This is a genomic window from Paraburkholderia sp. RL17-368-BIF-A (genome assembly GCF_046054045.1).
Lineage (GTDB): Bacteria > Pseudomonadota > Gammaproteobacteria > Burkholderiales > Burkholderiaceae > Paraburkholderia > Paraburkholderia graminis.
The window spans coordinates 1-57,671 of record NZ_JARESN010000028.1; the positions used below are offsets into that span (position 1 = coordinate 1).

At 62.6% G+C, this 57,671-nt stretch carries 47 protein-coding genes (1 of these 47 running past the window's edge); 32 read left to right on the forward strand and 15 right to left on the reverse strand.

What is annotated here, in order from left to right:
• Window positions 1-232 precede the first annotated feature (232 nt).
• From acnD to P0D87_RS30055, 3 genes are all read left to right on the forward strand, one after another.
• Window positions 233-2,830, forward strand: coding sequence for a Fe/S-dependent 2-methylisocitrate dehydratase AcnD (acnD, locus tag P0D87_RS30045; protein WP_006049139.1), 2,598 nt, complete (start codon window positions 233-235; stop codon window positions 2,828-2,830).
• 26 nt (window positions 2,831-2,856) lie between these two features.
• Window positions 2,857-4,044: a 2-methylaconitate cis-trans isomerase PrpF gene (gene prpF, locus P0D87_RS30050; RefSeq protein ID WP_053860768.1), complete on the forward strand. Its 1,188-nt coding sequence runs from the start codon at window positions 2,857-2,859 to the stop codon at window positions 4,042-4,044.
• A gap of 247 nt (window positions 4,045-4,291) precedes the next feature.
• Window positions 4,292-4,732 (forward strand): hypothetical protein, encoded by a 441-nt coding sequence (locus P0D87_RS30055; RefSeq protein WP_053859579.1) that lies wholly within the window; start codon window positions 4,292-4,294, stop codon window positions 4,730-4,732.
• 24 nt (window positions 4,733-4,756) lie between these two features.
• Here the strand turns inward: P0D87_RS30055 and copM are convergent, their stop codons facing one another.
• Both copM and P0D87_RS30065 read right to left on the reverse strand, forming a co-directional pair.
• Window positions 4,757-5,170, reverse strand: coding sequence for a CopM family metallochaperone (gene copM, locus P0D87_RS30060; RefSeq protein WP_053859578.1), 414 nt, complete (start codon window positions 5,168-5,170; stop codon window positions 4,757-4,759).
• 44 nt (window positions 5,171-5,214) lie between these two features.
• Complete coding sequence (locus P0D87_RS30065) at window positions 5,215-5,412, reverse strand: heavy-metal-associated domain-containing protein (protein ID WP_053860767.1); 198 nt, start codon at window positions 5,410-5,412, stop codon at window positions 5,215-5,217.
• 250 nt (window positions 5,413-5,662) lie between these two features.
• Between P0D87_RS30065 and P0D87_RS30070 the strand changes: the two genes are divergently transcribed.
• Together P0D87_RS30070 and P0D87_RS30075 are read left to right on the forward strand one after the other, a co-directional pair.
• Complete coding sequence (locus P0D87_RS30070; protein WP_053859577.1) at window positions 5,663-7,252, forward strand: tetratricopeptide repeat-containing glycosyltransferase family protein; 1,590 nt, start codon at window positions 5,663-5,665, stop codon at window positions 7,250-7,252.
• Between the two features lie 156 nt (window positions 7,253-7,408).
• Window positions 7,409-8,416, forward strand: a complete 1,008-nt coding sequence (locus P0D87_RS30075; protein ID WP_053859576.1) for a zinc-dependent alcohol dehydrogenase family protein — start codon at window positions 7,409-7,411, stop codon at window positions 8,414-8,416.
• 28 nt (window positions 8,417-8,444) lie between these two features.
• Here the strand turns inward: P0D87_RS30075 and P0D87_RS30080 are convergent, their stop codons facing one another.
• Window positions 8,445-9,068, reverse strand: a complete 624-nt coding sequence (locus P0D87_RS30080; protein WP_053859575.1) for an ABC transporter ATP-binding protein — start codon at window positions 9,066-9,068, stop codon at window positions 8,445-8,447.
• A gap of 506 nt (window positions 9,069-9,574) precedes the next feature.
• On the opposite strand from P0D87_RS30080, the gene P0D87_RS30085 reads away from it, so the two are divergent.
• The gene (locus tag P0D87_RS30085) at window positions 9,575-11,491 is read left to right on the forward strand and encodes an AAA family ATPase (protein ID WP_006049148.1); all 1,917 of its coding nucleotides are present in this window, start codon (window positions 9,575-9,577) and stop codon (window positions 11,489-11,491) included.
• A 26-nt stretch (window positions 11,492-11,517) separates the two neighbouring features.
• Here P0D87_RS30085 and P0D87_RS30090 read toward each other — a convergent pair whose 3' ends face one another.
• The 3 genes from P0D87_RS30090 to P0D87_RS30100 form a co-directional block, all read right to left on the reverse strand.
• A complete protein-coding gene (locus P0D87_RS30090) occupies window positions 11,518-11,775 on the reverse strand; it encodes a hypothetical protein (RefSeq protein WP_029966536.1) in 258 nt (85 codons plus the stop codon).
• A gap of 75 nt (window positions 11,776-11,850) precedes the next feature.
• Complete coding sequence (locus P0D87_RS30095; protein ID WP_053860766.1) at window positions 11,851-13,023, reverse strand: acyltransferase family protein; 1,173 nt, start codon at window positions 13,021-13,023, stop codon at window positions 11,851-11,853.
• Window positions 13,024-13,199: 176 nt separating this feature from the next.
• Window positions 13,200-13,466 (reverse strand): hypothetical protein, encoded by a 267-nt coding sequence (locus P0D87_RS30100; protein WP_029966532.1) that lies wholly within the window; start codon window positions 13,464-13,466, stop codon window positions 13,200-13,202.
• Window positions 13,467-13,531: 65 nt separating this feature from the next.
• Here P0D87_RS30100 and P0D87_RS30105 point away from each other — a divergent pair, with 65 nt between their 5' ends.
• Together P0D87_RS30105 and P0D87_RS30110 are read left to right on the forward strand one after the other, a co-directional pair.
• Window positions 13,532-14,632 carry an OpgC domain-containing protein gene (locus P0D87_RS30105; RefSeq protein ID WP_053859574.1) on the forward strand — a complete coding sequence of 367 codons (1,101 nt, stop codon included), beginning with the start codon at window positions 13,532-13,534 and terminating at the stop codon, window positions 14,630-14,632.
• Window positions 14,633-14,634: 2 nt separating this feature from the next.
• Window positions 14,635-16,332 (forward strand): tannase/feruloyl esterase family alpha/beta hydrolase, encoded by a 1,698-nt coding sequence (locus tag P0D87_RS30110; RefSeq protein WP_082367117.1) that lies wholly within the window; start codon window positions 14,635-14,637, stop codon window positions 16,330-16,332.
• Between the two features lie 209 nt (window positions 16,333-16,541).
• On the opposite strand, the gene P0D87_RS30115 is transcribed toward P0D87_RS30110, so the two are convergent.
• Window positions 16,542-16,949 carry a hypothetical protein gene (locus P0D87_RS30115; protein ID WP_053859573.1) on the reverse strand — a complete coding sequence of 136 codons (408 nt, stop codon included), beginning with the start codon at window positions 16,947-16,949 and terminating at the stop codon, window positions 16,542-16,544.
• 402 nt (window positions 16,950-17,351) lie between these two features.
• Between P0D87_RS30115 and P0D87_RS30120 the strand changes: the two genes are divergently transcribed.
• Entirely contained in the window at window positions 17,352-18,278 is a 927-nt protein-coding gene (locus P0D87_RS30120) for an ABC transporter ATP-binding protein (RefSeq protein ID WP_006049154.1), read from the forward strand.
• Window positions 18,275-19,036, forward strand: a complete 762-nt coding sequence (locus P0D87_RS30125; protein ID WP_006049155.1) for an ABC transporter permease — start codon at window positions 18,275-18,277, stop codon at window positions 19,034-19,036. Before P0D87_RS30120 ends, P0D87_RS30125 begins: the two co-directional genes overlap by 4 nt.
• Window positions 19,037-19,150: 114 nt before the next feature.
• Here the strand turns inward: P0D87_RS30125 and P0D87_RS30130 are convergent, their stop codons facing one another.
• Window positions 19,151-20,149, reverse strand: coding sequence for a helix-turn-helix transcriptional regulator (locus P0D87_RS30130; protein ID WP_006049156.1), 999 nt, complete (start codon window positions 20,147-20,149; stop codon window positions 19,151-19,153).
• Window positions 20,150-20,325: 176 nt separating this feature from the next.
• Between P0D87_RS30130 and P0D87_RS30135 the strand changes: the two genes are divergently transcribed.
• The 3 genes from P0D87_RS30135 (at window position 20,326) to P0D87_RS30145 (ending at window position 25,512) form a co-directional block, all read left to right on the forward strand.
• The gene (locus tag P0D87_RS30135) at window positions 20,326-21,249 is read left to right on the forward strand and encodes an AraC family transcriptional regulator (RefSeq protein WP_006049157.1); all 924 of its coding nucleotides are present in this window, start codon (window positions 20,326-20,328) and stop codon (window positions 21,247-21,249) included.
• Between the two features lie 569 nt (window positions 21,250-21,818).
• Window positions 21,819-22,244, forward strand: coding sequence for a DUF3830 family protein (locus P0D87_RS30140; RefSeq protein WP_029966520.1), 426 nt, complete (start codon window positions 21,819-21,821; stop codon window positions 22,242-22,244).
• A 409-nt stretch (window positions 22,245-22,653) separates the two neighbouring features.
• Entirely contained in the window at window positions 22,654-25,512 is a 2,859-nt protein-coding gene (locus tag P0D87_RS30145; RefSeq protein ID WP_053859572.1) for a YadA-like family protein, read from the forward strand.
• A gap of 88 nt (window positions 25,513-25,600) precedes the next feature.
• Here the strand turns inward: P0D87_RS30145 and P0D87_RS30150 are convergent, their stop codons facing one another.
• From P0D87_RS30150 to shiA, 3 genes are all read right to left on the reverse strand, one after another.
• Window positions 25,601-25,729, reverse strand: coding sequence for an MFS transporter small subunit (locus P0D87_RS30150; protein ID WP_006049160.1), 129 nt, complete (start codon window positions 25,727-25,729; stop codon window positions 25,601-25,603).
• A gap of 10 nt (window positions 25,730-25,739) precedes the next feature.
• Window positions 25,740-27,143, reverse strand: coding sequence for an L-lactate MFS transporter (locus P0D87_RS30155; protein ID WP_006049161.1), 1,404 nt, complete (start codon window positions 27,141-27,143; stop codon window positions 25,740-25,742).
• A 370-nt stretch (window positions 27,144-27,513) separates the two neighbouring features.
• The gene (shiA, locus tag P0D87_RS30160) at window positions 27,514-28,830 is read right to left on the reverse strand and encodes a shikimate transporter (protein WP_006049162.1); all 1,317 of its coding nucleotides are present in this window, start codon (window positions 28,828-28,830) and stop codon (window positions 27,514-27,516) included.
• A 377-nt stretch (window positions 28,831-29,207) separates the two neighbouring features.
• Between shiA and P0D87_RS30165 the strand changes: the two genes are divergently transcribed.
• The 7 genes from P0D87_RS30165 to P0D87_RS30195 all read left to right on the forward strand — a co-directional run bounded on the left by P0D87_RS30165 (window position 29,208) and on the right by P0D87_RS30195 (window position 37,755).
• Window positions 29,208-29,426 carry a hypothetical protein gene (locus tag P0D87_RS30165; RefSeq protein WP_006049163.1) on the forward strand — a complete coding sequence of 73 codons (219 nt, stop codon included), beginning with the start codon at window positions 29,208-29,210 and terminating at the stop codon, window positions 29,424-29,426.
• Entirely contained in the window at window positions 29,404-30,123 is a 720-nt protein-coding gene (locus P0D87_RS30170; RefSeq protein WP_006049164.1) for a GntR family transcriptional regulator, read from the forward strand. Before P0D87_RS30165 ends, P0D87_RS30170 begins: the two co-directional genes overlap by 23 nt.
• A gap of 550 nt (window positions 30,124-30,673) precedes the next feature.
• A complete protein-coding gene (locus P0D87_RS30175; RefSeq protein WP_053859570.1) occupies window positions 30,674-32,437 on the forward strand; it encodes a thiamine pyrophosphate-binding protein in 1,764 nt (587 codons plus the stop codon).
• A gap of 24 nt (window positions 32,438-32,461) precedes the next feature.
• A complete protein-coding gene (gene frc, locus P0D87_RS30180) occupies window positions 32,462-33,709 on the forward strand; it encodes a formyl-CoA transferase (RefSeq protein ID WP_006049166.1) in 1,248 nt (415 codons plus the stop codon).
• 100 nt (window positions 33,710-33,809) lie between these two features.
• On the forward strand, window positions 33,810-36,005 hold the full coding sequence (locus P0D87_RS30185; RefSeq protein ID WP_029966516.1) for an acetate--CoA ligase family protein: 2,196 nt from the start codon (window positions 33,810-33,812) through the stop codon (window positions 36,003-36,005).
• 97 nt (window positions 36,006-36,102) lie between these two features.
• Window positions 36,103-36,930, forward strand: a complete 828-nt coding sequence (locus tag P0D87_RS30190; protein WP_053859569.1) for a fumarylacetoacetate hydrolase family protein — start codon at window positions 36,103-36,105, stop codon at window positions 36,928-36,930.
• A gap of 63 nt (window positions 36,931-36,993) precedes the next feature.
• On the forward strand, window positions 36,994-37,755 hold the full coding sequence (locus P0D87_RS30195) for an NAD(P)(+) transhydrogenase (Re/Si-specific) subunit beta (protein ID WP_053859568.1): 762 nt from the start codon (window positions 36,994-36,996) through the stop codon (window positions 37,753-37,755).
• Window positions 37,756-37,820: 65 nt separating this feature from the next.
• Here the strand turns inward: P0D87_RS30195 and P0D87_RS30200 are convergent, their stop codons facing one another.
• Window positions 37,821-38,129 carry a hypothetical protein gene (locus P0D87_RS30200; RefSeq protein WP_006049170.1) on the reverse strand — a complete coding sequence of 103 codons (309 nt, stop codon included), beginning with the start codon at window positions 38,127-38,129 and terminating at the stop codon, window positions 37,821-37,823.
• Window positions 38,130-38,225: 96 nt separating this feature from the next.
• Entirely contained in the window at window positions 38,226-39,173 is a 948-nt protein-coding gene (locus P0D87_RS30205) for a LysR family transcriptional regulator (protein WP_006049171.1), read from the reverse strand.
• A gap of 362 nt (window positions 39,174-39,535) precedes the next feature.
• On the opposite strand from P0D87_RS30205, the gene oxlT reads away from it, so the two are divergent.
• From oxlT to P0D87_RS30220, 3 genes are all read left to right on the forward strand, one after another.
• Window positions 39,536-40,888, forward strand: a complete 1,353-nt coding sequence (gene oxlT / locus P0D87_RS30210) for an oxalate/formate MFS antiporter (RefSeq protein WP_006049172.1) — start codon at window positions 39,536-39,538, stop codon at window positions 40,886-40,888.
• Window positions 40,889-40,933: 45 nt separating this feature from the next.
• Window positions 40,934-41,959, forward strand: a complete 1,026-nt coding sequence (locus P0D87_RS30215; RefSeq protein ID WP_053859567.1) for a LysR family transcriptional regulator — start codon at window positions 40,934-40,936, stop codon at window positions 41,957-41,959.
• An 87-nt stretch (window positions 41,960-42,046) separates the two neighbouring features.
• Entirely contained in the window at window positions 42,047-43,498 is a 1,452-nt protein-coding gene (locus P0D87_RS30220) for an aldehyde dehydrogenase family protein (protein WP_053859566.1), read from the forward strand.
• 116 nt (window positions 43,499-43,614) lie between these two features.
• Here P0D87_RS30220 and P0D87_RS30225 read toward each other — a convergent pair whose 3' ends face one another.
• Entirely contained in the window at window positions 43,615-44,592 is a 978-nt protein-coding gene (locus P0D87_RS30225) for a 2-dehydropantoate 2-reductase (RefSeq protein ID WP_006049175.1), read from the reverse strand.
• A gap of 441 nt (window positions 44,593-45,033) precedes the next feature.
• On the opposite strand from P0D87_RS30225, the gene P0D87_RS30230 reads away from it, so the two are divergent.
• Window positions 45,034-46,446: an undecaprenyl-phosphate glucose phosphotransferase gene (locus P0D87_RS30230; RefSeq protein WP_053859565.1), complete on the forward strand. Its 1,413-nt coding sequence runs from the start codon at window positions 45,034-45,036 to the stop codon at window positions 46,444-46,446.
• Here the strand turns inward: P0D87_RS30230 and P0D87_RS30235 are convergent.
• Window positions 46,443-46,682: a hypothetical protein gene (locus P0D87_RS30235; RefSeq protein WP_321175897.1), complete on the reverse strand. Its 240-nt coding sequence runs from the start codon at window positions 46,680-46,682 to the stop codon at window positions 46,443-46,445. The two genes, P0D87_RS30230 and P0D87_RS30235, sit on opposite strands and share 4 nt — an antisense overlap.
• On the opposite strand from P0D87_RS30235, the gene P0D87_RS30240 reads away from it, so the two are divergent.
• The 8 genes in view from P0D87_RS30240 to P0D87_RS30275 are tightly spaced (at most 55 nt apart) and all read left to right on the forward strand, a layout consistent with a single transcriptional unit that may run on beyond the window.
• On the forward strand, window positions 46,582-47,700 hold the full coding sequence (locus tag P0D87_RS30240) for a polysaccharide biosynthesis/export family protein (RefSeq protein WP_321175886.1): 1,119 nt from the start codon (window positions 46,582-46,584) through the stop codon (window positions 47,698-47,700). The two genes, P0D87_RS30235 and P0D87_RS30240, sit on opposite strands and share 101 nt — an antisense overlap.
• A gap of 49 nt (window positions 47,701-47,749) precedes the next feature.
• On the forward strand, window positions 47,750-49,423 hold the full coding sequence (locus P0D87_RS30245; RefSeq protein WP_149029228.1) for a hypothetical protein: 1,674 nt from the start codon (window positions 47,750-47,752) through the stop codon (window positions 49,421-49,423).
• Window positions 49,424-49,478: 55 nt separating this feature from the next.
• The gene (locus P0D87_RS30250) at window positions 49,479-49,973 is read left to right on the forward strand and encodes an arsenate reductase/protein-tyrosine-phosphatase family protein (protein ID WP_171800005.1); all 495 of its coding nucleotides are present in this window, start codon (window positions 49,479-49,481) and stop codon (window positions 49,971-49,973) included.
• A complete protein-coding gene (locus P0D87_RS30255; protein ID WP_171800004.1) occupies window positions 49,970-52,234 on the forward strand; it encodes a polysaccharide biosynthesis tyrosine autokinase in 2,265 nt (754 codons plus the stop codon). Before P0D87_RS30250 ends, P0D87_RS30255 begins: the two co-directional genes overlap by 4 nt.
• Entirely contained in the window at window positions 52,231-54,384 is a 2,154-nt protein-coding gene (locus P0D87_RS30260) for a glycosyltransferase (protein WP_053859561.1), read from the forward strand. The genes P0D87_RS30255 and P0D87_RS30260 overlap by 4 nt, the downstream gene beginning before the upstream one ends.
• Before the next feature lie 49 nt (window positions 54,385-54,433).
• A complete protein-coding gene (locus P0D87_RS30265) occupies window positions 54,434-55,474 on the forward strand; it encodes an EpsG family protein (protein WP_149029227.1) in 1,041 nt (346 codons plus the stop codon).
• Between the two features lie 5 nt (window positions 55,475-55,479).
• A complete protein-coding gene (locus P0D87_RS30270; protein ID WP_408637105.1) occupies window positions 55,480-56,643 on the forward strand; it encodes a glycosyltransferase in 1,164 nt (387 codons plus the stop codon).
• A protein-coding gene (locus P0D87_RS30275; RefSeq protein WP_053859558.1) for a polysaccharide pyruvyl transferase family protein crosses the window boundary here: on the forward strand, window positions 56,640-57,671 show its 5' portion. Its footprint extends 171 nt past the window's final position; the window shows 1,032 of its 1,203 coding nt (coding positions 1-1,032); its start codon is at window positions 56,640-56,642; its stop codon lies off the right edge, out of view. The genes P0D87_RS30270 and P0D87_RS30275 overlap by 4 nt, the downstream gene beginning before the upstream one ends.

The following is a 57,671-nucleotide window of genomic DNA, read 5'->3' on the forward strand; positions in this document are numbered from 1 at the left end:
TCGTCCGAGCGCGAATTACACGGGGCCTGACGATTTGTCGTTCGTGCCGCTGGAAAAGCGCGTTTGATGTTGACGGCCTCGGTTCGATAGCGAACGGAGGCCGCGCTTTCGCAGCCGCGAGCTACACTAGACCGAAGCGCCTGCTTTAAATACCGGAACGCGCCTGCGCTTAGGGCGCGCTCGACGCACGTCGCCGCCTTGTTTGCGCTTCATTACCGATCGTCCCCAAGCCATGAATACTGCCTACCGCAAACGCCTTCCCGGCACCGAGCTCGATTTCTTCGACGCGCGCGCCGCCGTCGACGCAATCCAGCCCGGCGCCTACGACAAGCTGCCGTACACCTCGCGCGTGCTCGCGGAAAATCTCGTGCGACGCTGCGATCCGGTGACGCTCGTCGCGTCGTTGAAACAGATTATCGAGCGCAAACGCGAGCTGGATTTTCCGTGGTTTCCCGCGCGCGTCGTGTGTCACGACATTCTCGGCCAGACCGCGCTCGTCGATCTCGCAGGTTTGCGCGACGCGATTGCCGCGCAGGGCGGCGACCCGGCGCTCGTCAATCCGGTAGTGCCGACGCAGCTCGTCGTCGATCATTCGCTTGCGGTGGAATGCGGCGGTTTCGATCCCGATGCGTTCGCGAAGAATCGCGCTATCGAAGATCGCCGCAATGAAGACCGCTTCCATTTCATCGACTGGACGAAGCGCGCGTTCAGGAATGTCGACGTGATTCCGCCGGGCAACGGCATCCTGCATCAGATCAACCTCGAACGCATGAGCCCCGTCGTGCAGGTCCAAGACGGCGTGGCGTTTCCCGATACGCTCGTCGGCACCGACTCGCATACGCCGATGGTCGACGCGCTCGGCGTGATCGCCATCGGCGTGGGCGGACTCGAAGCGGAAAGCGTGATGCTCGGCCGCGCGTCGTATATGCGGCTGCCGGATATCGTCGGCGTGGAGTTGACGGGCAAGCCCGGCGAAGGCATCACCGCAACCGACGTCGTACTGTCGCTCACCGAGTTCCTCCGCAAAGAGAAAGTGGTCGGCGCGTACCTGGAATTTTTCGGCGAAGGCACGACGAAGCTCACGCTCGGCGACCGCGCGACCATCGCCAACATGGCGCCCGAATTCGGCGCGACGGCCGCGATGTTTTATATCGACGAACAGACCATCAAGTATCTGAAGCTGACGGGCCGCGACGACGAACTCGTGACGCTCGTCGAAACGTATGCGAAGCAAACCGGCTTGTGGGCCGATAGCCTCGAGCATGCCGGGTATGAACGCGTGCTCACGTTCGATCTGTCCACGGTCGTGCGCACGCTCGCCGGGCCGTCGAATCCGCATCGGCGCTTGCCGGTCTCCGAGCTGGCCGCGCGCGGCATCAGCGGCAAAGTTGAAAACGAGCCGGGCCTGATGCCGGACGGCGCGGTGATCATCGCGGCCATCACGAGTTGCACGAACACCAACAATCCGCGCAACATGATTGCCGCCGGTCTACTCGCGCGCAACGCGAACCGGCGCGGATTGACTCGCAAGCCGTGGGCGAAGACATCGCTCGCGCCGGGCTCGAAAGCCGTCACGCTGTATCTGGAAGAAGCCGGCTTGCTGCCCGAACTCGAGCAGCTCGGTTTTGGCGTGGTCGCGTATGCGTGCACGTCGTGCAACGGCATGTCGGGCGCGCTCGATCCGGTCATTCAGAAGGAGATCGTGGAGCGCGATCTTTACGCGACTGCCGTGCTGTCGGGCAACCGCAATTTCGACGGACGCATTCATCCCTTTGCGAAGCAGGCGTTTCTCGCGTCGCCGCCGCTGGTGGTCGCGTATGCGATTGCGGGCACGATTCGCTTCGACATCGAAAAGGACGTGCTCGGTGTCGATGCCGAAGGCAATGCGGTGACGTTGAAGGACATCTGGCCGTCGGACGAAGAGATCGACGCTATCGTCGCTTCGAGCGTGAAGCCCGAGCAGTTCCGCAAAGTGTATGAGCCGATGTTCGCGGTTTCCGTCGACACTGGAGATAAAGCCGACCCGCTCTACGACTGGCGCCCGACGAGCACGTATATTCGCCGTCCGCCGTATTGGGAAGGCGCATTGGCAGGCGAGCGCACGTTAAAGGCCATGCGTGCGCTTGCCGTGCTCGGCGATAACATCACGACGGATCACCTGTCGCCGTCGAACGCGATTTTGCCGGATAGCGCAGCGGGCGAATACCTCACGAAAATGGGCTTGCCCGAAGAGGATTTCAATTCGTACGCGACGCATCGCGGCGATCACCTGACCGCGCAGCGCGCGACGTTTGCGAACCCGACCTTGAAGAACGAGATGGTCGTGGTGGACGGCAAGGTGAAGGCCGGTTCTCTCGCGCGCATCGAGCCCGAGGGCAAGATCACGCGCATGTGGGAAGCCATCGAAACATACATGGAGCGCAAGCAGCCGCTCATCGTGATCGCGGGCGCGGATTACGGTCAGGGTTCGTCGCGCGATTGGGCAGCGAAAGGCGTGCGCCTCGCTGGCGCGGAAGCGATCGTTGCCGAAGGCTTCGAGCGCATTCACCGCACGAACCTGGTCGGCATGGGCGTGTTGCCGCTCGAGTTCAAGCCAGGCGTGAACCGCATCACGCTCGCGATTGACGGCACCGAGACCTTCGACGTGGTCGGCGAACGCAAGCCGCGCGCGGACCTGACGCTGGTGATTCATCGCAGGAGCGGCGAGCGCGTCGAGGTGCCGGTGACGTGCCGGCTCGATACCGCTGAAGAGGTTTCCATCTACGAGGCCGGCGGCGTGTTGCAGCGCTTTGCGCAGGACTTTCTGGAGTCGTCGCGAGCGGCGGCTTGATCACGATTTCGTTTCAGGACACTTTCATGGCGCATCAACCGCAAATCAGGATTCCGGCCACGTACATGCGTGGCGGCACGAGCAAGGGCGTGTTTTTTCGCTTGCAGGATTTGCCCGACGCGGCGCAAATGCCCGGCGCCGCGCGCGACGCGCTGCTGCTGCGCGTGATCGGCAGTCCCGATCCGTATGGCAAGCAGATTGACGGCATGGGCGGCGCGACGTCGAGCACGAGCAAGACCGTGATCGTCGGCAAAAGCAGCAGGCCCGATCATGACGTGGATTACCTGTTCGGCCAGGTGTCGATCGACAAGCCGTTTGTCGACTGGAGCGGCAACTGCGGCAATCTGTCGGCGGCGGTCGGACCGTTCGCGATCAGCGCGGGCCTGGTCGACGCGAGCCGCATTCCGCGCGATGGCGTGGCGACCGTACGCATCTGGCAGGCGAACATCGGCAAGACGATCATTGCGCATGTGCCGATGACGGGCGGCGCGGTGCAGGAAACCGGCGACTTCGAACTCGACGGCGTGACGTTTCCGGCTGCGGAAGTGCAGCTCGAATTCATGGACCCGGCCGCGGAAGAAGACGGCGCGGGCGGCTCGATGTTCCCGACGGGCAATCTCGTCGACGACCTGGAAGTGCCGGGCGTCGGCACGCTGAAGGCGACGATGATCAACGCCGGCATTCCGACCATTTTCGTGAATGCCGAAGCGATCGGCTACAAGGGCACGGAGTTGCAGGACGCCATCAATAGCGATGAAAAAGCGCTGGCCATGTTTGAGACGATTCGCGCTCATGGCGCGCTGCGTATGGGACTCGTTAAGAATCTGGACGAAATCGCGACGCGGCAGCACACGCCGAAAATCGCGTTCGTCGCGCGGCCGGCTGATTACGTGTCGTCGAGCGGCAAGTGGATCAATGCGGGCGATGTCGATTTGCTTGTGCGCGCAATGTCGATGGGCAAGCTGCATCACGCGATGATGGGCACGGCGGCGGTCGCAATCGGCACGGCGGCGGCGATTCCGGGCACATTGGTGAACCTGGCGGCCGGCGGCGGCGAGCGCGAAGCCGTGAGGTTCGGGCATCCGTCGGGCACGCTGCGAGTCGGGGCCGAGGCGGCGCTCGCAGGCGGCGAGTGGGTCGTGAAGAAGGCGGTGATGAGCCGCAGCGCGCGCGTGTTGATGGAAGGTTGGGTGAGGGTGCCCGCGGCTGTTTAGCCGTGCGACGTATCTCGGATTTGTGCGTCGATGGACGATCGCGGCTGCCAGGCTAAACGAAATAATTCGGGTGACGAAACATCGTCGTATTTAGCTTGCCTGGTTGTACTTTCACGGCTCGGTACTCGCTATAATCAACAGCCCGTTGAAGAACAACCGATGACCAGGTTTGACCGCCTGCGATCGTAACCGCATCGTCCAGCAGCAGGATGCGGGCGACCCACTGATGTCTTAGAGAGATCGCACAATGAGTAAGAACAAGAAGCCGCCGCAAGCCGATTCTCGCCCGCCTGTCGATGCTCTCCAGTACGAAAAGCTCGCGTTGTCGGCTTTCCATTTCTGTGACCGGCAGATGAGCAAACTGGATACGCTGGTTGCACTTGCGTCCACGATATGTAGGAATCCTGCCGTCACGGCCGACGAGCGCCACCGTCAGCAGAGCATGCTCGAATTACTCGTCAGTACCGGCGAGCAGTATCGGCAGGAACTCGAGTGCGACCGCGAATTGTTCCAGGTTATCGGACTGGATGCAAAGGGAGTTGCCCGCAAGCGCATCACGGCGAGCCATGCAGCGCGCCTGCTGCAGGAGGCCGCGAACAGCGCGGCCGCCGCGCAGGCGGAGTCGGCAGACGACGCGTTGGCGGACGACATGGAAGCCGGTTCCGGAGCGGGCGCCACCCAGCACTGAGTGGCTCCGTCCTGGCCTGCGAGACTACTTCGCGCCGTGTTTCGCCTGCCAGCGTTGCATGAAGGCGATCTCTTCGTGCTGCGCCTTGATGATGTTCCTGGCAAGGCGCTTCAGTTCGGGGTCCTTGCCGTACTTGAGCTCGACCTGCGCCATGTCGACCGCGCCCTCGTGGTGCGGGACCATGTGCGCGACGAAGTCCTTGTCGGCGTCGCCGGTGTAGGCCGGCGCGCTCATGTTCTTCATCATCTTGTCGTCGGCGGCCTTGAATGCCGGCGTCGAGTCGCCCGAGCCGGCATCGGCCGGTGAGGACATGTCCATGCCGGGCATGGACGCCGTGTGCTGCGCATGAGCAGGCACGGCGGCAACGGCGCATGCGAGGCCGGCGGATACCGATACGCATAGGACACGAAGCGGGCGAAACGCGCGAAATTTGTTCATAGTCGATTCCCGGTTAAAAGCTCTGTCGAGCGAAACATACATGATCAGTTTTTTATCGACGGATGAAAGCCCGCCGCTTCGATCGCCTCGATCAGTTGCGTGGCCGGCAGCGTCGAAGCAATCTTGACGATTTTTGTGGACACGTCGATGTCGACGGCCGCAGCCGGATCGACACCGGTGAGCGCGCGAGCGATCGAGTTGGCGCAACCGCCACACGACATATCTTTTACCGCTAATTCCAGTTCCATTTCGAATCTCCTGAGATAAATCTCAGGGCGATCTTGGACCTTCCCACGGGGGTAAGGTCAAGTCCGTATCCCGGCGTTTTTACTTTATTGCTGACGCCAATGTCCGCGTCCGATTCGGAACGGTCCTACACAAGCTCGCGCGCGGGGCATCGATAATCGACGCAGCTCGCAGCAACGCAGCGTTCGCAGCCCGCGCCCGGGCAACGCCTCCACGGTTCATCAACGCAACCTCATTCTTGCGATCATGCAAAGCCCAACTCCGCTGTCATCTGAAGTCTCGTCTGAAGTCATCTCGCTCTGGTTCAACGAGGCGGAGGAGGCGCGCGTCGCAGGCCGGCTCGATACGGCGCAGGCGCTGCTCGACCGGATCATCATGCACGATTCGACGCACGCCGGGGCTCTTTATGCGCGTGGGCTGGTGGCGCTCGCGTCGGATCAGCTTCCGTTGGCGCAGCGCTGGATCGAGCGCGCGATCGAAGTCGAGCCGCAGCCGCCGTTCTTCGACATGCTGTGCCTCGTCCAGATCAAGCTGCGCATGTTCGCGAGCATCGCACAGACCGCGAAGGCGGGACTTGTCCATCAGCCGGATTCGCTCCCGCTTCTCTACTACCTGGGCGTGGCGCTGCAATTGCAAGGGCGTGCCGACGAGGCCGCGGCTGTGTATCGGCGTTTGATCGAGCTGAAGCCGGACTACGCGCAGGCGCATGCGAACCTCGGCGTCGTCGTCAAAGATCTGGGCTCGTTGAGCGACGCCGAGCGGCATATCAGGCAAGCCATCGCGCTTGATCCCGCGAATCGCGGTGCGCGCGCGAGTCTCAGCCTGGTGCTGCTCGCGGCAGGCCGCTACGAAGAGGCGTGGCCGTACTTCGAGGAGCGCACGGCGAATTTCGTCGATGCTCGCGGGCAGCCCGCGTCGCAGGCGCCGCAACTGCCGTTGCCGCAATGGAAGGGCGAGCGCCCCGACGTGGTGGGCGGCGCGCATGGTCTCAACGCGAGCGGCGCGCGTCTGCTGGTGTTGCCCGAGCAGGGCCACGGCGACAGCCTGCAATTCGTGCGTTATCTGCCGCTCGCGCTCGAACGCTTTGCCCAGGTGGGCTATATCTGTCCGCCGTCGTTGCGGCGGCTTTACGAAGAGTCGTTGTGCGCCCGCTGGCCAGGTCTCGTGATGCTCGACGACGTCATGCCGGACATCAGCCAATGGGGCTGGCAATGTCCGTTGATGTCGCTGCCGCTCGCGTTCGGCACGCGCCTCGACAACATTCCAGCCGACGCGTATCTGTACGCGGACCCGCAGCGCTCCGCGACCTGGCGCGCGAGACTCGACGCGTTGCCGCAACAAGGGCTGCCGCGCGTCGGCGTCGTGTGGGCGGGCGGTCACTCGGGGCTTACCGAAGACCGCGCACGCAGTCTGAGCTCGGCGCAAATGGCGCCATTGTTCGCGTCGTCGCCGCTTCGCTGGATCAGCCTGCAAAAGACCGACGACCTCGCGAAGCGTCCGAGCGCCGCCACGAAACCGTACTTGACCGACTGGATGGATGAAGTCGCGGACTTCGCGGACACCGCGGCGATTATCGACAACCTCGATCTAGTCATTTCCGTCGATACGTCGGTCGCGCATCTCGCCGCTGCGATGGGCAAGCCGGTCTGGCTGCTCAATCGCTTCGCCGGTTGCTGGCGCTGGCTGCGCGATCGCGAAGACAGTCCGTGGTATCCGGGCGTGCGCATCTTCACGCAGCCGGAGCGGGACAATTGGACGGACGTCATCGCGCGTATCCCGGAGGAACTGAAGCGTCGTTATGAACTGGGCAAGACGTACGGCTCTTTTGTGCGCTAGTGGGGTGGCATCGCTCGTTCGCGTTGGCCCAGTAGAACAAGCATAAACGCACAGTTCGCGATGCCGCGCTCGCCGACATGCAAAACCTGCTTGCGATATTCTTTGGCGAAGCAGGGCGCGCGTCGAGCGCCTGACAAAACCTACAGGAGCCGCCACATGAAAGCCGTCAAGATTGGTTCACCCGCCAGCGTCGATAGTCTCCAGGTGGTCGACATCGACGATCCTGGACAGCCCGGCGCGGGCCAGCTTCGGGTTCGCATTTACGCGAGCTCGTTGAACTTCCATGACTATGGCGTCGTCAGCGGCGTGCTGCCCGCCGAGGCCGGGCGCATTCCGATGGCGGACGGCGCGGGCGTCGTCGAGGCGGTCGGCGCAGGCGTCGACGGATTCAAGGCCGGCGATCACGTGGTGTCGTGTTTCTTCCCGTTCTGGGAGAACGGCCCGCCCGCCATCGGCGACTTCACGACCACACCGGGCGACGGCGTCGACGGCTATGCGCGTGAAGTCGTCGTGCTGCCGAGCCAGTATTTCACGCATGCGCCGCAGGGTTATAGCCATGCCGAATCCGCGACGCTGACCACCGCGGGGCTCACCGCGTGGCGGGCGCTCGTGGTCGACGGTCAGCTGAAGGCGGGCGCCACGGTGCTCGTGCTCGGCACCGGCGGCGTGTCGATCTTCGGCTTGCAGCTTGCGAGAGCCATGGGCGCGTCGGTTATCGCGACGTCTTCATCGGATGCGAAGCTCGAGAAGCTGCGCGCGCTCGGCGCCGATCATACGATCAACTACCGCGACAATCCCGAATGGGGCAAGGAAGTGCGCTCGCTGACCGGCGGACGAGGCGTCGATCATGTAATCGAAGTGGGCGGTCCCGGCACGTTGCCGCAGTCGATCACGGCTTGCCGGATCGGCGGGCATATTGCGCTGATCGGCGTGCTGACGGGCCGCGCCGGCCCCGTGCCGACCGCGGCGCTGATGGCGCGGCAACAGCGGCTGCAAGGCTTGATCGTCGGCAGCCGGCAGGACCAGCGCGATATGATCCGCGCGCTCGAAGTGACGGGCATCAAGCCGGTGATCGACAGCACGTTCGAACTCGCGCAACTCGCGGATGCGTTCAGGCACGAGGCGTCGGGTGCTCACTTCGGGAAGATCTGCGTGTCGATTTGAGCGCGGCGCGGTGCACGGCCCGCCAGGTTTAGCCGCGCTGCGCGAGATCGGCAAACGTGATGCGAGTGGCCGCGCAAGCGTCGGTGAACGCGTCGTCATAGCTCGAGAAAAACACCGTGCGAGTTTGCGCGAGTGTCGTGAAGAGATCGACCAGCACGGCGCGCGCGGCGGCGTCGAGTCCACCTACGGGCTCGTCGGCGATCAGCACGCTGGTTTCGCCGAGCATCGCCGAGGTCAGAAAGAACTTCTTGCGCGTGCCGAACGACATCTGTTCGAAGCGCTTGTCCATATGCGGCGTGAGCCCGAAACAATCGGCGAGCGTCAGCGTGGCGTCGCTGACGCTCGCGTTGCGCGCCGCGGCCACGCGCTGCAAGTACTCACGGCCGGTCGGGTCGGGCGACGGCATGCAATCCTCCGGCACGTACGTCAAAAGCGACCTGGCGGCGACGGGCGCGGCGTTCACCGAATGGCCGCCGATCCAGACATCGCCGGAATCGGCTGCAAGCGCGCCGGCGAGAATCGCGAGCAAGGTGGATTTGCCGCTTCCCGACTCGTCGTTGAGCGCGACGCAACCGGCGGCGGAGTCGTGACGCAATCCCGCGAAAACGATGCGGTCGTTATAGCGCTTGCTGAGGTTTTCGAATCGAAGCATAAGTTGTGGCGTGTTGAATGTCCGTGCCGCGCAAGGCGATGTCGTCGTCTGCGGGATCAAGCATGAAGAATGGCGAAGCCTAACAAAAAAATGCGCGCGGTCCAGAAACGAATAATCAGGAACAATTGACCGATTACCGCTCGACAGCGCATGACAAAAAATAGGGCGGGTGGAAAATGATAGGTCTACAGAATACACGGCCTTTTTTACGCTGCTAAACTGTGCGCCGGAGCAGTTTTCTACCGCATCTCATGCGCGGCTTGCGCCCTATATTCCGCCTTCATCAAACGGCGGGATAGGCGGTAGAAACAGGCCTTTTCTGCGATTTGGAAGAAGCAGCCGCACGGCATACTGGCTCGTACGCGACTGGTTAAAAGGGATGCATGGTTGGGCATCCTCTCTTCCGGGCAGGCGTGGCGTCGCGAAAGCCGATTCCTCTCCCAACCGCTCATCCTCTGATTTGACATGTATTAGGGCTCGCTCGGGCCTGTTTTTGGAAGTGACTCATGAAGCCGGGAAAGAACTCGCTTGAGAAAAGACGTGCGCGCAAAATCACCGTGGCGGCTGTGGCCGCGCTCATTGCATTCGTGCTCGCATTCAGTTTGTGGCATTACCAGCAGCGCTCGGCGCAGGTCGCGCCCGCGCTAACCGGCGTCGCGAGTCAGATGCGGCACGATACGTCCGCGTGGACGCGCGAGGAGAAAGACGCGTCGCAAATGCTGCGCGACATTCATGACGCGAACGTTGCGGCGATCGGCGTGAGTCCGAGTGCGATTCTCGTGTCGAAGCGCGACGGTTCGAAGTACTTCGTGACCGACCACAACGCGACGTTCTCGCATGCGCTGCTGCTTGGCGAACCTAAAACCGGCGACGCCGCTTCCTATCAGCTCGTGTGGTTGCCCGACGCAGACATTCGCACGGGCGGCTCGCGCTGGCTTCAGGTGTTCGACCAGACGCGCGACGTAATCAGCCTGCTTCTGCCGCTGCTGCTGATCGGCGGCATGGTGTGGTTCATGCGCCGCGAAATGCGCGGCGGCGCGTCGCTGTTGACGAAAGCGCCCACGCTGCGCTTCGACGACGTGATCGGCGCGAACGAAGCGAAGGCGGCGCTCGCGGACATCCGCGGTTATCTGTCGAGCCCGAAGCAATTCACGTCGATGGGCGTGCGCGCGCCCTGCGGCATTCTGATGGTGGGCGGCCCGGGCGTCGGCAAGACGCGGCTTGCGCAGGCGCTGGCCGGCGAATGCGGCGCGAACTTCATCTCGATCACCGGCAGCTATTTCAGCGCGAAGTATTACGGCGTCGGCATCCAGAAGGTCAAGCACCTGTTCGAAATGGCGCGCAAGAATGCGCCGACGGTGATCTTCATCGACGAAGCCGACGGCCTCGCGAAGCGCACCGACACAGGCGGCGGCCCTGTCGAAGCCGAGAGCAACCGCATCATCAATCAGCTGCTCGCGGAAATGGACGGTTTCGCTTCGAACGAAGGCGTGATCATCGTCGCGGCCACGAACCATCCCGACAATCTCGACGAGGCATTGCGCCGGCCGGGCCGTTTCGATCGCACGGTGCAGGTTCGCCTGCCGGATCGCGAAGATCGCGCGAAGATTTTCCGCTTCTATGCGGAGAAGCTGAAATCGAAAGCGGCGGACATCGACTACGATCAGCTCGCGCGTCTGACCACGGGTCTGTCACCCGCGACCGTCGCGATGGTCGTGAACCAGGCGGGGCTCGTCGCGCGCAAGGCCGGCGAGACGGAAATCGCGGCCAAGCATTTCATCGAGGCGATCAAGATTGCGCGTATCGGCGACGTGAGCGGCGCCGAGCGCGCGCTGACCGAAGACGAACGCACGCGCATCGCCGTGCACGAAGCGGGGCATGGTCTCGTGGCCGCGCTGCTCGGCACAGGCGTACTCGAAGAAGTCACGATTTTGCCGCGTGGCGGCGCGCTCGGCGTGGCGCTGATCACCAAGGCGCAGGACAAGCATCTGTACCGTGAGACCGAGATCCGCAACGAGATCAAGGTGCTGCTCGGCGGGCGCAACGCGGAAATTCTAGCGTTCTCCGAAGCGTCGAGCGGAGCGGCTTCAGATTTGCAGGAGGCTTCGCGCATCGGCCTCGACATGGTGTCCAAGTTCGGCTTTAACAGCGACGGCAATCTGTTCAGCCTCGCCGCGTTGCCTTCGCAATACGCGGGTCTTCAGATGAAGAGCGCGATCGAGCAGGCGAACGTGCTGCTGAAGGAATTGAACGAGCAGTGCTATGGCCTGCTGCATGCGTACGAGCCGGTGCTGCGCGCTATCGCCGACGAACTTCTCGAGCACGAAACGGTGCCTGGCGAGACGGTGTATCGGCTGATCAGGGAGCATAAAAGCACGCTGAAGATCGTGCACGAGCAGGAGCCTGAGCCCGAAGCCGCGTAAAAGGCGGATAAGCCGACGCCACCGCCCTATGCGAAGTCGGATGGCCCCGGCGGCGGAACGCCCGGAGGCGTCTCCGTTTCGCCCAAAGGGTCGCGCTTCGCTTCGTCGTCATCCGATGGCGGCGTTTCGCCTTTCTCGGGCAGCGGCTGATCAAGCCCCGGTTCGACCGGCGTCGGGATTGCATCGCCGATAGGCTTTGAGACCTCGGTGGGTGGACCGCCGGGGTCTTTTGTTTCGTCTGGCTTCTGGTCGTGCTCGTTCGGGCTATCGGGCTGAGTGGCCACGGCGCATCTCCAGTTGATTGCAGTCATGACAGGCATGCAGCAAGGCGTGTGCCGCCGGGTCGACTTCAAGCAACCTCAAGCGACCTCCGAAGCCGCATCATCGTCTGTCAACACGCGCGCGCCGCGCTTATCGTGCTGCGGCGCTACAGACTTCGCGTTATCCACCGAAACCCGCCGCGTCTTCAGTCGAAGAATCGGCTCCTCGATCAGCCGCCATGACAGCAGCGCGAGCCCGAGCGAGATGCCGAACGACGCCGCAATTCCCAGCGTATGCGCCCACAACGGCACCGCACCGCCGAACAACGCCTGCGCACGATGGTTGCGGGTCAGGTCGGGAATCAGGTTGTGATAGAGATAGAAGCCGTAGCTGATACGCCCCAGCCCCGCGAGCCAGCGCGCTTCCAGCAGACCCACGACGACCGCATTGCGGCAGCATGCAATCGAACACACGAGCGCCGCGATGCATACCCCGTACACGGCATTGACGACGGTGAACAGCAGCGGATCGTGCAACTCGCTCCACACCGGCTCGCTCGCGCAAAAGCCCACGAGACAAACGCTCAACGCAAACAGCGTGGCGCCGTGGCCGAGCCACGCACGCACACCGGTTGCGTCGCCGGCGACCATCAGGCCGCCCATTCCGCCGAGCGCCAATAGCCAGAAGTTGCTCAACGGATGCGTGTAGATCGTGATCTCCTGCCAATGCCCGGCGCGCATCGCGAAGAGCGCAACGAGTCCCGTCGCCGCGATCATCACACACGCGACGAAATGGCGGCGCGCGGCAAGCAGCAACAGCAGCGGCGCGACGACGAGATAGAACTGCTCCTCGATCGCGAGACTCCACAAATGCGAGTAGCGCCCTGGCCAGTAATGCAACACTGAGCCGATCCAGAAGTTCGACAGATAAGCGAAATGAAACGGCATGCCGCTCGCCAGTTCCGGACTCGCGATGCCGAAGAGCATCAGCACGCACATCACGGTCAGCATCAGGTAATAAATCGGGAAGATGCGCAACGTGCGGCGAAACAGAAAACGCTTCAGCTCCACGACGAACCCGCTGCCGTTTTCTTCGATGCGAAGCCGTTGTGCCGAGAGAATGCCGATAATCAGAAAGCCGCTCAGCGCAAAGAAGATCCATACGCCGAGATGGCCTATTTCGCCGATGTCGCCGAATAGCCGGTGCTGAAGAAAGACCATCAGGACTGCAATGGCGCGCAGTCCGTCGAAGCCGGCGATTCTTTTGTTCATGTGAGTGTCTTCCAATGCGAAGGCGGTGCGCGTGCGCGAACCGTTCAGGTCGGTAATGGAAGGACCGGTGCCGCGTGAATGACCGGGCACGTCTGTCCGGTCCACATGAGTGGCCGCCGTGCGGAGCATCGTTCGAGCGGGACGCGCGAACTCCGACGGTCGTGCATGAAACCATCCTACGATGAAAAAAAGCGAAAAAAATCGCACACCGCAATGCGCGGATTTTTTTCGGCGGCAATTACCGGTGCATTCGCAAATAGCTGTGAAAGCCGCAAAACTTGCCGCGCATCGAATGCGCTTTCCATCGCGAATTCTGAATTGCGTGAATCGCCGTAATCGCGCCCATCGCCTGAATCACAATTACCGCTTGCCGACAGCGCGATTTCAGATTGCCACTGCGCCACTGCAAACAGGAGGCTGCCTGTCAGCGTGCATGAACTCATCGCACGACGCCGCCCCAAACGTTATATCGTGCTGTGTTGCTGGATAACCTTGCTGCGAGAACCGAATGGACATTCGCCGCGGACGCTCCGTCGAAGTCGACTTCTTTCGCGGGGTCGTGCTGATCGTCATCGTGCTCGATCACATGCCGGGCAGCACGCTTTCGCATTTGATGCTGCATGCGTACGCGTTGTGCGATTCGGCGGAAGTGTTCGTGTTCCTCGGCGGCTATGCGTCGGCGGCGGCCTATACGGCGGTGCTCGCCACGCGCGGCGAGAAGGCCGCTAATCTGCGCTTCGTGCTGCGTTGCTGGGAAATCTACCGCGCCTATCTGTTGACGGCGCTGCTCACGCTGCTTTCGGGCGCGGTGCTCGCGTTCCTCAATCTGAATCACGCGATGATCGACCTTACCGGCTGGTCGCCTTTCGCCGCGAGGCCGCTGCATCAGGCGTTGGAAATCGCGGTGTTGCGCCGGCAGCCGTACCTGTCGAGCGTGCTGCCGATGTACGTCTTTTACGCGCTGCTGGTGCCGGCCATGGTGCCGCTGGCCATGCGCTCGCGCGTGGCGGCGCTGGCCCTGAGCGCCGCCGTATGGTGGCTCGCGCGGCCGCTTGCTTCGCTTCTAAGCATTGACGACATCGCCGACTGGGCTTTTAATCCGTTTGCGTGGCAACTGATGTTCGTGCTCGGCATCGTGTGCCGGCTCGCGCCGGTCAGCGAGCGCTTTCATGCAGGCAAGGCCGCTCGCTGGTTGACGTGGGCGGCCGTCGCCGCCGTGCTCGCGTTTGCCGCGGTTAAACTTTTCGTGCTGACGCAGCCTTTGCCCGGCACCTTTAAACAGAATCTTTCCGTGGACCGCGTGATCAATTTCATCGTCATAGCATGGCTTGCCGCGCGGCTCGTGCGCTTGGGCAGCATCGCGCGGCTTGCCCAGCGCCTGCCTGCTGTCGTTACCGTGGGGCGCACGGGGCTCGTGTGTTTTGTCGGCGGCACGCTCGTGTCGCTGATCGTCGATACGGCGACGCCTCACATGTTTCATGGCTTTCGCGGCGTGCTGATCGGGCTGGCCGGCGATGTCGTCGCGATCGGCGCACTGCTGATTCTTGCGCGCGGCTGGCACGGATGGAAAGGGCAGCAGCTGCGCGCGGCAGCGAGCGGGGCGCGTTGAGGATGAGGGCGCGCTCGCGCCGCACGGCTGTTCCGCGAGCTTCGCGGCTACGCGCATTAGCAATCTCGGTCGCAATCGCGGCCACGCTTGCCGGCGTGCTGCCCGGACCCGGCTCGCGTACGGTGCTCGCCGCGCAAAAGGAGGCGCCGCTTTCGATGCGTTGCGCCGAATTCGCGGGCGCCGTCTTGCCTCCGGAACTCATCGCATTGCCGACTGCGGGCGCGCAGATCGAGAGCGCGTCGATGGTCGGCGCGACCGCGCCGGGCAATCAGCAGGGCGGCGAATACTGCCGCATCACGGGGCGCATCAAGGCGGCAAAGCCGACCACGCCCGACATCCGCTTCGACCTGAATCTGCCGCGCCACTGGAATGGCCGCGCGCTGCAAGTGGGCGGCGGCGGCTATAACGGCGTGGTGGTGAGCGGCGTCGGCGTGATGCCGTTTTCACCGGATCGCGCGCCGCTTGCGCAAGGCTATGCGACGTTCGGCGACGATTCCGGGCATGTGGGCGATTCGTCGTTGGCGGTGTTCGGTCTCGTCGACGAAGCCGTGACGAACTTCGGCTATGCGCACCTGAAGAAGACACACGACGCCGCGCTTGCGTTGATCGCGCGCGCTTATGGGCGGCCGCCGCAGCGCATGTATTTCGCCGGCGGCTCGACCGGTGGCCGCGAAGGCTACACGGTGATGCAGCGCTTTCCCGACGACTACGACGGCGTGATCGCCAATTCGCCGGCACTCAATTTTTCCGGCGTGCGGCTCATCGGCGTGAAGGTCGGCCAGGCCGAATATGCGACGCCGGGCGGCTTCATCCCGCCGCTGCTGCTGGATCACGTGTATCGACGAACGCTTGCGGTTTGCGACCGGCTCGACGGCGCCGCCGACGGCATCGTGAGCGACGTCGCCGCATGCCGGGAGCATGAGGCGGAGATCGTCGATTCGTTGCGTTGCGCGGGGCACATGCTGCCACGCGACGAATGCGTCACCGAGCCGCAACTCGCTACGTTGATGGTGCTGCGCGATGGCTTGTCGCTGCCGTACAAGCTCGCCTGGAATGTCGGCGGCTATCGCGGTTACAACGTTTTTCAGGGCACGTATTTCGCGGGTTCACTGGGCCTCGGGCACCAGGCCGAACGGCTCGCGACGCCGAGATTCTTCGCCAACGGTTACCTGTTTGCGCAGGGCGACGGCTATGTGCGTTACTTCGTTGCACACGACGCGGACTTCGACTCGCTGAAGTTCGATCCGCAACGTCCCGGCAAATATCGCGCGCAATTGATCGCGCTGTCGCACACCATCGGCGCAATGAACACGGATCTCGCGCGCTACATTGCGCGCGGCGGCAAGCTCATCACGCTGCAAGGTCTCGCGGATGAAGTCATCAGCCCGAATCAGACGATTGCCTACCGTCAGGCGCTCGTCGATCGTTATGGTGTGGACGAGGTCAACCGTTTCATGCGTCTGTACATGGTGCCGGGTTTTCAGCATGGCAGCGGTGCGTTTGTGCCGTCGGTGGATCTGCTTGGCGCGCTCGATAGCTGGGTCACGCGCGGCGCGTCGCCGGAAACGCTGATCGCCACCGACATCGCCGCGGCGACCAATGGACGCTCGCGACCGTTGTGCCGCTATCCGACGTTTCCGCGTTACGCGGGCAAGGGCAATGTGAATCTCGCGAGCAGCTTCGTATGCGCGGAGCCGTAGCAGCGAAGCGCGACTTCTTTACATTGGAGCCGTTGCAAAATCCACCATCGACGCTGGAGCATTGCAAGCGCTCGGATTGCGGGTGAAAAAACAAATGGACGGCGATGCCGTCAAGCGGCGCCGCCGTCCATCTTTCCTCGCGCTCTTAAATCAGGGCCTCGAATTCATACGACTGCCCCGGCCCGAGCGCGAGTCTTCCCTTAACGTGATTACTGCCCGTTCTGCATCGTACCGTTAGTACCGCTCGTGCCGCTGCGGGTACCGTTGCTCATGCTGCCGCTATTCGAACGGTTCGTGGTTGCGCTGTTCGGCGATGCGCCGGTGCCCGTGCCCATGCCGCCGCCGGTGCCGGTCACGCCCGGCGAGCCATAGCCGGAATCGCCGGGGTGCTTCATCGTGCCGGGGCCGACGCCTGGCGCCGCGGTGCCGCCGGCGCCGCCCGTCGTGCCGCCGCCGGCGCCCACGCCGTTACCGCCGCCCGCACCCGTTGCCGCACCACCGCCGCCCATGCCGCCGCTACCGCCGGCACCGGCACCGCCGCCCGCTTGTGCAAAGGCTCCGCCCGAGAGTGCCATTACGAGCGCTGAAGCAAAAATCGTTTTGGTAAAGCGTTTCATGGTTCATCTCCATAGAGTCGATTGATGTCACGCGAGCGCCTTGCACTCACATGAACAAACTGCCGCAAGCACTGTGCCTTGGATGCCGGCGCGACGCGCACGGGCGCAGCAGCACGGCTGAAATCGAGCACGCCGCGTTCCCGGGACGGTGGCGGCGGGAGTCTGCTGGGCGAGCGGGAACGGTGCGGGAGACGACGCGCTTCCCGCGGATATCGTTATGGAAACCGAACTATCTTGCGCTGCAGCGAAATGGCTCGGCGATGCGTTCGGCGGTACGCGACTTCCCGTAGACTTCGATCCGTTGCGCTGCAGGCTTTCGCAGTTTCCATTACATTGCGGGTGCGGCCGCGCTTGCGCGTCATTTCATCCACTTAAACAACGGTGTCTGCCATCGTCGAATCCATGCAGCCAATCGTCTCAGTCACGAATCTGTCGAAAACCTATGCAAGCGGTTTTCAGGCGCTCAAAAACATCAACCTCGGGATCAACCGCGGAGAAATCTTTGCCCTCCTGGGGCCAAACGGGGCGGGCAAGACCACGCTCATCAGCATCATCTGCGGCATTGTCAACGCGAGCGAAGGCAGCGTGATGGTGGACGGCCGCGATATCGCCGCCGACTATCGCGGCGCGCGCTCGCTGATCGGCCTCGTGCCGCAGGAACTCACCACCGATTCGTTCGAAACCGTCTGGGCGACCGTCTCATTCAGCCGCGGCCTGTTCGGCAAGCCGAAGAATCCCGCGCATATCGAGAAGGTGCTGCGCGATCTGTCGCTGTGGGAAAAGCGCAATAGCAAGATCATTACGCTGTCGGGCGGCATGAAGCGGCGCGTGCTGATCGCGAAGGCGCTGTCGCACGAACCTCGCGTGCTGTTCCTCGACGAACCCACGGCCGGTGTCGACGTCGAATTGCGCCGCGATATGTGGAAGCTCGTGCGTTCGCTCGCGGCAAGCGGCGTGACGATCATCCTGACCACGCACTACATCGACGAAGCGGAGGAAATGGCGGACCGCATCGGCGTGATCAACGGCGGGGAGATCATGCTCGTCGAAGAGAAGACCGAACTCATGCGCAAGCTCGGCAAGAAGCAATTGACGCTGCAACTGGAGAGCCCGCTCGACGCACTGCCGCCCGCGCTCGCCGGCTACGGGCTCGATGTCGCCAAAGGCGGCAACGAACTGATCTACACGTATGAAGGCGACGGCGGCCGCACGGACATCATCGCGCTGCTCAAGGCGCTCGACGACGCCAGCATCCGTTTCAAGGACCTGCACACCACGCAGAGTTCGCTTGAAGACATCTTCGTGAGCCTGCTTCGAGGTAATCAATGAACATCTACGCCATTCGCGCGATCTACAAGTTCGAGATGGCGCGCACCTGGCGCACGCTGATGCAAAGCATCATCGCGCCGGTGATTTCCACGTCGCTTTACTTTGTCGTGTTCGGCGCGGCCATCGGCTCGCGTATCAAGGAAGTGGACGGCATCAGCTACGGCGCGTTCATCGTGCCGGGGTTGATCATGTTGTCGCTGCTGTCGCAAAGTATTTCGAACGCGTCGTTCGGCATTTACTTTCCGCGCTTTACCGGCACCATCTACGAGTTGTTGTCCGCGCCCGTGTCGTATCTCGAGATCGTCGTGAGTTATGTGGGCGCGGCGGCCACCAAGTCGATCCTGCTCGGGCTCATCATTCTCGCCACCGCGGGCCTGTTCGTGCCGCTGCAAGTGCAGCATCCGTTCTGGATGATCCTGTTTCTCGTGCTGACCGCGGTCACGTTCAGTCTGCTCGGGTTCATCATCGGCATCTGGGCGGATAGCTTCGAGAAACTGCAACTCGTGCCGCTGCTGATCATCACGCCGCTGACGTTCCTCGGCGGGAGCTTCTATGCGGTGAACATGCTGCCGCCGTTCTGGAAGATCGTGACGCTGTTCAATCCGATCGTCTATCTGGTGAGCGGATTCCGCTGGAGCTTCTACGGTCTCGCGGATGTCAACGTCGAAATAAGCCTCGCCATGACGGCGCTCTTTCTGGCGGTGTTTCTTGCGATCGTCGCGTGGATCTTCAAGACGGGTTACCGGTTGAAGAGCTAGGCGCAAAGCCCGCGCATTAAAAAAACGGCGTGGCGGCGGGAAGCCGCCACGCCGTTTTCGTGGCCTGCCTGCACTACGGGCGTGCTCCGTGCGTACTCCGCGTACTACCCGCGTCTACGACACGTAGGCCTTCGCGACGTTGATCAGTTGCACGCGATTGCGCACATTGAACAACTGCCGCAAGCGGCGCAGATGGTAGTCCACATTGTGCGGCGACAGCCCGAGGAAATACGCGATTTCCTTGTCGCGCTGCCCCTGAACCACCGCCTTCAGCACTGCGTGCTGCAACTCGCTCAACGTCACGCGATGCTGCTGCGCGGGCGTCATGCCGATCACGCTCTTCGCGTGCGTCCAGATGAACTCATGAATCGTGTGCGCGAACATCAGCGTTTCGGCCACGATCGATTCGGTCATCCAGCGCGGATTGGCGATCTCCGAGTTAAAGCACAGGCTCGCGCTCAGTTCCGGCTCGGGCAGCGGCATCTGCGTGAGAATGCCGCTCTTGCGCCCGGTTGCCTCCAGCATGTCGATCAGCCCGCCGAGCCGCTCGCTGCGCATTTGCGCACGCGGCAGATCGGCGCGCATGTCGACTGTGTTCCAGAGGAACGGCATGCCGGTCGGCGATGCGAGCGCCACGCGCGGATCGAGCTCGAAATAACGCTCGCGGAAATAGCGCGTGAGCCAGCTTTGCGACTCGTAGCTCGTCAGCACGAACATGGTCTTGCGATGCGCCGACGTGCGCGTGGCCGTATAGCTGAACGAGTTGAAGCCCAGTTGCCTGATGCGCTGCCGCACGAATTCGATGCGGTCCTGCGCACTGCCGAAACGCACCAGCGGACTGATGACCGGCGCGCGCCGCGCGGCCGGCGCGGGCGTGCCGATCTCTTCCTCGGTGAACAGCGTGAGGAAGCCTGCGGGCGCCGCGCCTGTTGCCGCGCGGCCAGATACGATCGATGCTTCAGCCGCGTGGGCTGACTTCGCGGCCTGCCGCGTACCGGCCGGGTAGGCCGGTTGTGCGGTGACCGCTGGGTTGTATGCTGCCGACGCATGGCCGGCTTCGCCCTGCGGCGAACCGGTCAGCCAATGCGGCAGCGTATCGCATTCGTGTTCCATGAAACGGTAGCTCCGGCGTTCGAAACGCGTGAAAGACGACAACCTGAATGATTAGCTATTTCCAAAAATTACGGTAGCCGGTTCCTTGCTATCATTTTTGCGATCTTGCGCTGACAGCCGACCGGCCACGCGGGTTTGACGGGTTTCTCTCTTTTGCATACGGCACCTCCTTGGGAATGGACGTGAAGACACGAATTCCAAAGCTGACAACGACGCTTGCCTACGACCGCTACATGGCGGGCCAGAAACTGGTGTCGAGCGTGGATCGCCCGTGGCGGCATCTGGTGTTGCGCTCCTATCTCGAGCCGGACGAGCAGGAACTGCTGGAAGCGCCCGGCCTGCAGGACCTCACGCTGATGACGCTGGCAAGCGGCGCCGAGCATCTCGAGCGCAATCTGAACGGGCGCTGGGAAAGCGCCGAACTGCGAGTGGGCGAACTCTGGTATGTGCCGCCCGCGCCGATTTCCTGGCGCTGGCGTTCGATCAGCGATGAGCCGCTGTCGACCGTCCATTTACATATCGAGCGCAGCCTGATCGACAGCGTCGCAGATCAGATGGAACTCGGCGGGTCGTGCCGCGAACTGTCGCTCGGCGACGCGATGCGGTTTCACGATCCGCTGGTTGCCGCGATGCTTTCTGCATTGCATCGCGCCGCCAGTGATCCGGCCGACTCGCGCCTGTATGTCGATGCGCTGGTTCACGCGCTCGCCGCGCATCTTCTTCAACATTATTCGCGCGGCCGGGAAGCGGGCACGGCGCGCTTCGAGCAACCCGAACGGCTGGTGCCGCGCCGCATCCGGCGTGTAACCGATTACATCCGGGCGAATCTCAGTGCCGACCTGACCATCGGCGAACTTGCCGCGCAGGCCGGTTTAAGCAGCTTCCACTTTGCTCGCGTGTTCCGCCGCGAAACCGGCGAAACGCCGCATCAATACGTGACGCGCTTGCGGCTCGAGGAAGCGGCCAGGCTCTTGCGTTCGACCGATCAGACCGTGCAGCAGATCTCAATTGCGGTTGGTTACGAGAATGCCAGTCATTTCTCCGTGCAGTTCAAGCGTGATTACGGCGTGACGCCGCTGGCTTACCGGTTGCGCGGCTGACGTGCGGACCGTGCGGCAGCCAACGCTTGCGCCGGTAAGCGATCAGCAACGGACAAGCAGCCGACCAGCAAAACGGCCAGTTCAGCCTCAGACAGGTTATTGGGCAAGGGCCGGCAACACTAGGCAACAGCGGCAACAGCCGGTGATGGACGGCGTCCGCTGCGCTCGCCGCTGCGAGCGGTGCCCTCCGATGCATGGCGGCGCTGCGCCTCTTGTTCGCGCTTTGGTTTGGCGGCCCGCCGGACTGCGCCACGCAGGAAGAAGCGAAGCTGGAAGCCGTCTGTAGGAATCACGCACCTTTCGAAGTGTGCTGTGCATTGCGCGGCTTGCAAACTACGAACTTTCGTGGCGCGACAACCTGCAAAGCTGGCATGGCCATGCTATGTCAACTCACGCACGGTCCGATTGGCGCGCGGCGCTTGCGGTCGAACTGGCCTGACCGGGCCATTGGGAACTGTATCTGTCGAACCCTTGCACGGCACGACAGAATGACCAGCCCACGGCTTGGCCCGAGCCGCGTCTGACCGACCACTTCATCCAACATTCACCGTCATACCGGATATCAAGCGATGACCCGACTTCGAATCACCTCCTGCGGCCATGTCTTTATCGCCGAAACGAACCCCGACGCGCCGCAAACCGTGGCCGCTTTCCTGAAGCTGTTGCCGTACCGGCAGAAGATCATCCACGTGCGCTGGAGCGGCGAAGGCTGCTGGGTGCCGCTCGGCGAATTCAAGCTCGAGAACGACGGCGCGGCGGTCGGCTTCGAAAATCACACGAGTCATCCGTCGGTCGGCGACATTCTGTTTTATCCGGGCGGCTATAGCGAAACCGAAATTCTGATCGCCTACGGCTCGTGCTGCTTCGCGAGCAAGATGGGACAGCTCGCGGGCAACCACTTCCTGACCATCGTCGAAGGTAAGGAGAAGCTGCGCGAAGTCGGCGTCAAGGTTTTGTGGGAAGGCGCGCAAGACGTGCTGTTCGAAAAGATCTGAGCATCGCCGGGCGTTTTTCGGACGCCCATGTAAGTTGCACGCGCGGCGTCTGCGTCGCGCGGTCCTGCTTTGATTGCGAGCCGGCCATCGACGGGCTCGCATTTCCTCCATGCCGGCTCTCGGCCACTCTCAGCATTCGACTAAAAACGCTTAATCGTCCGCATTCGGGATTAAGAGCTTTGGCAGTTTTCGTCTGAATCGCACTATGCCATTTAGCTAATTAAAGCTAAAAAATCGCTTTTAGGATTAATCGTATTCGCGAACCGCGGACGCGGTTGCACACTCGTCGCTCCAGCCTTGTTGGCCAAGTAAAAGCGCAGTGCGTCCTGAGTCTGTTTAGTCGATCAAATACTTAGGATGGCATAAGAAAAGTCTCGGCAAGAGACAGTAAATAAAAAGAATGGGAGGAATGTTGAACAAGACCTATAAAGCGGTATGGAATGAAGCGAGGCGCGTCTATGTGGCCGCATCGGAAGTCACGAAAAGCGGGGGTGCGAAGTGCGCTTCGGTATGCCGGGCGCTGGCCGCGGCGGCGGCGGGCTTGCTCGGCGCGCTGGTGTTCGCGCAACCGGCCGGCGCCCAGGAGTGCGCGCCCTCCGGCTGCCCGAATGTCGCCGACGCGCTGTTCTACGATAGCGACGCGCACGACAGCGCGACGCTCGGCAATGCGGGCACACCGGTCAGAGTGACGAACGTCGCCCAAGGCGCGCTCAACGCCTACAGCACGGACGCGGTAACGGGCGCGCAACTGCACGCCACGAACGATGCCGTCTCGCAGAACGCGGCAAGCATCTCGGACCTCGCGGGCAACATCGAAAGCGGTCAGACAGGACTCGCGCGGCAGGACCTGGGCACGCGCAATCTGAGCATTGGCGCGGGCACCGATGGCGCGTCCGTGGACTTCACCGGAACCGGCGGCCCGCGCGAACTGCGCGGCATCGCGGCGGGGACGACTGCTCAATCGGCGGTCAACGTTACGCAGCTCAAGCAGGTCGTGTCGACGCTCGGCGGCGGCGCGTCGGTGAGCGCGAGCGGCGCGACCGTCGGCCCGCGGTACTACATGCAGTCGGGCACGCAAACCACCGTCGGCGGCGCGCTGAGTTCGCTCGATACCGGCATTGCCACGCTGCAGTCGCAAGTCGTGTCGGGCAGCATCGGTCTCGTCAAGCAGGACCTCGGAACGCGCGACATTCTGCTCGCGCCGTCGTCGACGGGTATCCGGATGAACGTCGCCGGCCTGAACGGCAACCGCACGCTTACAGGGCTCGCGCGCGGCGCGATCGACGCGTCCAGCAGCGACGCGGTCAACGGCGCGCAACTCTACGGTAATGCCGCGAGCGTGGCGGCCGCGCTCGGCGGCCAGGCGGCGGTCAAAGCGGACGGCACGGTCAAGCCGCCGCTCTACACCATCGGCGGAAACACGTTTGGCGACGTCGGCTCGGCGCTCGCGGCGGCCGTCAACACGAGCGTGACAACCAGCACCACGGCGAGTGCCGCAGCAAGCGCGAAGACGATTGCGGCGGCCACGGCGGACTCCGTCCAGTACGACTCCGCCGCGCATGACACCCTGACGCTCGGCAACGCCGGCGCGCCGGTCCGCGTGACCAACGTACGCGCCACGAGACTGGACAGCGACAGCCTGGACGCGGTGAACGGCGGCCAACTGTTCGCGACCAATCAGGCGGTGGCGCAAAACAGCGACAACATTGCAAGCCTGGATCGGCGCGTCGGCAGCAACGCGAGCGACATTTCAAATCTCGACCAGCGCGTGAGCGTCAACACGACGAAGATATCGGGCCTCGACACGCGCACTACAGCGCTCGAAGGCAACGTGACGAACGTGGCGAAGCAGATCACGAACGGCGAGATCGGGCTCGTCCAGCAGGACCTGACCTCGCGCGTCATTAGCGTCGGGCAAGATGCGGGCGGCGCGCGTGTCGACTTCGCGGGCACGAGTGGCGCGCGTCAATTGACCGGCGTCGCGGCGGGCCTGGCCGACACGTCCGCGGTCAACTTTGCGCAGTTGAGGCCGGTGGTCGCCGGGCTTGGCGGCGGCGCACAGGTCAATATCGACGGCTCGGTGACCGGCCCGTCGTACCACGTGCAAGGCGGCACGCAGAAGAACGTCGGCGACGCACTCGACTCGCTCGACAGCGGGCTCAGCACACTGCAGCAGAACGTCCAGCAGGGCGGCGCCGGCATGGTGACGCAAGACCCGTCTTCGCGCGTCATCAAGATCGGCGCCTCGACCGACGGCCGGGCGATCAATGTGGCGGGCACGCAGGGCAACCGCGTCGTCACCGGCGTCGGACGCGGCTCGCTCAACGCGGCGAGCACCGACGCGGTCAACGGCTCGCAACTGTTCGCGCAAGCCGCGAGCACGGCGACGGCGCTCGGCGGCGGCTCGACGGTGAACGCGGACGGCTCGGTCAGCGCGCCTTCGTACAAGGTGGGCGGGCAGGTCGTCAACAACGTCGGCGGCGCGCTCGGCAATCTCGACGGCCGCGTCACGCAAAACAGCAACGACATTGCGGGTCTGCAGAACACGGTTGGCCGCATCAACGGAACGGTGGCGAATGCCGTTCAGTACGACAGTTCCGCGCACGACAAGATGACGCTCGGCGGCACGGCGGCGAATGCGCCGGCCGTGCAGTTGACCAACCTGAAGAACGGCGAAGTATCGGCGACGAGCAGCGATGCGGTAACCGGCGCGCAGCTCTGGCAAACCAATCAGCAGATCAGCAGCATCGACCAGACCGTCAGAAACTATGCGACGAGCGGCAACGGCTATACGGCCGTGAACAGTTCCGCGAGTGCGCCGCAGGCGACCGGCAACGGTTCTGTGGCGGTCGGCGGCGGAGCGAAAGCGTCGGCGGCGAACACCGTCGCGCTAGGCGAAGGTTCGGTCGCGGATCAGCCGAACACGGTTTCCGTCGGCTCGTCGGGTAACGAGCGCCGCATCACGAACCTCGCCGCAGGCCAGGCGCCGGGCGACGCCGTCAACATGCAGCAGTTCCAGGGCGGCATGGGCGATCTGGCGCGGCGTGCGTATGCGGGAACGGCGTCCGCGATGGCAATGACCATGGTCCCCGAAGTCGACGCGACGAAGAACCTCGCCATCGGCGTAGGCACGGCGGGTTACATGGGTTATCAGGCGGTGGCCGTGGGGCTGTCGGCGCGCGTCGCGCAGAACTTCAAGGTGAAGCTGAGCGCGGGCATAAGTTCGGTGACCACGGCGGTCGGCGCCGGCGCCGCTTATCAGTGGTAGCAAGGGAAGCCAGCCGGCGAGAACTGCCGGCGGCAAATCGAAGGCGCCCCGTGCGCCCCGCGGTGCGGGCGGCGGGGCGCGGGTACGCTTACTGGAACAGCTTCATCGCTTGCGATAGCGTGTTGAACACGCCCCACGCGAGCGGGATCATCACGTACAGCCAGAAGACGGCGATCTTGACCTTGTTGGTCGGGTGCACGGGTTCAATGGTCGACATGCGAGTCTCCTTATGCGCCTTTGGCGACTTGTGCGTCGGTCATGTGATGCTTGTCGTCCACACGCTTGACCAACAGATTGCAGATGAAGCCGACCACCAGCAGCACGGCCATGATGTGAACCGTCATCGTGTAGGCGTCGGCTTTCGCGACACCGTGCGCGACTTCGTACGCGCGGATGTAGTTCACGAGCACCGGACCCGCCACGCCGGCCGCGGCCCATGCGGTCAGCAGGCGTCCGTGAATGCCGCCGACAAACGCCGTGCCGAACATGTCCGCGAGATACGCGGGCACCGTCGCAAAGCCGCCGCCGTACATCGTGAGGATGATGCAGTACGCCAGCACGAAGAGTGCCATCTGGCCGGACGCGGCGAAGCTCGGCACGAGGAAATACAGCACGGCGCCAAGCGCGAAGAAGATGAAGTAGGTGTTCTTACGGCCGATCCAGTCCGACGCCGATGCCCACACGAAGCGCCCGCCCATGTTGAACAGCGACAGCAGGCCGACGAAACCCGCAGCGGCGGCAGCCGTCACGGTGCCCTTGAAGCTCTCCTGGATCATCACCGAAGCCTGGCCGAGAATGCCGATGCCGGCCGTCACGTTCAGGAACAGCACGAGCCAGATCAGATAGAACTGCGGCGTCTTCAGCGCCTGGTCGATGTGCACGTGGTTACGCGTGATCATCTTTTGCTGCGAGGTCGCGGGCGGCGTCCAGCCTGCCGGTTTCCAGTCCGTCGGCGGCACGCGAATGGCCAACGCGCCGATCGACATCGAGATGAAATACACGATGCCGAGCACGATGAACGTCTCGGCCACGCCGATGCTCGTCGCGCTCTTGAAGTGGTTCATCAGCGCGACGGACAGCGGCGCGGCAATCATCGCGCCGCCGCCGAAGCCCATGATCGCCATGCCGGTCGCCATGCCGCGGCGGTCCGGAAACCAGCGGATCAGCGTCGATACCGGCGACACATAGCCGAGGCCGAGCCCGATTCCGCCGATCACGCCGTAGCCGAGATACAGCAACGCGATCTGGTGGAAGTACACGCCCAGCGCGGAAATCAGGAAGCCGCCGCCGAAGCAGCAGGCCGCGGTGAACATGGTGCGGCGCGGGCCGACGTGCTCGAGCCACTTGCCCGCGAACGCCGCCGACAAACCGAGGAACACGATCGCCAGCGAGAAAATCCAGCCAAGGGAAGTCAGCGACCAGTCATCGGGCGCGGATTGCGTGATGCCGATCACCTTGGTCAACGGGCCGTTGAACACGGAGAACGCGTACGCCTGGCCGATACAGAGATGGACGGCGAGTGCCGCGGGAGGAACCATCCAGCGCGAGAACCCCGGTTTCGCGATGGTGGCTTCTTTCGAAAAAAATGGTGCGGAGCCTGAATTGTGCTGTGGCTCGGTCATGCTGCTCATGGTCGGTCTCCCGGAAAGCGAAGTCTTTGTTATCGGCGCATCAGACCGAATCCTTTAGTGCTTCGGCGTGAGAATTGCTACTCGATGGGGCGCTCATATATGCGGCTGGGCTTCATATGAACGTGCGCAAGTCCCGGATGGAGCTTGCCTGGTCGAACGATAGGGCGGCGGACCTAGGTTGGCAATATGAGATAGAAATGCATAAGGCATTGCCCGAGGAAATGCGACGCGCATCTGCCCGATCGCGGCAGTCGGTCCCAGATGTCGGGTCTGGCGCAACTTGGCGTGCGGCCCAACCGCGCCTTAAAAGCAAAAAGGGCCGGCGGTGGCAGCATCGCCACGCCGGCCTCTTCGAACTTCGATCAACCGTTCAAACGGTGCGCCCCGTCTTCATTTTTGCGGCCACGAGCACAGAGATCAGGCAGCCGATCGCCAGATAGCCGGCCACCGGATGCCACGAACCGCCGGCGAAACTCACGAGCGCAACGGCGATGAACGGCGTGAAGCCGCCGCCTACCACGCTCGCCACCTGATAGCCGACGCCCGCGCCGCTGTAGCGGTACTCGGTGCCGAACAGTTCGGTGAACATCGGCTGCTGCACGCTGACCACCATGTCGTGCGCGATGTTCGCGAGCATCACGGCGAAAACCACGATCCATACCGTCGAGCGTGCTTCAAGGGCCAGGAAGAACGGCACGGCGCTGAACATGCCGACGAGCGCGCCGATCATGTACACGCGGCGGCGGCCGAAGCGGTCGGCGAGCATCGCGAAGAGGGGAATCGTCACGCAACTCACCGCGCCGACCAGCAGGCCGATGGTCAGGAAGAACTCACGCGGCATGTGCAGGTTCGCCGTCGAGTAATTGAGCGCGAAGGCGGTCACGATATACATCGTGAACAGTTCGGCGAGGCGCAGCGCGATGATCAGCAGGAACGCTTTCGGGTGACGCAGCAGCGCTTCGACGATCGGCAGCCGCACGCGGCGCTCGCCGTGCGCGCCGACTTTTTCGACGAATTCCTGCGACTCTTCCATACTCGAGCGGATCCACATCGCGATCAGCACCAGCACCACGCTGAAGAGGAACGGCAGGCGCCAGCCCCAGCTCATGAACGACGCGTTATCCATCGAACGGCTGATCAGCGCGACCAGCCCCGTCGCCAGCACGAGGCCCACGCCGTAGCCGACCTGGACGCCGCTGCTGTAGAACGCCTTCTTTTTCTCGGGCGCGCTTTCCACCGCCATCAACGCCGCACCGCCCCATTCGCCGCCGACCGCGAAGCCCTGGATCGCGCGCAGCGTGACGAGCAGCACCGGCGCGAGCCAGCCGATGGTCGCGAACGACGGCAGCAGGCCGATGGCCGCGGTGGAGAGACCCATCATCATCACGGTGAGCACCAGCATGCGCTTGCGGCCGAGCCGGTCGCCGAAATGGCCGAACACGAAGCCGCCGAGCGGCCGGAACAGAAAGCCGACGCCGAATGTCGCGAAGGCCGCAAGCGTGCCCATTGCCGGGCTCACTTTCGGAAAGAACTCCGCGTTGAAGACGAGTGCCGCGACAATCCCGTACAGCAGAAAGTCGTACCAGTCGACGACTGCGCCGACGAAGCTGCCCAGCGCGGCTTTGCGTGCCCGGCTGCGGGCGATGCGGTTGTCGGCTGTTGCGGCCGGCGAGAGAGTGGTGCTCATGACGGGGTCTCCGTGAGATTCTTGGACTACTGCATGACCGGCCGCGTGCTGGCGGCGCGGCGTCGGCGCCTTTGCGGGCCGCCGATCGCTTGCAGGTTGTGCGGAAGATTAATGACGCTGCGCTCGCCGCACAATCGGCACTCGACGTGGATTGCGCGATAGTCGAACGCGTCTGCGCGAATAGCGCGCGTTCCTGGCGTATACACGGAGGCGCGGCGCGCCGGCAACAAGCGGGAGGCGGGACGACGCGGCGCATGCTACCGTAGTCATTGATTGAAAAACAACAGTCACTGATATACTACATACACAATATTGATTTTTGCGGCGATGCAGCATATGATTGAGTCATTCGATCACTCAATCAGTTGGAGCTACAAATGGAATTTGTTCCTCTCTCGCTGCTGGCCGTCGCTGTTGTGGGCTTGGGCAGTGCCGCCACGGTTCTTATCGCTCGCTGGATTCCGCAGCCTGTCGCGCAACTTGCAGCGCAACATGGCCGTTTCGTCGGATTGAGCGAGCAACGTGGGGCAGCGGTGGCGCCTTATCGTATGCATGTTCAACCAGAGGCGATGAATGTCGTCGGAACTTCAAACTGAAGCGGTGGCAACACCTTTGACGTTGTCGTTGCAGCCTATCGGCGCAAGCGCGAGCTTGCGCGATCAGGCTTATGCGATGCTGCGCCAGGCGATTGCCGATGCGGACATCTACCAGACGCGCGACGAAATCCGTCTGGACGAACGGGTGTTGAGCGAGACGCTCGGCGTCAGCCGAACGCCAGTGCGCGAGGCGATGACGCTGCTTGAGCAGGAAGGCTTTCTGCGCATGGTGCCGCGGCGCGGCATTTACATCGTCCGCAAAAGCAAGCGCGAGATCGTCGAGATGATTCACATGTGGGCCGCGCTGGAAAGCATGGCCGCACGTCTGGCGACCCAGCGCGCCACAGACGAGGAAATCGCTCGCCTGCGGCACATGTTCGACAATTTCCGCGACGCCACGCCGGCCGAGCACATCGCCGAGTATTCGGATGCGAACATCGCGTTTCACCAGTCGATCGTCGAGTTGTCGAAGTCGCAGATCATTCTCGACACCATCAAGAATATTTTTATCCACGTGCGCGCTATCCGGCGCATGACCATCTCGCAGAGCGATCGCGCGTCGCGGTCCATCGTCGATCATCTGCGCATTATCGAGGCGCTCGAGAAGCGCGATACCGAACTGGCCGAGCGTCTCACGCGCCAGCATTCGCTCGATCTGGCGGCCTTCGTGGAGAAGAACTGCGATTTTCTCGATTGACGGCTGAATAGGCGTTACGTGCGGCGTTAGGTACGTTAAGCACGTCTGGCGTTCGGCGCGGAGTTTCGCCGGGCCTGCCCGCGCCCGTCACTGTAGCAACCAAGTCACGCAGGCATTGAAGCCCGCGGTGTTCACGCACCGCGGGCTTTTTTCGTTTCTACGCGCTTCGTAGGGAAACACCGCGCTTGACGTCTGGTGAAATGTGGTATGTGATATATCAACAGTGAGCGTTCTTAACCGGCGCTCAGTGTTTTCCCTTGCGGAAGGCCGAAAGCGGATCTCGAAACAGCCGCTTTACCATGTCCCGCAGGGATTGCAGCAGAAACGCAGAGCGGACCCGGAGCATGAAATCGTCCTTGCCTGAATCTGATATATCACATACCGTATGTGGGCAAGCAGGGCGGCATGTTCTGAGAAGCGTTGCACAACCGATAAGCAGCAGTCTTTCATGGGGCCGGCGCAAGCGCTAATGCGCAACACCGGCCGATGCAAAGCACGGGACCGGCGCAAGCACTGACGCGCCAAGCCGGTCGACACACAGGAGACGACCATGTCTGCAGTTGTTTCATCCCTGAACTCCGCCACGAGCAGCACCACGGCCGAAGACACGCTCAAGCAAAAGACGCGCAATGCGGGCGTCGTTTCGGGCGGCCATCTGGTCGCGAAGGCGCTGAAAAACGAAGGGGTCGATACGATCTTCACGCTGTGCGGCGGCCACATCATCGACATTTACGATGGTTGTGTGGACGAAGGGATTCGCATCATCGACGTGCGCCACGAGCAGGTCGCGGCGCACGCAGCAGACGGCTACGCGCGCCAGACCGGCAAGCTCGGCTGCGTGGTCACGACGGCCGGCCCCGGCTGCACGAACGCGGTGACCGGCATCGCGACGGCATTTCGCTCCGAGAGCCCGGTGCTGCATATCGGCGGGCAAGGCGCGCTGACGCAGCACAAGATGGGCTCGCTGCAAGACCTGCCGCACGTCGACATGATGTCGCCGATCACGAAGTTCGCCGCCAGCGTGTCGAGCACGGAGCGCGTCGCGGACATGATCTCGATGGCCACACGCGAGTGCTTCAACGGCGCGCCCGGCCCGGCTTACCTGGAAATTCCGCGTGACGTGCTCGACCGTGAAGTCGAACTCACGCGCGCCGTCGTGCCGCAGCCGGGGCACTATCGCGCGTCGACGAAATCGATTGGCGATCCGCGCGACATCGAGAAACTGGCCGACATCCTCGTCAATTCGGAGCGCCCCGCGATTCTGTACGGACAGCAGGTGTGGACCGCGCGCGGTCACGAGGAAGCGATTGCATTGCTGCGCGGTCTCGACGTTCCTGGTTATTTCAACGGCGCGAGCCGCGGCTTGCTGCCGCCGGGCGATCCGCATCACTTCGATCGCACGCGTTCGCAGGCGTTTGCGAATGCGGACGTGCTGATCGTCGTCGGCACGCCGTTCGATTTCCGCATGGGCTACGGCAAGCGCATCAGCAAGGAACTGACGCTGGTGCAGATCGATATGGACTACCGGACGGTCGGCAAGAATCGCGACATCGACCTTGGTCTGGTCGGCGATCCGGGCGCGATTCTCGCCGCGGTGCTGCAAGCCGCGAGCGGTCGCCTCAAGGACGACAAGCGCCAGGCACGCCGCAAGTGGATGGCGCAACTTCAGGATGCCGAAGCAACCGCGACCGAAAAACTGATGCCGCTGTTCAAGTCCAACAGCACGCCGATTCATCCGTACCGCGTCGCTTATGAACTCAACGAGTTCCTTTCCGACGACACGATCTATATCGGCGACGGCGGCGACGTCGTGACGATTTCCGCGCAAGCAGTTCGCCCGCGCCGTCCCGGTCAATGGATGGACCCAGGCGCACTCGGCTCGCTCGGCGTCGGCACCGGCTTTGCGCTCGCAGCGGGCATCGCGCATCCGAACAAGGAAGTGCTCTGCTACTACGGCGACGGCTCGTTCGGCATGACCGCGTTCGACATGGAAACGGCCAACCGCTTCGGCGTGCCGTACCTCGCGGTGATCGGCAACAACTCGGCGATGAACCAGATCCGCTACGGCCAGCTCGCCAAATACGGCGACGAGCGCGGCAACGTCGGCAATCTGCTGAGCGATGTGCCGTTCAGCAAGTTCGCCGAAATGCTCGGCGGCTACGGCGAGGAAGTGCGCGATCCCGCGCAGATCGCAAGCGCATTGCAGCGTGCACGCGAGTCGATCCATCGCACCGGCCGCTCAGCAGTCGTCAACATCTGGGTCGATCCGCGCGAATACGCGCCGGGCACCAAGAATCAGACCATGTACAAGTAATACGGATACCTTAGGAGACACGACATGGGCAAAGCACTCGACGGCGTGCGCATTCTCGATTTCACGCATGTGCAATCGGGCCCGACCTGCACGCAATTGCTGGCGTGGTTCGGCGCGGACGTGATCAAGGTGGAGCGGGCCGGCGCCGGCGACATCACGCGCGAGCAACTGCGTGATATTCCCGACGTGGACAGCTTGTACTTCACGATGCTCAATCACAACAAGCGCTCGGTCACGATCGATACGAAGAACCCGGAAGGCAAGCAGGTTCTGGAGGCGCTGATCCAGAAATGCGACGTGCTGGTGGAGAACTTCGCGCCGGGCGCACTGGATCGCATGGGCTTTACGTGGGAGCGCATCCAGGAGCTGAATCCGCGCATGATCGTCGCGTCGGTGAAAGGCTTTGGCCCAGGTCCGTACGAAGACTGCAAGGTCTACGAGAACGTCGCGCAATGCGCGGGCGGCGCGGCGTCCACCACGGGTTTCGACGACGGCCCGCCGGTCGTCAGCGGCGCGCAGATCGGCGATAGCGGCACGGGCTTGCATCTCGCGCTCGGCATTGTCACCGCGCTTTATCAGCGCACGCAGACGGGCCGCGGCCAGCGCGTGCTCGCTGCGATGCAGGACGGCGTGCTCAATCTGTGCCGCGTGAAGCTGCGCGATCAGCAGCGGCTCGAACGCACCGGCGTGATGAAGGAGTATCCGCAATATCCGAACGGCAAGTTCGGCGAAGCGGTGCCGCGCGCGGGCAATGCGTCGGGCGGCGGCCAGCCGGGCTGGATTCTGAAATGCAAGGGCTGGGAGACCGATCCCAACGCGTACATCTACTTCATCACGCAGGCGCCGGTGTGGGCCAAGATCTGCAACGTGATCGGCAAGGAAGAGTGGGCCACGGACCCCGATTACGCGACGCCCGCCGCACGCCTGCCGCGTCTGAAGGACATTTTCGCGGAAATCGAACGCTGGACGATGACCAAGACCAAGTTCGAGGCGATGCAGATCCTCAACAAGTACGACATTCCATGCGGGCCGATTCTGTCGATGAAGGAGATCGCCGAGGAGCCCTCGCTGCGCAAGACCGGCACGATCGTCGAAGTCGATCATCCGACGCGCGGCAAATATCTGACCGTTGGCAATCCTATCAAACTGTCCGATAGCCCGACCGAAGTGAAGCGCTCTCCGCTGCTTGGCGAACATACCGACGAAGTCATGGCGGAACTGGGCTACTCGCCCGAGCAGATCAGCGCACTGCGCACCGCCGGCGCCATCTAGCGCATAGAAAAACCCGTAGTGCAGGCCGCCCGCCGCTCGCCATCCAGGCGAGCGCGGTGCCGGGCGGCGCCTTTCGAACCCGCATTGGAGACGGCAGGACATGGCATACGAAGACACGCTCTCACTGAAAGAACGCGGTACCGCACACACGCCGGACGACCGCGCGCAGGTCGCCAACAAGGACGTCGTGCGGCACATTCTCGATCACGCGAAAGCCGAAGGCCGCAATTCGCTGACCGCGCCGGAAGGCAAACTCGTGTGCGACGTCTACGGCATTTCGGTGCCGAAGGAAGCGCTTGCGACGACCGCGGATGAAGCCGCGCAATTCGCCGCCGACATCGGTTTTCCAGTCGTACTAAAGATCGTCTCGCCGGAAATTCTGCACAAGACCGAAGCGGGCGGCGTGCTCGTCGGCGTGAAGAATGCTGCGGACGTGGTGCAAGGATTCACCACGATCATGGAGAACGCGAAGCGCTATAACGCCAACGCGAATCTGCTTGGCGTGCAGGTGCAGCAGATGATCGGCGGCGGGCAGGAAGTGATCGTCGGCGCGGTGACCGATCCGTCGTTCGGCAAGCTGGTCGCGTTCGGTCTTGGCGGCGTGCTGGTCGAAGTGCTGAAGGACATCACGTTCCGCCTCGCGCCGGCCACGCGCGACGACGCTCGCTCGATGCTCGACGGCATTGCGGCTGCCGACATGCTCAAGGGCGTGCGCGGCGGCGAACCCGTCGACCGCGAGGCGCTCGCCGGGTTGATCGAAAACGTCTCGCGGCTCGTGTCCGACTTCCCCGAAATCTCCGAGCTGGATCTGAACCCCGTGTTCGCGAGCAAGCGCGGTGCGATTGCCGCCGACGTGCGCATCGTGCTCGATTTCGCGCCGCCGGTAGAGCGCTATCGGCCGAGTCAGGAAGACATCGTGCGGCAAATGAACCGCATCATGAAGCCGGATTCGGTCGCGGTGATCGGTGCATCGGCGGAAGACGGCAAGATCGGCAACTCGGTGATGAAGAACCTGATCAACGGTGGCTACAAGGGCGAGATCTATCCGATCCACCCGAAGGCCGACGAGATCATGGGCCACAAGGCCTATAAGAGTGTGCTGGACGTGCCGGGCAATATCGACGTGGCAGTGTTTGCGATTCCCGCGAAGTTCGTCGCCGGCGCATTGACGGAAGTCGGCAAGAAGCACATTCCGGGCGCGGTGCTGATTCCGTCCGGCTTTGCCGAAACAGGCAACGTGGAAGGCCAGCAGGAAATCGTGGCGATTGCGCGCGAATACGATATTCGCCTGATGGGGCCGAATATTTACGGCTTCTACTACACGCCGAAGAATCTGTGCGCAACGTTTTGCACACCGTACGATGTGCAAGGCAAGGCGGCGTTGTCGTCGCAATCGGGCGGTATCGGCATGGCGATCATCGGCTTCTCGCGTTCGGCGAAGATGGGCGTGTCGGCAATCGTCGGCCTCGGCAACAAGTCCGATATCGACGAAGACGATCTGCTCACGTTCTTCGAACAGGACGAGAACACCGACATCATCGCGCAGCATTGCGAAGACTTGAAAGACGGCCGCGCGTTTGCGGAAACGGCGGCGCGCGTGTCGAAGAAGAAGCCGGTCGTGGTGCTCAAGGCGGGCCGCACGAGTCTCGGCGCGCGAGCGGCGAGCTCGCACACGGGCGCGCTTGCAGGCAACGATCGCATCTACGAAGACGTGTTCAAGCAATGCGGCGTGATCCGCGCTCGCTCGCTGCGCGATCTGCTCGAGTTTGCACGCGGCATTCCGAAGCTGCCGACGCCGAAGGGCGAGAACGTGGTGATCATCACGGGCGCGGGCGGCTCGGGCGTGTTGTTGTCCGATGCTTGCGTGGACAACCGTCTGTCGCTGATGACCATGCCCGCCGATCTCGACGCTGCGTTCCGCAAGTTCATTCCTCCGTTCGGCGCGGCGGGCAATCCCGTCGACATCACGGGTGGCGAGCCGCCGTCCACGTATCAGAACACGATCCGGCTCGGCCTCGAAGACCCGCGCATTCACGCGATCATTCTCGGCTACTGGCACACCATCATCACGCCGCCGATGGTGTTCGCGCGCCTCGTCGTCGAGGTGAAGGAAGAGATGAAAGCGCGCGGTATCGAGAAGCCGATCGTGGCCTCGCTCGCGGGCGACGTTCAGGTGGAGGAAGCCGCCGAATATCTGTACGCGCATGGTGTTCCCGCGTACGCCTATTCGACGGAAATTCCCGTCGCGGTGCTCGGTGCAAAGTATCAGTGGGCACGCGGCGCCGGCCTGATCTGACGCGTCAAACGGAAGGCGGCACGGTTTTCTTCGCGACAGTCGATTGTCGTTTGCAACTCGCGAAGAAGATCGTGCCGAAGCGCTCAAGGAGCGGCGTATGGATACGTGGATGCGTTTCATGTCCAGCGACGGCGGTGTGGTGTTCGGCCGCGTCGAAGGTGCTTATCTGCACGAGTACGAAAGTCTCGATCAACCGGTGCCGACCGGCGCCGTGTTATCGACGCGCGCGCTGACGCCGCTCGCGCCTTGCGCGCCTGGCAAGATCGTCGCGCTGTGGAATAACTTTCACGCGCTTGCCGCGAAGCTCGACAAGCCGGTGCCCGCGCATCCGCTTTTTCTGCTGAAGCCGGCGGGCTCGGTGATCGGTTCGGGCGAGCCGATCCGGCGGCCCGTGAGCTACGCCGGCAAGATCGTCTATGAAGGCGAACTCGGCATTGTGATTGGCCGGCGCTGCCGCGATGCGAACGTCGAAGAAGCTGCTCAAGCGATCTTCGGTTACACGCTCGTCAACGACGTGACTGCGGCCGATCTGCTCAACGAAAATCCGCATTTTCCGCAATGGTGCCGCGCGAAAGGCTTCGATACGTTCTGTTGTATCGGACCGGCAATCGTCTCCGGTTTCGACTGGCAAAGCGCGCATCTCGTGACGATGCTCGACGACGTCGAGCGGCAAAACTATCCGCTGTCCGACATGGTGTTTTCGCCGGCCGAGCAGGTGAGCCTCATTTCGCAGGATCTCACGCTGGAGCCGGGTGATGTGATTGCGTGCGGTACGTCGGTGGGAGTCGGGTCGATCAAGGATGGCGCGACGGTGTCTATTTCTATCGATGGAATCGGCACGCTGCGCAATACGTTGCAAGCCGCGGTACGCGAAGCGCCGGGACCGGGCGTTACTGCAACAGGCGTTACGGCGGGACTCGTTTGAAGAACGATCGGTCGATCCGCGGGCCACAAGTCCGCGGGTTGCAACAACACGGAAGGAGCGCGCGTGCCGCAAGCGTCGGATAGTACCGTGTGGCTTGGAATGCTCGTCTCGCTGACGGCTGCGTGTGCTGCATTGCTTGCCTGCGCGCTCGGCCCGATGCTCGCCGGTGCATCCGTCGTGCGCCGTCGCAATCTCACACGACGACCCGCGCTCGCCGCGTTGCTCGCGAGCGGCATGGGTTTATCCGTCGTATCCGTCGGCGTCGCGCGTTATCTGTCGCCAGGAAACCAGGCCAATCTCGCGATTCCCGAGCGGATCGAACTCTATGCGGCGGTGTTCGCCGGCGCGTTGATCTTCGCCACATCGGCGATCGCATTCTGCAAACTGCGCGGCCTGTTGCCGCTTCGCGTGACGGCGCGTCGCGGGCACGACATCGTCAATGCGGTCGCGCTGCTGTTATGCGGATGGCTCGGCTATGGCTTCGTCACCGAAGCGGCGCAGCCGTTCGGGCTCACCGCGTTGCTCGGTATGAGCGCACTGGCTTCGTCGATCGGTGTGCATGTGATGATGAGCCGTGAGTATTCGAAGAAGCACGCGAAAACGCATGCGAAAACGCACGCGTATGGCGCTCGCGCCGACATGCCAATGAAGTGGCGAGAAGACGCAGAAGAAGTCAGCCCAATGCACGTCATGGTGCGCGCGGCAGCATACCGTCACGGCCGACGCTGGCATAACAGCGACAGCATCGGCAGCAGGCAACGGAACATTCAGGCATGCGCGGCACGACGCTTGTCCAACCGACCCACGGTAAGCCGGCATCCATGAACGCGAACCCGATCAATCAAGCAACTGCCGCGATAAAAGGCGGGAACGTATTCCCGCCCATCCGCTCACTCACCCAAAGCCGCGAATTCACTAAAGTACTGCGCCTTCTTTTGCAGGATCAGTTGCGCGAGAAAGTCCGGATCATATGCGCGATGCAGATGCGCATGAAACCGCTCGATGTATGCGGTAATCCGCGCGGCCTCGCTATTGAATTCGCTCAGCACGTCGAGCGTGGCGTGGTCCCAGCGAAAGCGCAGCCCGAGGTCGCTGAAGGCCGCGTTATAGGCGCTCAGATGCGGGTCGTTGGAATGATCGGCGGAAGCGCGCGCAGTGGTGCGTGCGCTGGCATGAGTCGCAACCGAAGCGTGGTTCATGATCGGCCTCCTAGGCTGTCAAGTGATGAAACTAGCTTGCAGCATAGAAGTACCGAACGATTTGCAATAGTTAAAGTTTTATTGGATCTCCATAGCCTATTGCTTATAGACGCTCAATTCCTTCACACGAGTGATCTTCTCGATGAGGTTCGCGCCTTCCTCCATCAGGAAGCGCTTGAACGCTACCGCAACCGGCGGCAGGCGCTTGTTCTTGCGATGAACCACATACCAGTTGAGCATCACAGGAAAGCTCTCGACGTCGAGCACCACGAGATGCCCCAGTTGCAACTCGAGGCTGATCGTATGCGCAGACAAAAACGCGATGCCCATGCCGGCAATCACCGCCTGCTTGATGGTCTCGGTGCTTTTGATCTCCATCGCAATCTTCAGATTCGACAGTCGGCCCGCAAAGCCTTCTTCCATCGAATTCCACGTGTCCGAGCCGCGCTCGCGCACGATGAACGCCTCGTTCGCCAACTGGCTGATCTTGATGTTGCGCTTGTGCGCGAGCGGATGCGTGGGCGCGGCCACGATGACATACGGATGAGGCGCGAACGGCTCGTTAGTGGCGTCCATCTCGTGCGGCGGGCGCACCATTACCGCGAGGTCCGTCTGATTGGTCGCGAGCTGATGCAACAACTCCTCGCGATTGTGGACAGCGAGGTTCAGCACGACGCCCGCATAGCGCCGCGTGAATTCGGCGAGCAGCCGCGGAAAGAAGTAGTCGCCAGCGCTGATCACCGCCACATTCAGCTTGCCGCCGGAGACGCCCTTCAACTGGCTCATCGCTTCGTCGACTTCGTGAAACTGCTGAATGATCGCGCGGCTGTAGTGCAGCATTTCAGTGCCGGCCGGCGTGAGGTAGATCTTTTTGCCGAGCTGTTCGAAGAGCGGCAGCCCCGCATGCTCTTCCAACTGACGAACCTGCGTGGAGACGGCAGGCTGTGTGAGATGCAGTTCCTCGGCGGCGCGCGAAAAGCTCAAGTGGCGCGCCACGGTCTCGAACACCTTCAATTGACGCAGCGTGGCATTGCGCATCGTCATGACCGATGTATAAGCAAATGTGAATCAACATAATAACAAACTTTAATTATTAGTAATTCAGCAATGACCCTAGCATGGGTTTGTAAACAAGGCGAAGCCGCCACGGAACACTCGGGTTAACGCTTGGATTTCAGGCGTGGCGGGACCAGGCGGCAGATTGGCGGAAAACAACAAAACGGATTAGTCGGAATTAAGAACTTCCAAAAGGCGATGAATAAAGCGCTTTTTAAAGGAAGCGCTTTAAAGACTCAAATATTAAACATTCCCGGATTGCAAGGCTTTCCGGGTCATAACGATAAGGTGGGACACATACAGCACGGCGCTTTGGCCGGCTGCACTAAATAATTGCGGAGACAAGGCACATGGACGACATCACTCAACAGACCGCGGCCCGCGTATTCTGGGCGAACCGTTGGTGGCAACTCGTCATCGGCATGGTGTGCATGGCGTTGGTGGCGAATTTGCAGTACGCATGGACGCTCTTCGTCGCACCGATGGACGCGCGGCATCACTGGGGCCAGGCCTCGATTCAACTGGCGTTTGCCATCTTCATTCTCACTGAAACCTGGCTCGTGCCGCTCGAGGGCTGGCTCGTCGACAAGTTCGGTCCACGGCCCGTGGTGGCAGGCGGCGCGGTATGCGCGGGCCTCGCGTGGGTGATGAATTCATATGCGACCACCTTGCCCATGCTCTACACGTCCGCGGTGATTGCGGGTATCGGCGCGGGTGGCGTATACGGCACATGCGTCGGCAATGCGTTGAAATGGTTTCCCGACCGGCGCGGTCTGGCCGCGGGTCTCACGGCAGCGGGCTTCGGCGCGGGCGCGGCAGTCACCGTGATTCCGATTGCGAACATGATCACGCGCTCGGGCTATGAGCACACGTTCTTCTTCTTCGGCATTTTGCAGGGCGTAGCGATTCTGCTGCTCGCGATGCTGCTGGTCAAACCGGTGTTGAGTAAGCACACGCCGGCGAAGAGAAAGTTCTCCGTGTCGAAGGTCGATCTCACGCCCGGCCAGATGATCAAGACGCCGGTGTTCTGGGTGATCTACGTGTCGTTCGTCGCAGTCGCAGCCGGCGGCTTGATGGCCACTGCGCAGATCGGTCCGATCGCGAAAGACTGGGGCCTCGCGCGCATTCCGATGACGATCTTCGGCGTCACGCTGCCGCTTCTCACAGCGACGCTTTCCATCGACAACGTCTGCAACGGCTTCACGCGTCCTCTGTGCGGTTTCATCTCCGACAAGATCGGCCGTGAAAACACGATGTTCATGATCTTCATTGGAGAAGGACTCGCGTTGCTCGGCATGATGGAGTACGGCACGAACCCGTATGCGTTCATGACGTTCGCCGCGTTGATCTTCCTGTTCTGGGGCGAAATCTTCTCGATCTTCCCGGCGATTTGCGCCGACACCTTCGGCAGCAAGTATGCGGCGGCGAACGCGGGCACGTTGTACACCGCGAAGGGCACGGCCTCGCTGCTGGTGCCGATTGCATCGGTGCTGTCGGCAACCGGCGGATGGAGCCTCGTGTTCACGGTGTCCGCGGTGATCACGATTGCCGCGGGCGTGTCCGCGAAGTTCATCCTCGCGCCGATGCGCTCGCGATGGATCCACTCGCAGGACGAGCCGTCGCCAGGCGTGCTGGCCGTCGCCGGTAACGGTAACGGCAAGGCCTCGCGTCTTAGCCACTGGCCCGAGCAAACCGGCGAATAGGAACAATAGGAACAGGCCGACAAGCCGCGCGCCGGCCACTACGTCATGAACGTTTCGTTGCAGCAACTCAAGGTGTTTGTCGCCGTCGCGCGTGAACGCAGCTTCACGCGCGCGGCGCGCGAACTCGATCTGACGCAGTCCGCAGTGAGCCGTTGCGTGCGTGAACTGGAAGACGCGGTCGATCTGAAGCTGTTCGACCGCACGACGCGCCAGGTTCAACTGACGCATGCAGGCGCGAGCCTCGAAAGAAGAATCGGCCGCCTGCTCGATGAAATCGATCTGACGTTGCGCGAAGAACGCGGTGCTTACGAAGGCCATCGCGGTGTGGTCGCGCTGGCGAGCAATCCGGTGTTGTCGTCCAGTTGGGTCGCACAGGGACTCGCGCGCTGCGCGTCCGCATTCCCCGAACTGCTCGTTACCGTCGAAGACCAGGCGCAAAGCGGTGTGCTCGCGAGCGTCGAGCATGGCGAGGTGGATTTCGGCGTGGTCTCGCTGGCCGAGCCGCTCGTCAGCGATCAATTGCATGCGCAAGTCGTTTTCACGACGCCGCTGCATGCGGTGATGCCGCCGACTCATCCGCTTGCCCGACACGCGAGCGTCGCCTGGGATGCGTTGCACGACTGGGCGCTCGTCACGCTGAACGCCGACGCCGGCGTGCGCGCGGCGCTCGATCGCGCGTTCAATGCGAACGGTTTGAAGCGGCGTCCGGTGCAGGAATTCGGGCACGTCGCGGCTGTGCTGCGCATGGTCGAACTCGGGCTCGGCGTCGGCGTGCTGCCCGTCGACTCACATTGGCCCGCCGTGGGCGAGTCGCTCGTGAGCCGGCCTCTCGCACCCGAGGCGACATTGACGACGCTGCTCGTGCATCGCCGCAACCGCTCGCTCAGGCCGAATGCCGCGGCTGCGTGGGCGCAGTTTGCCGAGCAGGGCGGGGCGTTGTCGAGCAGCGCGAGCGTCGAGGCGAACCGCGAGGCAAACCCGGAGGCAAACACAAGCCCGGCTTCGCACACAGTCTCCGATTCTTCATGGCCCGTCGCCGCGCGCAGCGGCGCGGCGCTTCACGAGCCGTAGCGCCGCCTGGTCCTTGCGCGCACCGGTCATCCCCGGACCGGTTTGCAGCACTCAGCCACGCAACATCTCAATGCAAGGAGCTTTACGATGGACACTGACACCGACCTCAGGCGCCATGATCTGCTGATCGACGGCAAGCGGTTGCCGCCGGGCACAGGCGAATATTCCGTCGATATCAATCCGGCCACCGAAGAGCCGATCGCGCATGTGGCCCAAGGCAGCGCGGCCGACGTCGACACAGCGGTTATCGCAGCGCGCGCCGCTTTGAAAGTGTGGAACGGCATCAAGGCGGCGGAGCGCGGCCGCATTCTCGGCCGCCTCGCCGGCCTGATGCGCGTGAATCTCGACGAGCTCGCCGCGCTCGAAAGCCTCGACGCCGGCAAGCCGATTGCTGCTGTCATGCGCCAGGACGTTCCGGCCGCGATCGACACGCTCGAGTACTACGCCGGCTGGTGCGACAAGATCAACGGCCAGGTCGTGCCGGTTCGCCCGGACGCGTTGACCTATACGATCCGCGAACCGGTCGGCGTGGTCGCGGCCATCGTGCCGTGGAATTTCCCGTTGATGATCGGCATGTGGAAAATCGCGCCCGCGCTCGCGTGCGGTTGCACGCTGATTGTCAAGCCCGCGGAGATCACGCCGCTCAGCGCGTTGCGTATCGGCGAACTCGCGCTCGAAGCGGGCCTACCGCCTGGAGTCCTGAATATCGTCACCGGCAAGGGACGTGTGGTGGGCGACGCGCTCGTCGCGCATCCGGGCGTGGACAAGGTCACGTTCACCGGCTCGCCTTCGGTCGGACGCGGCATTCTGCAAGGCGCGGCGAGCAACTTCAAGCGCGTGACGCTCGAACTCGGCGGCAAATCGGCGAACCTGATTTTTGCCGATGCGAATCTCGACAACGCAGTGCGAGCCGCAGCGTCGGGCATCTTCTTCAACACCGGCCAGGTGTGCTCGGCGGGCTCGCGCATTCTCGCGCATCGCGATGTCTATGACGAAGTGGTCGACCGGCTCGCCGCGCGAGCGAAGTCGATCAAGGTCGGCGATCCGTCGCTGCGCGAAACGTCGATGGGCCCGCTCATCTCCGCCGCGCAAATGAAGACCGTGCTCGGTTATGTCGATGCAGGGCGATCGGAAGGCGCGTCGCTCGTGACGGGCGGGGCGCGGGTCGGCGAACGCGGCTTCTTTGTGGAGCCGACGGTATTCGCCAACGTCGAACACGAAATGCGAATCTCGCAGGAGGAGATCTTCGGACCGGTGGCAAGCGTGATCCGTTTCGAGGACGAAGCCGACGCGATCCGTATCGCCAACGGCACGTTGTATAGCCTCGCGGCCGGCGTGTGGAGCGCGGACATTGGCCGCGTGCATCGCGTGGCGAGAGACCTGCGGGCAGGGACCGTCTGGATCAACACGTATGGCTACACTGACGTGCGCCTGCCGTGGGGCGGTTCCGGCGATTCGGGTTTCGGCCGCGAACACGGCGACGTCGCGATTGAAAACTTCACCGAGCCGAAGGCGGTCTGGCTCGCGATCGACCAGTAGCGAGCCGTAGCGATAGCGGTAATAACGGCGCAATAAAAAAGGATCGGACGACGTCCGATCCTTTTGCACCTACCATCATCAAACCACGACGGCCAACGCGATAAACGCGATCTCGCTCACGCGCCCTGCAAGGCCATGCGCTCGCGCAGCTTGACGAGCGCGAGTACGACGTCGATGGTCGGCGTCGGTTCGTTGACGAGCCGCCCCATTTCCTGCACGACGGTCAGCAGCGGATCGATTTCCATCGGCCGCCGGTTTTCCAGATCGACGAGCGTCGACGTTTTATGCGCGCCGACCGCGCCCGCGCCGTCAATCCGTTTTTCGACATCCACGCGAAAGTGCACGCCGAACTGATCCGCGATGCGCTTCGCTTCGAGCATCATCGTGCGCGAGACGGCGCGCGTGCCGGGATCGCTCGTGAGCACGTCGAGCGTCGCGTGCGTCAGTGCGCTGATCGGGTTGAAGCATAGATTGCCCCACAGTTTCAGCCAGATTTCATCGCGGATATTGTCGCGAATCGGCGCCTCGAAACCCGCGGCCTGCATGATCTCGTGGAATTGCTGAATGCGCGGCGTGCGCTCGCCGCTCGGCTCGCCGATCGGAAACTTCTTGCCGTACACATGCTTGATGACGCCAGGCTCGACGATCTCCGCGGCCGGGTAGAGCACGCAGCCGATCGCGCGTTCGGGGCCGAGCTTCGTCCATTGACTGCCGTCCGGATCGACGCTCGCGAGGCGCGTGCCCGCGAACTTGCCGCCATGCTGATAGAAGTACCAATACGGAATGCCGTTCACGCCGGTCACGATGGCCGTGTGCTTGCCGAGCAGCGGCTGCATCGAGTCGACCACGCCGGGCAGCGAGTGCGCCTTCAACGTGATGATGACGACGTCCTGCACGCCGAGCTCGCGCGGATCGGACGTGCAGCGGACCGGCGCGCTCACCGTCTCGCCGTCCATGATCAGACGCGCGCCGTGCTCGCGCATTGCCGCGAGATGCGCGCCGCGCGCGATGAAACTGACGTCGGCGCCGGCGCGTGCAAGCTGCACGCCCATCAAGCCGCCTATCGCTCCCGCTCCGAAGATGCAGATCTTCATGATGCCGCTCCTGTGACTATGAGAAGTCGCTTGCCCATGCCGCGCGTCGCCGGACACGACGGAGGGTCACTGATTGAGCATAGGGGCGCGGCGTCAATACAGATAGTTAAAGTTTCTCGCGCTTTGCATAAGCGATCGCTTATAGCCGCGGCATGCGAGGCGCGGCCATCCCATCTTCGCGCCGCTCCGACGCCTCGGCTCGTCCGATGTCTATCTAGCTGACAAATAGCCGCCAGGCTTAGGAAATTTCTGGTCCCTGAGCATTCAGCGTAAGGGCAGAATGCGCCCTCACTCAAGAAGTGACGCGTCCGTCCATTTTCAGATAGCTCTTGTTGAGAGTAACCGCATGATGTCCGTATTTGTGCCCAGACGTATTGGTATGTCCGGTGATGGCGACTGCGCGGTTTCGCGATGTCGTCGCGCCGGCCGTTAGGCACAGTCATGCGTACGGTGTTTCGTCAAACGATGGGCCGCGAATCCGTCGATATGGAAAGCGCTCTCGCGCGCCTGCTCGACGTGCTCATGATCGCGATGGCGGCGGCGCTTGCGCGCCTATTGCCGGCTGGAGAGGGGCATCCGATCCTCGAGGGCGCATTCGTTGCGCTGGACATGGCGCTCGCCATGATGCTGCTGCCGTGGTTCGGCGTGTATGAATCGTGGCGCGGGCGTTCGAAACTGCATCTGACGCTCAACGTCGTCGCGGGCTGGATCGTGGTGCAACTCTGCGGGCTCGCGATGATGTTTCTGCTTCATCGCGCGGGACTGCTGTCCAGAATCTGGTGCGTGCGATGGACCGTCATCACCGCGATGCTGCTCGTCGCCTCGCGTCTGTTGATCCACGCGATGCTTGGCCGCATCAGACGAGCCGGACGCAATCTGCGGATGGTGGCGGTGGTCGGCAGCGGCGCGCATCGCGACGGCGTGCTCGCGAGCATCGCGGCTTCGACCGATTCCGGTTTTCGCGCCGTTGCGACGTTCGATCCGCTGCACGGCGAAACGGTCGCGGAGCCGGGCCTGTCGTCGTTCTCGGAGTTGCGCGACTTCGCAAACTGGGTGCGCCGTGAGCGGACCGAAGAAGTGTGGCTTGCGATGCCGATGTCGCAAGAGCACGCGGTGCTGCGCATCGTCGAGGAATTCAGCGGCGACCTCGTGAACCTGCGCTTCATTCCCGATGTGCGCGCTCTCGCCATGTTCGATCGCAACGTGGTCGAGCTGGTGGGGCTGCCCGCGATCAACCTGATGGCGTCGCCGATGACGCCTCATGCACTGATGCAAAAGGCGCTGTTCGACCGCGCATTTGCTGCGGCGGCTTTGCTTGCGCTGTCGCCGGTGATGTTGCTCGTCGCGGCCGCGATCAAGCTGACGTCGCGAGGCCCGGTGCTGTTCTCGCAGCGCCGCATGGGCGCCGACGGCAACGTGTTTCGCATCTACAAGTTTCGCTCGATGCGCGTTCACACGCAGCAGAACGGCGTGGTTCATCAGGCGACCCGGCTTGACCCGCGCATTACGCGCGTCGGCGCGTTCCTGCGCCGCACGAGTCTCGATGAACTGCCGCAGTTTTTCAACGTGCTGCGCGGGCAGATGTCGGTGGTCGGTCCGCGCCCTCACGCGATCGAGCACGACGACCAGTACCGGACGATCGTCGATGGCTATATCCATCGTTACCGGATCAAGCCTGGTATTACCGGGTGGGCGCAGGTGAACGGCTTTCGCGGCGAGACGGATCGCGTCGAGAAGATGCAGGCGCGCGTCGAACACGACCTTTATTACCTGCGCAACTGGTCGTTCGCGCTGGATATGCGGATTGTCGCGGCGACGGTGGTGAGGGGGTTGGTGGATCGGAATGCTTATTAAACGGCATTTCGATGGAAGGGTGCAGCCCAATGCACACGAATCATGACTGCCGCGATGCAGTCGACAAGGGCGGCGCTGCGGCGCGCCCGCTTGAACAGGTTGAGTACGATGTCAGTTGCAGTTTTGTCCCAGCCGATGTATCGGCTCGGAGCCTTGGTGACCGTGGTCGCGTTGCTGACCACCGGATGCGCGGTGGCGCCCGGTATGCGGATGGAGGAATCGGCCGCATTGCCCATGACCAGCGGCAGCGACCAGACGCCGGGCGAGCAGTTGCCCGTGCCAGTCACCGAAGTGACCCTGGCTTCGCTCGATCAAATGGAAGGCGAGGTCGAGCATCGTAGCGACGCAAGCGTCGAAGCGCTTCTCGGGCACGCGACGGCCTATACGGTCGGCGCTGGCGATGTGCTGCAAATCACTGTCTGGGACCATCCGGAATTAGCGGCCGCATCCGGCTCACCTTCGCCTGCGGCGGCGCGCGCGTTCGATCCGCCGCCCGGATTCATCATCGACGATACCGGCAGCCTGCGATTCCCGTTTGCCGGCAATATCCACGTCCAGGGCATGACGGTCGCAGAAGTTCAACGCAAGCTTGCCGTGGAACTCGGCAAGTCGTTTCGCGATCCTCAAGTGACGGTTCGCATGGCGTCGTTCCGCGCGAAGCAGGTCTACGTGGATGGCGAGGTCCGGCAGGCCGGCGCGCAAGCGGTCAACGATATTCCGACGACGCTGTACGACGCCATCAGCCATGCCGGCGGCTTCAGCCCTGCTGCGGATCAGAGCCGCATCACGCTGACTCGCGACGGCAAGTCGTACGACATAAACTTCGTCCGCATGTTGCAGCGTGGTGTGAGTCCTTCGAGGCTGATGCTGCGTGCAGGCGACCTGGTTCGCGTGCCCGCGAGGGATGAAAGCGGCGTGTTCGTGATGGGTGAAGTCGCGAAGCCGGTCACGGCAGTGCCGCTGCGCAACGGTCGCATGACGCTGAGCGACGCACTCTCGCAGGCGGGCAGCATCAGTTCCGCGACCGCGGATGCCGGGAATCTCTATGTCATTCGCGGACGCGGCGCGGACGCGCGCATTTTTCATCTCGATGCCGCTTCGCCGGTCTCGATGGTCCTCGCCAACCGCTTCGAACTCGAACCGAAAGACATCGTTTATGTCGACGGCAACGGACTCGTTCGCTTTAGCCGCGTGCTGAGTCTGCTGTTGCCGGCCATCAACGCGGGGCTCACCGCGGGGCTGGTGGCGAAGTGATCCTGAGACTGCGCTTTGTGCTGGCTGGATGCGTGCGGGAAGCGGCACGATGAACCGCCGCTCCGCAATCGGACTCTCGGCCGGGATGGCAGTGCTCGGCGCATCCGCGGTCTCGCCTGGGTGGGGCGAGCCGCAACCGGACGACTCTGCCGGTGGCTTTCGCTGGCTGCATGATTTTGCGCGGAAGGGCGCGGGTGCGAGCGACGATACGGGCACGCTGCAGCGCGCGATCGACTTTGTGCGCGATCTCGGCCTACGCACGAAAGACACCTCCTGCTTGCCGAGCCTGCTGATCCCCGCCGGCCGATATGTTCTGACCGACACGATCGATACCTTGCCGTGGATCAAGCTGCGTTCAGTGGGCGGCGTTCTGCTCGACTTCTCGACGATGCCGGTGGGTCGCGACGGCCTGACGTGCAGAAACGAAACGATGCTTCCGTCGACCGAATTGCGCTTCCCCGGCAACCGTTCGCCATTCCTCGATGGAGCGGGAGGCACGATTTCGATCCTCGGCCCCGGCGTGGCACGCGCGGAAGGGCGGGGCATCGTGATGGGCAATCGGCAGCCCTCGTTTTCGGGTGACGTACGAGACGCGGGCGGCCGCAACGTTGTGATCACCGGATGGCGCGGAGCGCTCGCGATCGATCCCATCAATACCTATCTGAGTGCATGGCATTCGTGCCGGTTCGAGCAGAACCGCGAACATGGTATTTGCGTCGCATCCGCCGATGGAAAGAGCGTCAACAGCGGTGAGCGGATGACCTTCGCCGATTGCACGTTTTCCGGTTCCGCGCGAGCCATTGCAATCGACGCCGACAGCATGGATTTCGTTTTCGACGCGTGTTCGTTCGACTTCAACGGCGACGTCGTGCATTTCGGGCCCCATGCGAGTTTCGGTACGGTCGCTTTCAATCACTGCCACATAGAAAGTATCGACGGCTTGCTGGTCGATGCCACGCAGGCGGGCAAACATCTTCGCACGGTATTCCGCGATTCGATCGTGCTGCCGAGGCACTGGAAGCGTAAGGACTTGAGCAACACACCGCGTCAACTGGTGGCGGGCAAAGCGAAGTTTTCCGCTTCCGGCGTCGAGTGGCGATTCGAATCTCCCGCTCAAGGCAGCCTGACGGCTTTGATCGGTGACGAAGTGCCCGTCGAGTCAGTGTCGGCGATGAGCTTTCAGCAAGTCCACGCGCTGCCCTGGCGAGGAAGCGTGATCAATGCCGACAGTCTTTTCGAACTGGACACTCCCGGCACACCGGTAGGCGCGCTCACCCATTGGAGCGCATCGGTGACCGCAGGCGCCCAACTCGCAGGAAGCATTGTCCTTGCGGGTCCGGCTGCGGATGCCACTGCGGCTACGCAGAGCAGCGCGTCGGCGAAACGAAAGCAGGCTCTCCACGTGAGCTTGCCTGATGCGGGCAACGCGCGGTTCTCCGTGGCGACGCGAGCCGCTTTCCCGGTTGTACCGGGCGACGTCCTCAACGTGGCCTGCAGCGCAGCGGCGACAGGTGTAGCGGGCCGCGTGAAATTCGCGTTCCACTTCGATGCCGCGCCGGGCATTCCATTGAGCACAAGCGAATCGCAAAGCGCCGCGCATGAACTGCCGGCCGCGCAAGCAACCGTTCCAGCGGGCGCAACGCAGGCGATGGTCACTGCCGCTTTCATTGGATGGACGGGGCAGTTGCAAATAGATGAACTGGCGGTATGGCGCTCGTCATGACGCCGGTGTGCGAAGTCGAATTCCTCGGCACACCGCAATACAGAACCAAAGACAGATGATCTCCAACGTTTTGACCGTTTGCCAAGGCAACGTATGCCGCAGCCCTATGGCTGCGGCTCTTTTACAGCAGAAGATCGAGGGCGTGCACGTACATTCCTGCGGACTTGCGGCGATGGTCGGGCAACCGGCGGCGAGCAACGCCGTCGCGGTGCTTTCAGAAGTCGGCGTCGATATGCGGGAACACCGCGCAAGGCAGTTGACCTGGCAACTGGCAAGCCGGGCAGATCTGATTCTTACGATGACCGCGCGGCAGAAGCAAACCATTGAGTCGTTTTTTCCCATGATGTGGGGCCGCATATTTCCGGTGCGCGGCTTCGACCACATGGATATCGACGACCCCATGGGCTTGTCCCTATCGGCGTTTCGCCAGTGCAGGGAGAGTTTGACGGTGGGTATCGACTACTGGGTAGAGCGGCTAGGAAAATTCAACGTGCGGTCCGCTGATCGTCATCGCGATGACGCGGCCCACGTCAAGGGGGTGGCACAGTGAACCAGTCCCGCGCTTTGCATGAGCCCGCCAACGCCGAAAAGGATTTCGATCTTGCGGCGATTCTCGATGTGTTCCTGCTTTACCGGCACATGATGCTGTGGATCTTCGGCACGCTGTGTGTTCTCGGCCTTGCCGCGGTGCTGCTTTCCGATCCGCAGTACGAGGCGGACATGGTGACTCAGGTCGATGAGAGCAGCAGTGCGAGTACTGCGTCGTCGCTGCTGGGTCAGGACCTTTCGTCGATGCTCGAGGTCAAGTCTTCCGCCGATACGGAGATGCAGGTGCTGCGGTCGCGGCTCGTCGTGGCTGCGGTCGTCGACGAGTTGGGCCTGTACATCGAAGCCGAGCCAGTTCGCTTCCCACTCGTCGGCCGGGCGATCGCACGCGCCAGCAAGGGATTATCGCGCCCCGGTTTGCTGGGCATGGGCGGCTATACGTGGGGTGAAGAGCGCGCGTACGTCGAACGCTTCGACACGCCCAGCGGACTGATCGGATCGGCGTACTCGTTGACCGTTGCTGACGCGGGCGCGTACCGGCTCTCCGGACCTGGGTTGAAGCAGGATGTGGTCGGCCGGCTCAGCGCAACCGAAACCTTCATGACCGACGACGGTCCGCTGACGTTGTGCGTCGGCGCGTTGCATGCGGCGGTTGGTGCCCGCTTCAAGCTCACGCGGCAATCGCGCCTCGAGACGATCGGCAAGCTGCAGGACAGCCTCTCGATCAGCGAACAAGGAAAGGATTCCAACGTGCTGCGCGTGAAGTTGCGCGGCGCCGATCCGTTACGGATCACCGAGGTGCTCAACCATCTCGCACAACACTACCTGGAGCAGAACGAGGCGCGCAAAGCCGAGCAGGCCGCGCGGTCGCTCGCGTTCCTGCGCGGCCAGGTGCCTGGCTTGCGCGACAGACTGGACAGCGCAGAAAAAGCCTATGCGGTAATCCGCAGCAAGTTTGGATCGGTGGACCTTGAAGGCGAAGCCAAAAAAGTACTGCAACTAGCGGCCGACAATGAGATACAGGTCGCCACGCTGCAGCAGAAGAAAGCCGAAGCGTTGACGCGTTTCGCGCCGACCAACCCGACCGTGATGGCTCTCGATAGACAGCTAGCAGTTCTGCAATCGCAGTCGAGTGGACTCAATCAACAGATCGACGGCCTGCCGGAGATGCAGCGCCAGGTGGTGAAAGCGGAGCGCGACGTCAAGATCAGCAACGATCTATACGTGGGCTTGCTGAACAACATCGAACAACTGCAGATTCTGCAAGTGGGACGGGTCGGCAACGTCCGCGTTCTCGACGAGGCGTTGTTGCCCGACCGCCCGGTTCGCTTCTGGCGTTTTCTGCTGTGCCTCGCGGTCATCGCCGTCGCGTTACTTGCAGCGGTCGGCGCCGCGTTTATTCGCGACCTTCTGTTCCATGGGATTTCGGATTCCCGCGAACTGGCGGAGCGCACAGGTCTCGACGTGCTCTCCGTGGTGCCGGTGGCACGCAGGGGCGGATTCCATTGGTCTGGATACTTCGGTCGGGAAACGCGTCCGCGGCGTCCGCTTGCTTTTATCGACCCAGCAGATCCGGCAATCGAAAGTTTGCGCAGTCTGCGCACTGCGCTGCAGTTTTCATTGTCCGATGGCGGCGGTAACGTCGTGATGTTCACCGGGCCGTCGCCGAATGTGGGCAAATCGTTTATCGCGTCCAACGTCGCCGCGGTCGTGGCCCGCACTGGCAAACGTGTCCTGTTGGTCGACGGCGACCTGAGACGCTGCGGACTCACTCGCGCATACGGCTGCATTTCGGCAGTCGGACTGTCCGAGGTGATCGCCGACATGGGCAAACTGGACGCGTCGATCCGCAAGCTGGAGCGCTCGACGCTCGACTTCCTGCCGGCTGGCGCGATGCCGCCGAATGCGGCCGACCACCTCGGTAGTGAACGCACAGGCGATCTTTTCAAGGCGTTGTCCGCGCGCTACGACCTCGTGGTCGTCGACACCGCGCCGCTGTTGCCGGTGCCCGATGCGGCGATTCTCGCGCCATATTCAAACGGCAACATCTTCCTGGTCGCTCGCGCCTCGGTCACGAAGGCTGCGGAAATGGAAGAGTGCATGCGCCGCTTGCAGCATGTGGGCGTTGCGGTGAAGGGCGTTGTGCTCAACGGAATCGACCGTCATGCAGGGCGCTTCCGCAATGGCACCACCTATGGCATGTACCGCTACGGGCGCTCACGAGGTGAAGATGCGCGTCCGATGATGGACGGAGCGCAAGAATGAATTCGCGCATCCGTGACGCTCGCGCTGCGTCGGTGCTGCTGGTCAGCGCGTCGATGTCGGCGGGCCTGGCGTTCGCCGTGCAGGCAGTGCTTGCGCGGTCTCTGTCGCCGGCGGACTACGGGCGGTTCGCTGCTGCGCTCGCTGTCGTGACTATCGTTGCGCCGGCGGTCGGGTTCGGCGTGCCGTCGTTCTGGCTCAAAGCGTACGGCAGCGAGGGTTGGTCCGCGAGTCGATGGATGGAAGCATCCGTGCGTTTCGTCACCCGCAGCGCGCTGGTGTGTCTTCTCGCTGCCGCCTTGTGGGCATGGCTAGGCACTCCTGATGCGCAGACCGGTGCACTGCTGTTATTCATGCTGCCGGCGGTGCTGACGCAAGGCGCAATCGAGATCGCCTCGGTGAAGTTGCAACTGGAGGAAAAATTCGGCCGGGTTGCAATGTGGCAAGGACTACAGCATGCCGGACGTCTCATGTTGCTGCTGGTGTGCTGGCGGTTGGGCGCAAGCAGCCTGATTGTCGCGGCCGGCTTTGGCTGTATTGCCGTCATCGTGACGCTCGGCGCATGGCAGTCCGTCCCGGCGCTGCGAAGCGGCGCGGTGCACCTGATCGGGCATGGACCAAAACTCGCGGAACGATTTTCGCGCGAAGGACTGCCGACGCCGCCCGTCATGGAACTCTGGCGCAACGCGCTGCCCTTCGGTGTATCCGGCCTGCTGTTTTATGCGTACGGCCAAAGCGGCCTGGTTATCGTCTCGCACCTGGGCGAACCTCAGGACGTCGGCGCATACAGCGTCGCGTTGACGATTGTTAGCGCGCTTTATCTGTTGCCGACGGTTCTGTTCCAGAAACTGCTCATGCCGCGTCTTCATCGATGGGCCGCATCGGGCGACGAACGTCTCGAGCGGATGTATCGGGAAGGCGGCAGATGGATGTTCGTCTCAGGTCTCGCGTTGGGCGCGATTGCGGCGCTGCTCGCGCCGGTCGCCATCCCGCTGGTGTTTGGCAGGCAATACGGGCAAGCGGTGCAAGTGGTCGTCATCATGGCACTGAGCACACCGTTCAGATTTTTAACGGTCTGTGCGTCGTCCGTGATGACGACCCGCAACCTGGTCCGCGTGCGCAACTGGTGCGCCGCCGCCGCACTGCTATTCAGCGTGGTTGCTGGACTCATCGGCGTGCTCGTCGCGGGCACTGTCGGCGCAGCCGCCGCTTCGGTGATGGGCGAAGTGGTGTGGGCGGTGCTGTCCGTGCTGTGCGCTCGCCACTTCCTGTTCCGCGAACGGCAGCAGCCGATATCCGGCATCGACGCGCGGCCAGATGCCCGCAGCATGTCGCCAATGCCTCCGGAACAGATTCCGGTGTGCGTGATCATTCCGTGCTTTAACTGCCGCGACACGATCGGGCGTGCGGTTCAATCCGTCTTCGAGCAGACATGCCGTCCGCAGGAGTTGATTCTCGTCGACGATTGCAGCACGGATGGCACGCGCGCATTGCTTCGCGAATTGGCGCAGATTTATCCGCGCAATTGGCTTCGCGTACTTCTGCAGCCGCGCAACGCGGGGCCGGGTGCGGCGCGTAACGCCGGATGGTCCGCGACGACGCTGCCGTACATCGCGTTCCTCGACTCGGATGACAGCTGGCATCCGTCGAAAATGGCGACGCAATACAAGTGGATGCGCGCGCATCCCGAGGTGGCGATAACCGGGCATCCTGTGGCGCAACTCGAAGCCAGCGATCAGCCGGCGTCTCAACCGTGGCCGGCTCTTATCGCGCCGCGCTGCGTATCGCGGCGACGCGTTCTGTTCTCGAACCGCTTCACGCCCTCGAGCATTTTGATGCGCTCGGACGTCGGCGCACGTTTCGATGAAAACAAGCGCCACGCCGAAGACTATTTCATGTTGCTGGAAGTGGTGCTCGTGGAGGGAGGCGAGGCCTATCTGTTCCCTTTCGCGCTTTCGTACATTTACAAGGCGCAGTTCGGCGCGCAAACCGGACTGAGCGCCCAGCTCCTGAAAATCCAGAAAGGCGAGCAGGACAACTACCTGCGCTTGCGCCGTCGACGAGTGATCGGTCCTGGTGAATGGCTGTGCTTTTCTGCGTTGAGCGGCGCGAAATATCTGCGGCGCTGCCTGCTGTCACGGAGGTTTGCGTGAGACGCATAGCGGCGATTCCCGCAACACGACAAGCGGGGTGGTGCGGCTCATGACGTACTACCTTGTGCCGTTGCTGTTCTTCTATCTCGGCGTCGCGCTGTGCGTTGCGTACGGTGGAACCAGCACCGCTGTCATTGTGACGTGTGCGCTGCCGATGGTCGCGCTCGCGGTCTTGCGCGGCCATTGCGGCACCGACACGGCCGCCTACTACCAGGCGTTCGCCGATCTGGGCCAGGGGAACGGCTATGGCGGCGAGCCGCTGTTCAATGCGTATGCGAGGCTTCTCTGGGCTATCGAGCCCGACCCGCGCTTCGTCGTCAACAGCGTGTCGATGACAACCGCGCTGCTGTTGCTCTGGTCCATTTCACGCAGTCGTCATGGCATCTGGTTCGGCGGCCTCGTGCTCGTGCCCGGCATGTTCTATGAACTGACCATGAACGTGATGCGATTCGGCCTTGCGGCTTCGATCTTTCTGCTGGCCACGCGCTTCTCGCCGCAGCGAAAGCCGCTTCGGTATTTCATCTTCGCGGTGGTCGGGACGTGTGTGCATTTCTCATCGGCATTGCTGTTCCTGCTCTTTGTCGCGACCACGCGGCGCGGGCACACGATCATGTTCGTCGGTGCGGCGTTAGCTGTCGCCGGCGGGTCGTTGCTGGTCCCAGGCTACCTCGCCGACAAGACGAGTCTTTACACCGGCATCGAAGCGCCCAATGCAACGTCTGGATTGCTGTTCCTGTTGATCCAGTTGCTCATGCTGGGCGTCATGGTCATGCATCGGCGGCAGTTCGCGATTCCACCCGTCGGCTGGATGATTTTTGCCGTGCTGGTAGCGGCGCTTTACGGCATGACACAGGTCACGTATGCGGGCATCCGCTTCCAGCTGATTCTCGTCTATCTGATGCTGGTTGTGCTTTGGCGTCAGTTTGCTCCGCCGACGGGGCGGATGAACACAAGGTTGGCGGCGTGGCTGTTCGCCATCGGTCTCATCGCACTCGCGGGACGAATCCACAACATGAGCGATGAAGAAGGCCGTGGCGCATCGCCATTCCTGCCTTATCGCGCAGCGCCAGAATTGCAGAATATGGAGTAGTGATCTTGCGGCAAAAAATCGTACACGTAACAGAAGCGCTGGGTGGCGGCGTGCTGCATTGCGTGGTTCTTCTAGCTAATCGTCAGGCCGCTGCTGGCGATGACGTCGTTGTGCTCCATTCCGTGCGCAAAGATACGCCGCTTAACGCAACGCTGAATAAGTTGTTCGATCCGCGCGTGCGTCGCCGGGTCGTGGAAATGCAAACTGCCATAGGAGTTCGCGACCTCTCGAGTCTGTGCAGGCTTTTCGTCGAGCTGTTTCGGGAGCGGCCCGACATTGTTCATCTCCACTCGTCGAAGGCGGCGGCGCTAGGCCGCATCGCCACGCGGTTGCTCGGACTAAGCGGGTGCACGATCTATTCGCCGCACGGGTTTGCGTTTCTGAAAGAGGACACGTCTGCGTTAAAGGCAAAGCTGTTCCTGATAATCGAACGGACGCTGCATGCAATGGGCGGGCACATCGTTGCATGCTCAAAAAGCGAATGGCGTTACGCGCGAATGTTGCTTTCGAATCCGCAACGCACGAGCCTTGTCGAGAACGCGGTGAAGCTCGATGACTTCGAGGCTGACAAAACGAGACAAACTCGCGAGCAGGTCGTCGTATGCACGTCGGCGCGCGTTACCTATCAGAAGGCGCCGTGGCGATTCACGCAGCTTGCCCAACGTCTCGCGCGAACATCCAACGTCCGTGCTGTGTGGTATGGCGATGGCGAAGCGGAAGCGATCGATCGCTGGATTGATCGTGAGGTTGTTGAGTTGAGTGGATGGATTGCGGCGCCGGAACTCAGGCGAGCGCTTCAGCAATGCGACATCTTCGTTTTGCCTTCGCTATGGGAGGGCATGCCGATTGCGCTGATAGAGGCGCAGGCGGCGGGGTTGCCGGCGGTCGCCAGTCGCATCGTCGGCAATCGGGATGTCATCGTCCACGGCGTGACCGGCTTCCTCGCAAGCAACGATGCGGAGCTCGAGCATTACACACGTCTATTGATCGACAACCCGCAATTGCGCGAGCGAATGGGCACGGCGGCGGCGAAGCATGCGCTTGCCCGGTTCGGCGACGCCCGATTGTTTCGCTCTTACGTCGGTATTTACCGGCGTCTGCTGTCGCCAGTGCATGCTCATCATTCGCCGGCCCTGACTCGCGCACTTTCAATAGAGGTCTTGAAATGAACGAGTTCGACGTAGCGGCGCCGGCCGCCGCGCCATCGAATGGGTGCAATAAGGGCGGACCTGGCCGCAGCACAGCTCGCACATCGGGTAGCCGCACGACCCGCATTGCTTTCTTCGGATTCTATGGAAGGCGCAACTTCGGCGACGACCTGTTCGGATATCTGTTGCAGTCCATATCGCTTCGGGCACGAGGCATCGAGCCGTTGATCGTGGGCGCTTCACCGGCGCAAGAGTTGACGCACTCGTTCCATCTGCCGGGGGCACGGGGACTCTGGATGCGAAGAGGCGGAGTCGGTGCCGCGGTACGCTCGGTCACTTATGTTGCAGCGATGTTGTCTGCGCGGGCGGCCATTTTCGGTGGAGGCTCGCTATTTGGTGCTAACGCTTCGCTGTCCTTTGCGAAGCTGATCGTTCGTTTGGGCCGGCGGCTCAGCAAGCCGGTCGCAGCGCTTGGCGTTTCGGTCGGACCGTTTGCATCGGCAGAGCGGCGAAGCGCATTCGAGGCTGTCCTTCGCGACATACCATACGTGGCCGTGCGCGATGAAGCGTCGGTTCGCCTCGTCGCCGAAGTGACAGGATCGGCGCCCGTCAATCTCAGGGATCTTGCTTTTGCGTTGCCTGCGATCTACACGCCAAAGCGCAGACCGTCTGATAGACGAACGCTGATCGTGTCCATTCACCTGCGTCAATATACTGACGCGGTGCTTGCGATACTTGCGTACGTCGACAGCCAGCGGCTTGTGGATGAAGTGCTATTTGTCTCGCTGGACGAAGAAAGTGTTGCGGTGACAGGAGACATTGCTCGCCTGTTCTCGCCGTCGAACGTTTCGGTGGAGCGTTTTCGATACGGGGACTCGATCACAGCGGTCGTGGATCTACTCGCCGCAGCGGCCTGTGTCGTTACTTCGAAACTGCACGGCGCGATCGTCAGCTTTGTGTATGACGTCCCAACAATGCTGTTCTGCTACCAGCCAAAGTGTGCGGAATTCCTGCGCGACAATGCATTACCGGGTCCGCATGAGCCGCTG

Bases quoted from the DNA above. Each gene is read 5' to 3' on its own strand.
- acnD (WP_006049139.1), top strand. From the start codon at position 233: ATGAATACTGCCTACCGCAAACGCCTTCCCGGCACCGAGCTCGATTTC.
- prpF (WP_053860768.1), top strand. From the start codon at position 2,857: ATGGCGCATCAACCGCAAATCAGGATTCCGGCCACGTACATGCGTGGC.
- P0D87_RS30055 (WP_053859579.1), top strand. From the start codon at position 4,292: ATGAGTAAGAACAAGAAGCCGCCGCAAGCCGATTCTCGCCCGCCTGTC.
- copM (WP_053859578.1), bottom strand. From the start codon at position 5,170: ATGAACAAATTTCGCGCGTTTCGCCCGCTTCGTGTCCTATGCGTATCG.
- P0D87_RS30070 (WP_053859577.1), top strand. From the start codon at position 5,663: ATGCAAAGCCCAACTCCGCTGTCATCTGAAGTCTCGTCTGAAGTCATC.
- P0D87_RS30075 (WP_053859576.1), top strand. From the start codon at position 7,409: ATGAAAGCCGTCAAGATTGGTTCACCCGCCAGCGTCGATAGTCTCCAG.
- P0D87_RS30080 (WP_053859575.1), bottom strand. From the start codon at position 9,068: ATGCTTCGATTCGAAAACCTCAGCAAGCGCTATAACGACCGCATCGTT.
- P0D87_RS30085 (WP_006049148.1), top strand. From the start codon at position 9,575: ATGAAGCCGGGAAAGAACTCGCTTGAGAAAAGACGTGCGCGCAAAATC.
- P0D87_RS30095 (WP_053860766.1), bottom strand. From the start codon at position 13,023: ATGAACAAAAGAATCGCCGGCTTCGACGGACTGCGCGCCATTGCAGTC.
- P0D87_RS30100 (WP_029966532.1), bottom strand. From the start codon at position 13,466: ATGAGTTCATGCACGCTGACAGGCAGCCTCCTGTTTGCAGTGGCGCAG.
- P0D87_RS30105 (WP_053859574.1), top strand. From the start codon at position 13,532: ATGGACATTCGCCGCGGACGCTCCGTCGAAGTCGACTTCTTTCGCGGG.
- P0D87_RS30110 (WP_082367117.1), top strand. From the start codon at position 14,635: ATGAGGGCGCGCTCGCGCCGCACGGCTGTTCCGCGAGCTTCGCGGCTA.
- P0D87_RS30115 (WP_053859573.1), bottom strand. From the start codon at position 16,949: ATGAAACGCTTTACCAAAACGATTTTTGCTTCAGCGCTCGTAATGGCA.
- P0D87_RS30120 (WP_006049154.1), top strand. From the start codon at position 17,352: ATGCAGCCAATCGTCTCAGTCACGAATCTGTCGAAAACCTATGCAAGC.
- P0D87_RS30125 (WP_006049155.1), top strand. From the start codon at position 18,275: ATGAACATCTACGCCATTCGCGCGATCTACAAGTTCGAGATGGCGCGC.
- P0D87_RS30130 (WP_006049156.1), bottom strand. From the start codon at position 20,149: ATGGAACACGAATGCGATACGCTGCCGCATTGGCTGACCGGTTCGCCG.
- P0D87_RS30135 (WP_006049157.1), top strand. From the start codon at position 20,326: ATGGACGTGAAGACACGAATTCCAAAGCTGACAACGACGCTTGCCTAC.
- P0D87_RS30140 (WP_029966520.1), top strand. From the start codon at position 21,819: ATGACCCGACTTCGAATCACCTCCTGCGGCCATGTCTTTATCGCCGAA.
- P0D87_RS30145 (WP_053859572.1), top strand. From the start codon at position 22,654: ATGTTGAACAAGACCTATAAAGCGGTATGGAATGAAGCGAGGCGCGTC.
- P0D87_RS30150 (WP_006049160.1), bottom strand. From the start codon at position 25,729: ATGTCGACCATTGAACCCGTGCACCCGACCAACAAGGTCAAGATCGCC.
- P0D87_RS30155 (WP_006049161.1), bottom strand. From the start codon at position 27,143: ATGAGCAGCATGACCGAGCCACAGCACAATTCAGGCTCCGCACCATTT.
- shiA (WP_006049162.1), bottom strand. From the start codon at position 28,830: ATGAGCACCACTCTCTCGCCGGCCGCAACAGCCGACAACCGCATCGCC.
- P0D87_RS30165 (WP_006049163.1), top strand. From the start codon at position 29,208: ATGGAATTTGTTCCTCTCTCGCTGCTGGCCGTCGCTGTTGTGGGCTTG.
- P0D87_RS30170 (WP_006049164.1), top strand. From the start codon at position 29,404: ATGTCGTCGGAACTTCAAACTGAAGCGGTGGCAACACCTTTGACGTTG.
- P0D87_RS30175 (WP_053859570.1), top strand. From the start codon at position 30,674: ATGTCTGCAGTTGTTTCATCCCTGAACTCCGCCACGAGCAGCACCACG.
- frc (WP_006049166.1), top strand. From the start codon at position 32,462: ATGGGCAAAGCACTCGACGGCGTGCGCATTCTCGATTTCACGCATGTG.
- P0D87_RS30185 (WP_029966516.1), top strand. From the start codon at position 33,810: ATGGCATACGAAGACACGCTCTCACTGAAAGAACGCGGTACCGCACAC.
- P0D87_RS30190 (WP_053859569.1), top strand. From the start codon at position 36,103: ATGGATACGTGGATGCGTTTCATGTCCAGCGACGGCGGTGTGGTGTTC.
- P0D87_RS30200 (WP_006049170.1), bottom strand. From the start codon at position 38,129: ATGAACCACGCTTCGGTTGCGACTCATGCCAGCGCACGCACCACTGCG.
- P0D87_RS30205 (WP_006049171.1), bottom strand. From the start codon at position 39,173: ATGACGATGCGCAATGCCACGCTGCGTCAATTGAAGGTGTTCGAGACC.
- oxlT (WP_006049172.1), top strand. From the start codon at position 39,536: ATGGACGACATCACTCAACAGACCGCGGCCCGCGTATTCTGGGCGAAC.
- P0D87_RS30215 (WP_053859567.1), top strand. From the start codon at position 40,934: ATGAACGTTTCGTTGCAGCAACTCAAGGTGTTTGTCGCCGTCGCGCGT.
- P0D87_RS30220 (WP_053859566.1), top strand. From the start codon at position 42,047: ATGGACACTGACACCGACCTCAGGCGCCATGATCTGCTGATCGACGGC.
- P0D87_RS30225 (WP_006049175.1), bottom strand. From the start codon at position 44,592: ATGAAGATCTGCATCTTCGGAGCGGGAGCGATAGGCGGCTTGATGGGC.
- P0D87_RS30230 (WP_053859565.1), top strand. From the start codon at position 45,034: ATGCGTACGGTGTTTCGTCAAACGATGGGCCGCGAATCCGTCGATATG.
- P0D87_RS30240 (WP_321175886.1), top strand. From the start codon at position 46,582: ATGTATCGGCTCGGAGCCTTGGTGACCGTGGTCGCGTTGCTGACCACC.
- P0D87_RS30235 (WP_321175897.1), bottom strand. From the start codon at position 46,682: ATGGGCAATGCGGCCGATTCCTCCATCCGCATACCGGGCGCCACCGCG.
- P0D87_RS30245 (WP_149029228.1), top strand. From the start codon at position 47,750: ATGAACCGCCGCTCCGCAATCGGACTCTCGGCCGGGATGGCAGTGCTC.
- P0D87_RS30250 (WP_171800005.1), top strand. From the start codon at position 49,479: ATGATCTCCAACGTTTTGACCGTTTGCCAAGGCAACGTATGCCGCAGC.
- P0D87_RS30260 (WP_053859561.1), top strand. From the start codon at position 52,231: ATGAATTCGCGCATCCGTGACGCTCGCGCTGCGTCGGTGCTGCTGGTC.
- P0D87_RS30265 (WP_149029227.1), top strand. From the start codon at position 54,434: ATGACGTACTACCTTGTGCCGTTGCTGTTCTTCTATCTCGGCGTCGCG.